This window comes from Pseudoalteromonas sp. PAST1 (assembly GCF_021532515.1).
Lineage (GTDB): Bacteria > Pseudomonadota > Gammaproteobacteria > Enterobacterales > Alteromonadaceae > Pseudoalteromonas > Pseudoalteromonas simplex.
This window is the reverse complement of the sequence record NZ_JAKGBH010000001.1, coordinates 1-57,671: the sequence shown is the minus strand read 5'-3', so window position 1 is coordinate 57,671 and position 57,671 is coordinate 1. Positions and strand designations below refer to the sequence as shown.

Genomic DNA, 57,671 nt, shown 5'->3' with positions numbered 1-57,671 from the left:
GTTGCTTTTACAGATAAATAAACGGCATTTTCACCATTAAATTTAAAATAGCGTTCACCTTCAGTGAATTGGTCTTTGATCACAGCAATGTCGTTTAGCAGTACTTTCGCGCCATTAGCGCCAATTTTTACTGGGATCTGGCGGAACTCATCACCATTGTAATATTGATTTTCAACACGTACCGAGATAATACCTGCGTCAGTACGTAATTGACCGGCCGAAATATTCGCAGAGTAACGACGTACTGCACTGGCCACATCACTTAAAGTAAGGTTGTATTGACGCAGTGAATCTGGGTCAATTTCAATCGCAATCTCATCAAGTGGTACATCGTTTTGCACCAGCGACACATTAGATAACTGCAATAACTCATCTTCAATTTTGTTTGCAACAGGCTTTAACTCAGTCAGTGGAATATCACCTACTAGCGTCATACCAATCACGTCTTGGCGAAACTCAACCTGACTAATCGTCACCGGCTCCATGCCCGCAGGGAAAGTCGCAATACTGTCTACTCGTAGCTTCACTTTATCGAGTACATCAGTGAGCTCTGCATCTGTGTTGATCTCTAAACTTGCAGTGCCACTATTTCGGAACGAACGATATACACCACGTTTAATTTCGGTGACATCTTTTAGTGACTCTTCAATTTTGATTAGAATACTTTCTTCAATTTCCTGTGGTGAGGCACCCGGATAATTGGCCTGTACCTCGATATAGTTAATTTCAATATTCGGGAACATCTGACGCTGAATAGTGAAATAACTAATGATCCCCATGATGATGATAAACACCATCATTAAGTTAGCAGCGACCGAGTTATTGGCAAAATAAGCAATAAGGCCAGACTGTTTTTCTGTGTTTGTATCAGTCATAGTGCTACCTTAAAGCTTTTCAACCGCTGCAGTTTCTGCATCGCTTGTCATTTCTTTCATTCCAGCAATCTTCACTTCCATACCCTCTTGCGGATACTCAGGTAGCGTTAGAACCAACTGGTCATTCACTTCAAGGCCATCACTGATATAGAAGTACTCACCTTCTTCACGCACTACGGTTACTTTACGTGGTTCAAGTTTATTCTCGCCGTTCACAATCCACACCGTTTGGTTATTCACTAAAGACTGCGGTAAACGGTAGATGTTTTGTAATGTTGCACCGGCAAAGTTCACTTGAACGTAAGCACCAAATTTAATAGGTTGTACGTCGTGCTTTAAGCCGTATGGGTCATCAACACGAACAACTAAGTTGCTCATACGCGTCGCGTTATCAACAACGCCTAGGTCACGGTCAATTTCGGCTTCACGAGTAAAGCTGTTTAAGCCTTTATTGATAATGGTCGCTTTAACGCCTTTTAAGCGTTTTGGTAAAAATACACTATCGAAACCAGCAATTGGTACAATGATTTCTGCACTTTCAATATTATTAATTTCAGCAACTTGGCTGCCTACATTAATGTATTGACCAACACCAATTTCACGGCTGATCACCAGTGCATCGTAAGGTGCTTTCACCTCACAGCGAGCAAGGTCACGCTCGGCACGTTTTAATGCCGCTTGAGCTGATTTAACAGCTGCTTGTGCACTTAAAACTTGAGGTTTACGTAGGAATAAGTCGGTGCGCTCACGCTCTGGGTAACGTCTTGCTTCATCCTCTGCCACTTTAGCCTGTGCTTGCTCTTCGATCAGTGCCGCTTGAGCACTGGCAAGTGACGCTTCAGCTTGTAGTACAGCTGCTTCGTAGTTATCTTTTTCGATGGTAAATAACACTTCACCACGCGCTACGATGCCACCAGCAACAAAATTTGGATGCCAGCTTGTAACTTCACCTGCCACTTGCGAGGCAAGTAAGGTACTTTCAAGCGGTTTCACTTCGCCGTAACTATTAATAATCACTTGATGATCATCACTTGCTACTGGCTCAACCTGTACTAAAGGACGCACATCAACTACATCCTTGTCTTTAGGCTCTTGAGCAATCGCGTTTATTGCCTTAAAACCAGCAACACCAACGATTAATGCAACAAACGGTAAGATCCATTTTAATAAACTTGTGCGCATAACTTACACCTATAATATTTTCACTGGCCCTATCATACCAAAGCTGACAGAAACATTAATGTGACATTTGTAAGGAACTGTTACAAAAACATATAAATTGGCAACACAAAAACCAAAACTTATCTAAGAACAATTTGTTACAAACAAAAACCACTTAATATCAGAGGCTTACAACACTACTTTCACACTTGTTAACAAACAGCCTTTTATCAAGAGGTTAATTCATTAAACTTGATTGAGAAATAATTAAAGGAACGAGTTAACAATGAAAATAACAAACATTGCGCTGGCACTAAGCTTAGCGTTTGCCATGAATGGCCACGCCGCCGAAGCGAAAAAAGAAGAAAAGAAGCCAAAAACACTGGCTGAAATGATCAAAGATAAAAGCGAGTTTGCCGGTGTTTTCAGCATTTACCAAGATGCGAAAACCGGCGATAACTTAATGGTGATCGACCAATCTCAACTTGATACACCATTTGTGTACTTTGCTCACACCGTTGATGGTGTTACTGACGCAGGTCACTTCAGAGGGGCATATCGCGAGACAAAGCTAATTGAGTTTCGTAAATACTTTGACCGCATTGATATTATTAGCAAAACACCGCGCTATAAATTTGATGAAAACTCAGCCCTAGCACGCTCTGCCGATGCCAACATCAGCGAAGCTGTCCTTGCGAGTATTAAAATCGAAAAAGAAGAAGACGGTAAAATTGCTTTTAAAGTTGATAGGCTCTTTTTAAGTGAAGCACTGCATAAAGTGTCACCTTGGGCAAACCCAAAAGATAAAAATGCCAGCAAACGCTTTAAACTTGGTAAGTTAAACGACAAAAAATCGCGTATTGTTAAACAGCGCCCTTACCCAAATAACCTAGATGTTGTGGTGGATTATGTATTTTCTAATGCTAACCCAACAGTACGAGGTTCAAAAGCCGTAAGCGATCCTCGTAACGTTTCAATTAAAGTACAGCATTCATTTGTCGCGTTACCGAAAAATGATTATCAAGCTCGCCAAGATGACGCGCGTATTGGTTATTTCACTAACGAATTCGACAATATGACATCAGCGGATTGGGCACCTTATGAAGATGTCATCAAGCGCTGGGACTTACAAAAGAAAGACCCGTCAGCGGCACTGTCTGAGCCAGTTAAACCGATTACTTGGTGGATTGAAAATACTACCCCGGTTGAGTGGCGAGACACTATTCGTGATGCCGTGCTCGCGTGGAATAGCTCATTTGAAAAAGCAGGCTTTAAAAATGCCATCGAAGTAAAAGTACAACCTGATGACGCCAATTGGGATGCAGGCGATATTAACTACAACGTGTTACGTTGGACTGCATCACCACGCCCTCCATTTGGTGGTTATGGTCCTGCCCTTGCGAACCCATTAACCGGTGAGATCTTAGGCTCTGACATCATGTTAGAGTATGTTTTCATGAAAAACCGTTGGATGTACGACACTTTATACACCCAAGGTGCAACCACGCTTGAAACTAACCAAAGCAGCACCGATTTACATTGCTCATTGGGTCACAGCATTCAAGAAAACATGCTACTTGCTAAAGGCTTAGGCACAGGTGCGAGCATTGAAGACAAAGAGATTTTACGCCAAGGTTTAACTCAGCTAGTTTTACACGAAGTAGGCCATACCCTTGGTCTTAACCACAATATGAAGTCATCTATCTTATGGGATGAAAAAGAAGTTCACGATAAGAGTAAAACGCAAGGTATCGTAACGGGTTCTGTTATGGACTATGCACCAGCAAACATTGCCCCTATTGGTATGCAGCAAGGTGATATCTTCCAAACCAAACCTGGCCCTTACGATGATTGGGCAATTGAATACGGCTACAGCCAAGCATTGGCTGATAAAGCGGCTGAGCAACAACGCCTTGAGAAAATTCTCGCTCGCTCATCTGAGCATGCTTTAGCGTTTGGTAATGATGCTGATGATATGCGTGCTCCAGGCCGCCATATTGACCCACGTGTAATGATTGGCGATATGTCATCTAACCCTGCCGCATATGCTGATGATCGTATGGAGCTTATCAATAAGCTGCTTACTGAACTTAAAGACAAAGCCACGGTTAATGGTGAGTCATACCAACAGCTGGTTACCTCAGCGAACATTTTATTTAGAAGCTACAGAACACAAGCAGGCGTGGTATCTCGTCAAATTGGTGGTGTTTATGTAGAACGTAATGTGGTGGGCGATGACAAAAATGGTGCACCATTTACGCCTGTGCCACTTGAGCGCCAGCAACATGCAATGCAAGTGTTAGCCGACAAAGTATTCTCGCCAAATGTGCTTTCGAGCATGCAGCCACTGTATAACTACCTGCTACAGCAGCGTCGTGGTTTTAATCATTACGGTAAGAACGAAGACCCTAAACCACACGGCATGATTTTAGGTATGCAGAAGCTGGTACTTGCTCAGTTATTACACCCGGCTGTCATGCTGCGTATTTCAGACAGCGCAATGTATGGCAACGAGTATTCACTTAACCAATTTATGAATGACTTAACAGCAAGCATTTTTGTAGACAGCAAAAAAGCAAACACCCTAAGTCACAATCTACAAGTTGAATATGTGAATCAGCTAATCACGATCGCTGGTTTAGGCAAAGCGAGCAAGCACGATAACCTAGCCAAAGCTGCCGCGCTTTATCAGTTAAATCAAATTGCTGATATGAGCGTACCATGGGGTGCAGACACCGCAGCTAAAGCGCATAAGCAATATATCGATCGCTTAATTAGTAAAGCCCTCGAAGCATAATCTTAGCAACACAAAAAAGGCTGCCACTTGGCAGCCTTTTGTTTTTAGTTTAAGCCATTGCTGGGCGCGATTTATAATACTGAATACACCCTAGTTGCGCTGCATTAGTCAGTAGAATCATTACAAAGGTCAGTATGTGAGACACACTCGGTGTCGTCATAGCAAGCTCGGCAGCAAGGCCGCAGCTTCCAGCAACAAACTGTAGGCTAAAGTAGCGCGCACTTAAATTACTAATATCACCACTTTTAATGGTTTTATAAGTCTGCGGCATAACACGAATAGAGCTCATGACTAAACCTACATAGGTTAGCCAGTTAAGCACCGTTGCTGTTTCATAATGAGGGTTAAGCAACAAACCAAAAGGCACGACCGAGATAGCTAATAACCCAGCTAGCTGCATGCGTTGCTTTCGTTCAGCATTGTAACGAACAAAGTAGTAAAGAATCACACCACTTAGCATGCCGGTAACAACAAACGGCAAAACCATGTAAAAACGCTGAAAAAACAAATTAAAGGTGATGAAATACACACTTTGCGCAACACCAAAGCTCATCATTAACAGCGAAACGCCCGACACACTGCGATTTTTACGGATCTTATTTAAAAGCGGATAAAAGCTAAACGCTAAAATAAAGCATGAAATAATCGGCAAAAAGTGCGCCAAAACAGACCTCTCTCGTTACAATTTAGTTAATAAGTTAGCAATTTATAAATCGCCCATGAAAGTGCAGTAAACAACTGTTTTTAAAGCGATTTAAAAGAGCGCGGCATTGTAATGAGAGAGTATTAGAATGCAATAAAGAATAAAAAATATACAACTGACTATTGGCAAGATATCCGTACAAGCTGTTTACAGCTGATGACACTAACGACTGACTTGAATAGTCACTGCAATATGGGTACATTGAGCGGATAGTATTCAGGAGAGAAAAGCTATGAAGCCAATTTTATATGTAATTGTTTTATTTTCCTTTTTGGCTGGATGCGAGAGTACAAGCCAACAGTCAGCCCCCCCTCCTAGCGTTGCCAGCTTACTAAACAATGAACATTTTCAACAAGTTGAACTAAAAGACCCTGAACTTTTTACCTTACCAGCCGAGGAACAAAAACGCTTCCTTAACTATTTCACAAGACACCAAGGTGACTATTTAAGAGATGATCAAGTTCTTTATCAATACTTAGAAAATAAGCTCAGTAATTTTAATTATTTTAGCGCCACCTTAAATGCCCAACAGGCATTACAAAATGAGCAAGGCAATTGCATCAGTTTAGCAATTTTAACTCACGCATACGCGCAACTAGTCGGGCTCAAAACTGGTTTCCAAGCGGTCTCAAGTGAGCCTGTTTATAGTAAGCAAAATAATATAGTGTATGTGTCAGGCCATTTTCGCACCAAAGTCTATGCCCCTTTAAGTGAAGAAGATAATTATTTGGTACCGCCAGGTACTGTCATTGACTACTTTCCTGCTCGTGGTAGTTTTTATTCCGGCCGCGCTGAACTAAAAGATTTAATTAGCCGTTATTACAGCAACCTAGCAAGCGACGCACTTATTGCTAACCAATTTGATTTGAGCTACAGCTATATTTTAAAAGCCAATGAATATACACCAAATTCTGCTGCGCTTTACAATTTAGCTGCCGTATTACATCGTCAATCGGGTGATTTAGCTGGAGCAAAACATATTTATCAAACAGCGATGCAGCATGGCTTTAAAGATACGAATTTACTACATAATTACGCAGTGCTGGCCGAGCAACTGAATGATCAGGTTTTGGCAGAGCAGCTCAATTCACAACTTGCTATGCTTAGACAAGACCCATTCGAGTTACTCGCTACAGCGATTAACGCTCGTAACAATGGCCAATTTTACAAAGCAAAACAACAACTCGAGGAGGCTATCGCATTAGCTCCGTATTTATCTGAACCATATATAGAGTTAGCGATTGTAAGTTATCAGCAAGGTAATGAACAAAGCAGCAAAGAATGGCTAGAAAAAGCCATTGAGATAGAAAATAAAGACGAAAAACTAGCACTTTATCACGCCAAGCTTTTCGCCTTAAAAGGTCAACACTAGTTTATAACGAGTAATAAAAGCTTAGCCAAGCGCGTAAATCATTTTCAAAGTCGTCGCCTTCTACTCGGGCGACGCCAAAATCAAGGTTTACATCATTTAAACCTGCAGGCCCCATGCCAAAGCTAAAGTCTCCTTGCCACTTGAGACCGTAACTTTGTGCATAAACTCGGTTATCGACCTGATGCTGTTGGTAATAAAGCCAAGGTAATGAATCTTTGTAACTAATACCCCCGCCATAGCCTTTATAGCGGTTACCTAATTGACTAATAAACGGCAGCTCAGGGGCAACAACAAAGCCACTTTGCGTGTCATTATTAATTAAGTTTGACTCATAACCGCCAAGCGCAAGGCTACTGTCATCGCGATATTGCTGAGCAAAATTAACATAAACGGGAATATCATAGGCATAACCGCTCAATACGGTAGCAAAGTTATAGCCCTGCCAATTATTCGGGTCAGCATCACCGGATAGCCACTGGGCACTTACGGACTGAGCAAAACCATATTGCTGTCTATCATGTTGCCATTTTTGTTCAAGGCCAAGCGTTAACCATTGATCATCCCCATTACTAAAGTCACTGTAGTTATAGCTCAAACTCGGCGTAATACTAAGCTGCTGAAACTGCAACGGGTAACTCAAAGCTAAATGCGCCCCTGTGTTACTAATGTTTAGTGGCATTTGTGAGTGGTACTGTTTTGCTGATTCAAGGTCGTAATCAAATAACAGCGCTTTAAATTTTAAATCAAACGCTGAGTACTTAACGGCCGCGAACACCCCTTCTAATGCTTTGTCATGTAAATCAGCACTATAGCCTGCCTGTAAATCGAGCTGCTTTAAAAAGTCATTGCTTTTTACTCCAAGGGTAAGCAGTGAAGATGAAGCTGAATAGTACTGAGATGCCAACGAAAAGGTTGGTTTTTGCTGCCAAATATCATAATCGGCTGGCTCAGTTGGGCTTTGCGGGTAGATTTTCGCCTCAGGTAATACTTCGCTCGTTACTTGCCCTCGTGGTGGCGCCGCACTTTTAGCAAATTCAACAACCTCTAATCCTTGTGGTTGCTCAGCAAAATGCTTGATATTCGGCCCTTCAGCAGTGATCGATAAATACAAAAGTTCACCATTATTCATTGCCATTGGGTGTGCAACAGCTTCTTGGCCTTGCGTTAATTGGCGTAGTGAATTGCTTTGTAGATCATAATGATATAAATCGAGAGCTTTCTTTTTACCGGCAACAAAATATAGCCCTTTGCCATCTGCTTGCCAATTAGGTTGTGACAGATACTGATAGCCCTCAGGCATTGGCACAGTAAGTGATTTTTGAGAGCTTAAATCTTGTATATACAACTCCCAATTGGCATTCAATGTCGCTTTTAAATAAGCAAGTTGAGCTTTATTAGGGCTTAGTAATGGATAGTCATAAACCGTTTCTAGGCTTTTCTCAAATAAAGGGGTAGAAACACCCGTATTGAGGTCAAGGCGCACTAGCTCAGAGAAACCATGCTGAGTTTGCTCAGCATAAACAGTTTGCCCGTTATCACTAATACTAAAGCGGCGCAGCCCTGCATGATGCGTCAAAGCGCTCACTTTACCAGTGTCGATATCATAGCGGTATAAATCAGAAATACCTTGAATGGAGCCTTTAGCAACTGTTGTTGTGGCAGTGAAAAACAAAGTATTTTCGTCTAACCACTGCGGGTTTTTTATACCCTGCCTATTAATTTGTTGAAGCACATGTTTTTGCTTACGCTTAAAGACATTGGGGGCTTTATCTGCGATATCGACAGGATCATCATCAAGTAACGCTTGTTGCTGCTTTGCAAAATCATCGGCAGCCTGTTGATTGTCATCAGTGCTATAAATGACTAAACGGGTTTCGTCATCTTTGTTGCGCTCAACAATCGCAAGTTTACTGTTATCTAAACTTAAAACAGGGTTCGAAGCGTATAAATCAAGCTCTAACCAAAGCTTACTTGTAAGTGTTTGCTCACTTACCTCTTTAGCCATTGCTTTATAAGTATATTCGGCAATAAAACGACGATATAGGCGCTCAGGTGAGTCGCCAAATACCCCGCTAAAGGCCTCATCAAAATCACGTGCTTTAACCGCTTGCATGCGTGTCCAAACTGCATCAAGAGTTTGCGCTGAATAGTTCTCTTCGAGCCATGCAAGAAAGCGAGAACCCATTAAATACGCCATTGAGCCAGCTAAATAGCCTCCTTCGGTACTACTCAATTGGTTATATTGTGGCAGCGCACCTTGCTGGGCAAATTCAACCAGTATTGCTTCTGAAAGGTTATCGTATAAACGGCCTCGGCCTGTCATTTTCGACTCAAGCAGCGTTGCATAGCCTTCGGCAGCCCAGCGCGGCATTTCGCCATCAACTAAATCGTAAATATCCCAACTATTACGAATAACCTGACGTACGTCGCTTCGAGTAGGCTGAGCAAGATGCACTAAATGAATATATTCATGCAAAATCAATAACTGCTGCCAGCCATCAGTGTTAGAAATCACCGTGTCGGATTGCGGGGGCGTAGTAAACAAGGCCATTAAAGGCTTATTAGTTACAGGCAAAGCAAAGCCATTGGAGGCGTTAAACGGGTCGAAAACCAGTACATCGACCACTTCATCAAGGGCACGGTTTTGCTGTTTTAAAACCTTATCACGAACAATTTCAAGCTCTGTTGCTGCTGAACGGGCCCATTGCTGATTCTCAGTACTAAAATGCACGTTAAAGTGTTCGGTATGAATGGTTTGCCAAGTTTCTTGGCTTGAAGCATGGCTAGCAGCAAGTAGTGCCGCAGTTAACAGGGCTTTTTTCATCACAATCCTTGATTAGCAAGTTACTTAATTTAAGGATTAGTATGCGATGCTTTTTAAAAAGGCTGAAGTTAAAAAGTGTAAGAAATTACTCGATCTTAAGTGGGCGAACCAAGCCTAGTAATTGATAAACAATAAATATTGTCGCTGCAAACATAATACTGCTTCTCAATGCACCAAGACCCGCAAGAGCCATCGCGCCAGTCACAAGCAAAGCAATACAAGTCACTGCACAACTTACGCAAAGACCTTTACACTCCTTCTTATTGCGAGCATAGCAAAGCAATCCGACAACACCTGAAATAGCTAAAATAGGTAGTAAATAAATCATTGCGAACCTCCATCTGTAGCTTTTGAGAAAGTATACTCAAAAACCCAAACAGGTCAATGATATTGAGAATTATTTTCATTTAAAACCAATTCCGCTCGACGCCTTCTATTTCATATAGGGCGAAATCAGCAAACTGCTCAGCCAGCTCTGCTTTTAAATAAGGCATTGATACTGAACCAGAAGCAAGTTGTATATACAAGCTTTTAAGCTGTGATCGGCGCATTAAATAAGTGCTTATTGTGGTGACACTTTGTGCTTTATAGATTTCAAAAACACGATACTGCACACCCAGCATGCCGGTTTTAAATACGGCAAAAAAGCGGCCGTCATGTTGATACATAGCCACACCGGTTTTTTGATAATTCAAAAACACACCGATCATCAAAACTAAGCCCACGACAATGCTCCACAGCATCGTAGCAGCATCAAATAAGACATTGAAAATTAAAGCAGAAAATATAGTAGGTAGGACCACATATAAAAACGTATTCTTATAAAGTAAAGCGCGCTCAGGCTTAACAAAGTTAAGCTCTGTTAAATCAACAAACCATGGAAATAACCAGCCACACACGGCTTGCACTTGCTCTTTGGTGATTACTGGCATCACTAACGTTTGTTTATTTTTATGTGCCGCAACCCCAGCAGCCATACCACCACTACTCACTTGTGGGCAAATTAAGGTATAGCGATTAAGCAGCCGAGCAATAATATTTTGCTTGATTTGCACACTTTGAATTTTCGACACGCTGATCGAGAGTTGCTGGCGCTCAAATAAACCTGCCACACGCTTAAACTTATCGTCCTGAAAATACAGCTGAAAGTTAAAAAAGCGCACCAAGGCCATGACAACAGAAAGTAAAATAGCACATAAAACAATGGCAACAACCATGATTAACACAGCGATTGCAGCGGCACTACCAACGAACGCAGCTTGCTCATTCAGTATGGCCTCTAGGCGGTTTATGATGGTTTTTTCGAGGTACTCAAAAATCACATTCATAAATGGAGCAAGTGCAGCCAATGCCAATATTGCCATGTTCGACATCAAACCAAACTTAGCAATTTCAGCATTGCTGATCGTTAAGGTTTTCGGTTTATCTGTTGCTTCGCTCTGCTCAATAGACGGCTGTTCTTGCTGTTGTAACTGAGCCTTAAATTCCATAACTTGTTCACGAACTTGCTCGGCATAGCTAAGCTTAACTCCCGGGATCACAGCTTCTTGAGCACTACTACCGGCGGCATCGAAAATACAATTAACTAAATTAACTGGCTGAAAATAAAAAGGTTCGGCAATGTTTACGTTCTGTACTCGAGCAAATTTTAGGGTTAGCCGCTCTTTTTTAAATACCCCTTTATTGAGCAGTATTTCGTGACCATCCGTTATGCGGTATTTAAAATTACGATAATAAGCAAAGGCATACAGCACTAAAACTAAAGAGGCCACGGCAACAGCTATTTGCCCCCAAAACAGCTTTTGCTCAACTTGCGTAACAAATAACACCAAAATAGGCAGTAAATTAAGCAGCCCATCTTTTATGAAGCGCAGTGCAAAGTGAACAATAAAATACAGTAGCGCCCATGGCGACACGCGTTGCCATTGTTGATCACTCATCGGCAAGCTCATTTTCTTGAGTTGCTGCATTATCACCATAACTTTGCACGAACTGGCGGACATCATTGCATTGTTCGTCCGTTAACCCACTGATATGTAAATCAGCACTCATGCCACCGGCACTGTAAAGCCTGAGTGTTGCGAGTCCTAACTTTCGCTCAATTGGGCCGCGATGAATTTCGGTGTGTTGCACACGAGAAATAGGCAATAAGGTGATTTGTTGCCAAATTAAACCTCGCTTAAAGGCAATATCATGCTCTCTTACTGCCACCCCTTTGGCGCGAACGCTGTAAAGGTTGTAAACCATTGACAGTATTACCAACAATGGCAAAACCAAAAGCCAAGGTGTAGCAATAGCTTGGCTAATGGCTGGATTAAAGTGCCGTACTGTAATGATCACGGCCATTAAAGGCACATAAAACAACAACCAATTTAGTTGTACATGCCATATCGCATTATCTGCAAGTGGTTGGAATTGAATCGTTTGATGCTTTGGTAGGGTTTCTATTTGTTGATTACTAAACACGGTAATTCCTTGTAAAGGCCAGCGGTGCCGGCCTTACGTGCTAACACTGAGTTATTATATGTTATAAATTATACCCAGCGTAGTTTTGTTGCAAGTGTGTGGCTTGCTCCTGGTGCAAGTTCAACACTATCATCAAGGACATTAGCCGCTTCTAAACACAGCATGACGTGATATTCGTCATCAGCAAAATTAGAAAGACGTTTTGATTTATTAATCCATGGGTTCCAAAGTACACACGATGTTGAATTTTCGCGGCCTACTTCAATAATGCCATCAGGTGTAATGATACGCTGAGTGTCTTTTGCTTCGGTGTAAACCATGTCTGTTTCACGCGCGAACGACACTAACTCATTTTGCTCAAATGGACCTTCAGCAAATTCGATGTATTTCGCGCCTTGCAGGCCATCTACTTTTGTTTCTTCAATTGCTGGTGTTGGGAAATACGTGTGCAGTGCTTGAGTGAACTGTACAGTTTGGTTATCTAAGTTTGTGGTTGTTAAACGTAGCTCTAAGCTAGAGGTTAAAATAAACTCGGCCAATAACTTAGTTTTATAAGGCCAATACTTTTCATCAACTTGCGTCATCGGTAATGACAAGCTGATATAAATAGAATCGTCTTGCTCTTTCACTTCTTCTGCACGCCATAAACTTGTGCGAGCAACACCATGAGCTGGCCAGCCTTCATGTTGGCTTACTCCGAACCATGGCCAACAAATCGGAATACCGCCTCGCACACCTTTGCCTTCTTGGAAATCTTCTAATTCTGAGACCCATAATAGTGGCTTTTTATCGGTTGGCGTGAACTCAGTGATCTGCGCACCTTGCAGAAAAATAGTAGCGCTACAAAACTCACTAGCAACTTTAATAAATTCAAGCCCGGTTTCACTTTGCTCAATCGTAACTGATGGCGATAACTTCATAATTCGTCCCATTTAATGAAAGAAAAATCCACCTTACCCAATGCAGTGGCTTTTAGTAAATAATATTTAGTTATTTGTATAAATTGTTTTACTACAAAGTGATGGTGTCACCTCGTAGTTGCATTTTAAGTGTTAACAACAATTACTCCATCTAAATTTCAACTTTTATGTTTTAATTTCTACTCTAATTAATAAATAAACACGATAACAACCTTTATGGCCGCAAATTATAAGACACATAGTTATTATTTATTTGAACTCAATTTATTAGATGTGTAATATTTTGCGATTGCGGTTGTTCCACGCCGCCTTATTTAAGAGACAGAAACATGCAAAAGTATGACGAGCTACTAGTGTCGCTGCGCAAAGTGATCAGAGCCATCGACCTTCATTCAAAACAGCTCAATAAAACCTCAGGCTTAACAGGCCCACAATTACTGATTATGAACGAGGTTGCACAAACCGATGGCATAACCGCTAGTCGCATTGCACAAAATGTAAATTTAAGCCCGGCTACGGTTACCAATATCTTAGACCGTATAGAAAACCGTAACCTTATCACCCGTGTACGTAGCCAATTAGATAAACGCCGAGTTAGTTTGCATCTCACAGAAGCAGGTAAACAGCTATTAGAACAAGCACCTCAACCTCTGCAAGAGCACTTCATCGAAAAGTTCTCAGCACTCGAAGAGTGGGAACAAAGCTTATTACTTTCATCAATGCAACGTATTGCCGCAATGATGGATGCAGATCAACTTGATGCTTCACCACTACTTGAAGTTGGCGCAATCACCAAGACATTAGAACCACAGTAAAAATTAAAACTGATTGATTAATATTAATTTTCTGTGGCTAGTCTTGGGTTCAGCATGAATATCAACTATGCTTGGTAGTACCCATTCCAACACTAGCGAAAATTCATGCTTAAACTATCAAAGTTAGCCCTCGCAATAGCCTTGGGCACAACTTCAAGTCTTAGTCAGGCATCTGAAATTGATGACCTTCAAAAACAGCTGCAGTTACTGAAACAGCAAATGCAGCAACTGCAAAGCAAACTTGATGCTGCAGAAGAAAAATCACAGCAACAAGCCGAGAAACAAGCGCAAATTGATGCACAAGTAGCAAAGCAACAAAAGCAACTTGAGCAGCAAACAGCGGCTGTTGAAGCTCCTAAAAAAGAATCTGGCATTAAGGTTGGGGGTGCAGTACGTACCAACTTCAGCCATACATCCTATGACGATGGTAATAAAAACCGCGGTGGCGACTTCGACTTTGACATCTTCAGACTAAATTTTGCAGGCGATGTCGGTGATGTACAGCTTAACGCTGAGATCCGTTTTTTCGATTACATGACTGCAGTTAAATATGCCTATGCAGCCTATGACTTTGCTGAAGACTGGCAGGTGCAGGCAGGTATTACCAAAGTGCCTTTTGGTAACTGGCCTTACAACTCGCACAACTATTTCTTTGGCACTACTTATTATATAGGTCTTGAAGATGATCATGATTTAGGTGTTCTATTCAAGCGCAAAATTGCTGATAACTGGCAAATTGATCTCGGCTTTTTCAAAAATGATGAGCTAGGTGGTGTTGACGGCTATGTAGACGATAGAAGCGACCGCTACTCATATGATGTTGTCGGTTTCCGCTCTGCTGATGAAGGTGTTTATGCCGAACCAACCAATCCGATTGGTGAGTACAATACCTTCTCTGGCCGTTATGGCTATCATTTTGAGCATGACGGCGGCACCACCGAGCTAGGTGTTTCTGCGTTATCAGGTGGTTTGCATGACGGCGAAGACAAAGCCGGCGATTACTACGCTTGGGCACTGCACTTAAACAGTACTATTGGCCCATGGAACTTCCAGCTCCAACATGGTGAGTATAACTACGATATCGACAACGTCGACCGTATGGCTGTGGGTGCTTATGCTTTTTACGATAGCATTGCCGCAGAAGCAACCATGACAAATGCCAATATCGCTTACAGCCTGCCTGTAGAGTGGGGTCCGGTAACAAACCTGCAGTTTTATAATGACTACGGCATTATTTATGACAAGTCAGATAACAGCGAAGATACATGGATGAATGTAACAGGGGTATCTGTTGCCGCAGGTGGCTTATTCACTTATTTTGATTTTGTACAAGCGAAAAACCAACCATTTGTTGGCGGTTCAATTGCTGGCGACAGCGACGACACCGAAACTCGCTTCAATATCAATATTGGTTATTATTTCTAGAAATAGCCAAAAATAAGACCTACAAGCCCAGTTTAAACTGGGCTTTTCATTTGTTTAAAGTAAGTTTACCTATAGTGTTAGCTAATAATATTAAGCTGAGCTAAAGTTAAATAAACAACATGGTGTAGACTATGTTGCTAAAACCAATAAATACAAACCACCTTGATCATAGGTATCGAACAAGCACTACAACGATTTAAGTTTTATCAGGCCCAACTTTATTGATGAATGTGAGAGCGGCGTTTAACGCCTATAAAAATGGCTGCTATCAATTACTCGGGTTATTGATGGTGGGTTTAGGTATCATAGGTATTGCATTACCTGTGATGCCTACGACTATCTTTTTTATACTAGCATTGGCGTGCTTTACCCGCTCATCACCCAAACTCTCGGCCTGGCTGCTAAACCACCCTAGATACGGCCAACCGTTAAGGTTTTGGCAAGAGCATAAGGTTGTTCCTACCCGTGCTAAGTTTTTAGCAGGTTTTGGTATGGCTATCGGATATGCTTTTTTACTACAAAGTGCCGCACCCATTTGGGTGATGTATCTTGTGGCAGTGATTGAATTGAGCGTATTAGCCTATTTAATTAACCGCCCATCTGCGCCCAATAAACCAACCCTAATTCAAGTTAATATAACCACACAGATGCGCTTGATGTTGCTTGCCTGTTTTCTCAGCTCGCAGCTAGCAGTTATGGCTTATCTCGCTATTCATTTCTAGCACAAAGAAATGTAAAGAACGTAAACCTGCTTGTTATCAGTAATACAAATCATTATCATATTTGTATCTTTAACGAATAAACCGCATTATGTTCTCATTTAACAAACGCAACTTTTATAGCGTTAGCCGTGCCTTGCATATATACCTTTCAACGGCCTTATTCTTTTTACTTATTTTATTTTGTGTCAGCGGCATCATCCTTAACCACGTTAGTTGGCTCGAAAATGATAAACATAATGGTCAGAACCAACTACTTGTTTCTGCTGAGTTATTTGAAAAAGCGCAAACAAACCTCGACACATTGCCAAGCCTTTACCCTGAAATAGAACAATACATGCAACAGCAGTTTTCACTCAGCAATGTAAAAAGTATTGAGTGGGAAAAAGAAGATGCCTTGGTGATGCTCGACTACCCGCTTCCGGCTGGCTTTGCCTACGCCGAAATCGATTTTCAAACCGGTGAACTTAATATTGATTATCAAACCGGTGGCTTTATGAGTCTGATCGGCGACTTACACAAAGGCCGCCATACAGGTGAAGCATGGAGCTGGGTGATTGATATTTCAGCTGTTTTGATGATTCTGTTTGCTGTCACCGGATTATTTATTCTCTTTCAAAACCGTAAAAAACGTGCCGCAGGTCTTTGGTTAACGCTTCTTGGTGTTGCCACGCCTTTGGTTATTTATCTAGTTTGGGTGCCTCAACTTAAAGGAGTATCTTAATGAAACAAGCCCACTTACTCGTTGCTCTACTAATTGGCTGTTTATTCAGCCCACTGAGCTTTGCAAAAGATCCCAACCTCACCGTTGAATTTACCTTACCTGAGCTAGATGTTTCTCCATATCATCGCCCTTACGTGGCGTTATGGCTAGAAACACCTGAACGTAAACACGTTACCACGATTGCACTTTGGGTCGAAAAAGCTGAATGGTTTAAAGACTTACGTCAGTGGTGGCGAAAAGCCGGTCGTAGCAACGACAACTTTGATGGTGTGACAGGTGCAACAAAACGCCCAGGTACTTATACGATTGAATGGCAAGGTAAAGATTTAAAAGGTAATCCAGTTAAACCTGGCAGCTACCTACTTAATGTTGAAGTTGTACGTGAAGAAGGTGGCCGAGATTACACCCGCGTTGAAATCGACTTAACAAAAGACGGCAAAGTCACAATTAAAGGCGAAAAAGAGTTCGCGACTAGCTTTGTTACCATTACCAGTAATTAAGGACAAACAATGAAATTAAAATTATTAAAAACAGCGCTGATCGGCGCTGTGACCTTCACAGCACTTGCATCTGGCTACGCACAAGCACATGCCCGTTGGTTAATGCCATCTCACACTTCTTTATCTGGTGAGAAAACTCACTACGTGATGATCGATGCCAGTATTTCTAATGAGTTATTTAGCCCAGATAAAGCATACCGCCCAAAACAAAAAGGCGCAGAGTATGACGACAGCTTATTAGTTGCCCTTGCACCAAATGGTAAGCCGGTCGAAGAAACGATTCGCGCATACTATTTAAAACGCAAAAACTCAGCGGCAGTGAGCTTAACGCAAGACGGTACTTACCACATTGCTATGCAGCAAAAGCCAATGCTAATGACTTTCTATAAAGACAAAGATGGCAACCGTGGCCGTGTGTTCGCAGGTAAAAAAGAAGCAGACCTACCAGCAGGCGCAACCGACGTGCGCACTGTAAAATCAATCGCAACTGTTGATACTTTTGTAAGCCGTAATGGTACTTCTAAGCCAACATTGCTTGGTCAAGGCTTAGAAATTTCAGGACCTACTCACCCGAACGATCTATTTGCTGGTGAAGAAGCTAAGTTCCAATTATTAATGGATGGCAAACCAGCTGCCGACGTTGAGCTTGCGATTGTTCGTGGTAGTGCACGCTACCGCAACGAGCGTGACGAAGTGAAAGTAACAACCGATAAAAAAGGCTTCTTTACGGTGACATTCGCTCACGCCGATATGTATCTAATTGAAGCATCAGTTGATCAAAAACCAACAGAGGCCGATATCGATAACGTACGCTACTCATTATTCACAACACTTGAAGTAGCGCCTGAATAATAAGCTGATTAGGCCTCAATAAAGGCCTAATTCAACTTTCGAGGAAGACTGTAGTCAACCGTGTGATCGCAGCTACCGTCTTTCTCGCAATCATTTACCCCATCACCATCGACATCCCAGCTTGGGTGCATGCCTTTTAATGTACTTTTTACGACGCTAATATCTGCTGTAAATTCACTTTGCTCATCACGGCGCGCAGCATTGCGCATCAAAAACACTCGAATCACATAATCGCCATTATCAGGAATTTTAATCTCGGCATGATCACCTTTTGCCGGGCCAACAAACAAAGCTGTTGGGTTGCCTTTTGGTAAAATATTAAAGTAGCTGCTTGAATTTGATGGAGCAAAATCAACCTTTAAAGTAGTGCCTTTATTAAGGTTAATTTGATATTCCAGCAACTCATAACCTTTGATTGCGTCTTTAACTTGCCAGCTTTGCTGCAAAGCAATATCTGAAGCTAGCAACTCATAATGACGACTATTTGGTAAATTTTGTTCAGCAAACACCAAACTACTTTTAGCCACCGAAAAACAAAACCCTATTAATAACAACAACTTCATATTTTACCTCCTTTTAAATTCTCTTTTAAAGAATGATAAACGCTATTTTTACAATTTTTAATTCTTTTAAAGTGAATCTATAGTTACTCCATCGCAGACACACTGCTCAACTAAACAGGATACCTACTATGAAACTTTTTACTTTAATCTCAGCTCAACCACACTTACAAAATATTAGCACTTTATTGGCGCGTATTGGTTTATCGGCCATCTTTTTACTAACTGGCTTTAGCAAAATAGAATTCTTTGATGCAACTGCACAGTACATGGCATCAGTAGGTTTACCAGAGTTCTTACTGCCGTTTGTGATTGCTTTTGAAATTGTTGGCGGGTTATTTATTTTACTAGGGTTTTTAACACAACTAACCGCTATCGCTTTTGCTGGTTTCAGCTTAGTCAGCGCTTTGCTATTCCACTTTCAACTTGATGATCAAATGCAATTTTTAATGTTCTACAAAAACATTGCGATGGCAGGCGGCTTTTTAGCATTAGCCAGTGTTGGTGCAGGCAAAATCAGCCTAGATCAACTAGTGTTAAAACGTAGTCAGGCGTAATATTTCTACCAGCCAATGACCTAAGTTGTTGGCTGAATTTGTTTTTAAGGGAGCGCGAAAATGGCAACGTTATTAACAGCAACCAGCCACGATATTGGTGGGCTCGATGTAAAACGCATCTTGCCGCATTTTGACAAAAAAATGGTTGGCCCATTTATCTTTTTTGACCACATGGGGCCAAACCACTTTCCTCGCGGTGAAGGCATAAATGTGAGGCCTCACCCTCATATTGGCCTATCAACGCTCACTTATTTATTTACTGGCAGTATTTACCATCGCGATTCGCTAGGTAATAGCCTGCAAATAGAACCCGGCGATGTTAACTGGATGACCGCAGGTCGCGGTATAGTGCACTCAGAAAGAGAAAGCCTTGAAGTGCGGGCGAGCGAGCACGACATTAATGGTCTGCAATGCTGGGTTGCTTTACCTGAGAGTATGACCGAAATAGCACCGCGTTTTGAACATATCAAAAAACAGCAATTGCCTGAGAAAATCGAAAAAGGCGTGCTGATGCGACTCATTGTCGGTGATGCCTATGGCTTAAGCTCCCCAGTGAAAAACTACTCACCGATGTTTTATGTCGATACAGTCGCCGAGCAAGGTAGTCATATTACTAAACCGCACCCTCATCATGAAACCGCCGTGTATGTTATTTACGGTGAAATTAGTGTGGGTGATACTCGCTATACCCAAGGCGACTTTGTGCTACTTGATGACAGCGAACACGAAATAACGACTCTAATGCACAGCCGCTTTATTTTACTCGGTGGCAGTAAATTCAATAAAGTCCCGTATTTACACTGGAATTTTGTTGCTTACAGCAAAGAGCGCATCGAGCAAGCAAAACAAGATTGGCAAGCACAGCGCTTTGCAAGCATTCCTGGTGATGAGCTTGAGTATATTGAGTTGCCCTAACCTAAAAAGTAAACTTTATCAGCATTTACAGGTACTATTAGGTAGTTAAGTAAGCAAAGGAACATCATGCTAAGAATTACGCTAGAACAGTGGCGCATGTTTCGTGCTGTTGTTGAATTTGGAGGCTTTAACCAAGCCTCACAAGGTATTCATAAAAGCCAATCGAGTATTCATAACGCAGTTGGCAAAATTGAATCTGCGCTCGATGTAAAATTATTCAGCATTCAAGGCCGTAAAACCGTGCTGACTGAAGCCGGCGAGATGATGCTACGGCGCGCCAATTACTTACTCGATGAAGCCGCTAAAGTTGAGGCCATTGGGCAAACTTTGGGTGAAGGTATCGAAAGTAAGTTACGCATTGCCGTTGATGCTATTTTCCCACAACAATTGCTTTATAAGGTACTTAACGACACGTCATCGCAATACCCGCAACTGCGTATTGAGCTGCATGAGTCTGTACTAATGGGGGGCAATGAACTGCTCGAAAACGATCAGGTTGACATTGCTATTACCGGCTTTCCAATTGCGGCAAGCTTTCACGAAGAGTTATGTGATATCGAGTTTATTGCCGTCGCCCACCCAGATCATCCCTTGCATGCGATAGAGCGTGAAATTACCCTCGAAGATTTAAAATCACACCGCCAGATTGTAGTTCGCGATTCAGCGAATAAGCACAAACAAGATGGTGGCTGGTTAGGTGCCGATCAGCGCTGGACCGTCACTCATATGCGCACTTCGATTGATATGATCAGTAATGGATTGGGCTTTGCGTGGTTACCAAAAGTCGCGATAGAAAAACAACTTGCGACAGGGCAAATGAAAGCACTTAATTTAACCCATAACAGCAGTCGCAGCGCTAAGTTACATTTACTCTTTAAAGACGGTGACAAGCTTGGCCCGGCAGCACGCTCGTTTATTGGCGAGTTGCGTTATCAAGTAATGGAAAACCTATAGCTTCAAGGGCGTTTCAGCAATACCTTTAACGCCCGGCTCAAGAATAAACACGCCACCACTGTGCGGGTAATCAGCGAGCACTGAGTCTTCGAGCCCTACTGCCGCTGTTGTCACCGCCAGATGCGTGAGCTCTTCACCTACAAATGCGACACTCGTAACACGCGGTGCGGGTAAGCGAATAAACTGTACTTGCTCACCGCTTGGAGCAAAACGATACACGCCATAACCATTCCATGCAGCAACCCACAAATGATCTTCGCTATCAACGGTCATGCCATCAGGAAAACCCATATTGTCAGTAAAGCGAATAAACTCGTGTTTATCAGCAAGCTCGCCATGCTCATTCAGAGTAAAGCGGTAGATTGTTTGTTTATCTGAGTCTGTAGAATATAAAAACTGACCATTTTTACTTACCGCAGGGCCATTACTAATTGTGTAGTCATGATCTACTGCTGTCGGAGCCTGACCATGACCAAAACGGTATAACTTGCCACTATCAGTTTGCTCTTGAGAGTCCATTGAGCCGAAAAAGCCAAAGCCTTGGCGAGACGTTTTACCATCGTTTAAGCGGTTTTGTGAGGGTTCGTGATCGATTGAGTAAAGAAGTTCGCGGCTAAAGTCTTCACTATTTAGTTTATAAATGCCTTTGGCAAAGCCTGCGATTAATTCAGCTTGCTCGGTTTCCATCACCCAGCAAATCGGTTCTGGCATAGTAAACTGGCTAACGCGCATCGATTGACACTGTAAACGAAACAAACGCTGCCCTAAAATATCGACCCAAAATAAACAGTTATGTGCCTTAGCAAAATAGGCACCTTCGCCCAATTGGCATTGGCTAGAAATGATTATTTTAATGGTGTCATCGAGCATTTTCTTCACTACACAAAAAGCTGAACTATTCTCATTCTATCTGTGTATGAAAATAAGTGCTAGACCAGATAAACCCGCAACCAGCAAGATGATACCGCGAATGGCCTTTTCATTGAGGTTATTGTTGATCACAAACGATAAGCCCCAGCCAATTAAAATGGCGGGTAAGCAAAAAAAGAACAGCTTTACATCGCCCATATCGGCAGAGCCTGTTAGCATCAATACAATTATGCCAAACAAGTTTATAAATACAAAAAAGGCACTCAGGTTTGCTTTAATTTTGTCTTTATCTTCAGCTTGATAGAGAAGCCCCATCGGTGCCCCACCGGCAGACGTTGTGGTGCCTAAGAAGCCCGACGACATTGACGCAAGTAAGCTTGTAATGGTAGAAATTTTTGGTTTCATACCTATGATAGACAATGCCACCACTATCAAAATACTCACTCCTAGCAAGAGTTGATACTGCTTCGCATTGACATACCACATCACCACAGCAGCAAGAATAACTCCCACTGCACCACCAATAATGGAAATGCCCGTCTGTTTCATGTCTATCGCACCGCGGTGTTTAATCATTAACACCGACGTTAAAAACAGCGCATTCAAAATCATTGGCCCAGGCACCAGCTCTGGCATAAGCCAGTAAAGCACAGGCACACATAGCATGCCTAAACCAAAGCCAATAACACTTTGCAGGCAAGCGCCAATAATCAGAATTAAATAAACAAGTACAAAGTCGGTCAAACTTTCTTACCACCTTCCTAACTATTAGATTCAAATGTTTAAAATAATTATTTATTATTATAGTACTATTTGGATCGTGTAAAATTTTTTCTTTGGTTTAATTTAAGTTAAAGCAACTAACAATTTAATTAAGTCCAACCTACATCCACTATCAGTGATTGTGCTGTCATCATGCGGCTGTCATCAGCAGCTAAAAATAACGCGGCATTCACTATATGGTCTGGTTGTATTGTTTCGTTAATACACTGACTTAAACGAACATCTTCAATCATTTCTGGGGTTAGCCAATGAGTCATTTGGCGCTCTGTCATCACCCAACCCGGAACCAGTGAATTCACACGAATATTGTCTTTACCGTATGAAGCAGCTAATGAACGGGTTAAACCTTCAATTCCCGCTTTTGCGGTTGTGTAGGCTGGCATGCCTGTTTGCTTAATACGCCAACTTACCGACCCCATATTGATAATGCTACCGCCGCCCAAGCGCTGCATGTGTTCAACTACAGCTTGCGATGAAAAGAAACACGGGCGCAAGTTAACAGCAAACTTATCTTCCCAATATTTCACATCCATATTCTCAGCGGCATGGCGGGTGTCATCGGCTGCGTTATTAATTAACACACCAATGTCACCCTGTTGCTGACGCGTTTGCTCAATAGCCGCTTTTAAAGCTTCTACATCACGAATATCGCAATGGATAAACTGCGGGTCAAACTCATATTTACCAGCTAATTTAGCGCATAACGCATCGCTTTGATCAGTTGCAATATCAACAAAGGTGACTTTCGCGCCCTGCTCGCAGAACCGCGTTACCATTACTTCACCAATTCCCGATGCACCGCCAGTAATAAACACACTCTTACCAGCAAGGCTTGGGTAAACTGTTTTTAGCTCGTTTGAATTTGGCATGATAACCTTTTGTTTTAAAGTAATTACAACGTCAAGAAGCGATACTTATTGAGCCGCTTCTTTATCAGCGATTTCTTTTTCAATAAACGCCATTGCTTCATCAATCATGTACGTCATCATGTTTTTAGCACGTTCAGGATCGCCGCTTGCAATCGCGTTATACACTTTAAAGTGCTCTTCAGCGATCGCCTTTTTATTACCCTTAGCAGGTGTAGTATGTTGAATACTTACGTGTAATGCGGTGCGAATAAAGTCACGTAATTGATAGAAAAAACGGTTACCACTGGCATGTAAAATTGCTGTGTGGAAGGCAAGATCTGGCTCATGCATTACGCCTTCTGGCTCTTCTGCTGCCGCTTGCATTTTATCGAGTGCCATTTTAATTTCTGCAATGGCTGCTTGGTCGCCTTTTCTTGCTGCAAGTGCTGCTGCTTGTGGCTCAATCGCCAAGCGCACTTGTAGAAATTCTTTAAGTACGTAAAGTGATGGGCTGCTTTCTAACAACCATTTTAATACGCTTGTGTCGTATAAGTTCCAGTTCTCCGCCGACTCAACACGAATACCTTGTCGTGGACGAGAAGAAATCAGTCCTTTTGCAGCAAGCATTTTCACTGCTTCACGAACAGCTGTGCGGCTAATACCATACACTTCACAAAGTTGTGCTTCGGTTGGTAGCCCCGTTTCAGTGTTATAATCACCAACAATTATTGCTTTACCAAGCTCATTGGTAACTTGTTGTGATAGGTTTAAATTTTCTAAACGCGCCATGTGTGTTCCTCAAAAGATCTGAGTAATATGATACATCTATAAAGCTATTCCGTCATCCTGGAAATAATTGATTAAAATCAATAACAAGCAAAAAACAGCCTAATACAAGTGTCTATATTTCAAACAATACAGTCACCATTTTACCTACAGACTGTCACCTTATTTTAACAAATCTCTTTCACTTACCTTATTTATAATATAATATTTTTATTCAACAACTAAAAAAGCAAAATTCTCTTTCAAAATTAGGTGGAACACACGATGGTCGAACTAAGTACCTTAGACTGGGCAGTGCTAGCAGGATTTTTTGTCCTGTTACTAGGCGTTGTCGTGATGTCTATGCGACAAAAAGAAGAAGACACCGCTGATTACTTTTTAGCGGGTCGTAATGCAAGTTGGTTAGTGATTGGTGCCTCTATTTTCGCATCGAACATTGGCTCGGAACATTTAGTGGGCCTTTCAGGTTCAGGCGCACAATCGGGTATGGCACTGGCTCACTGGGAAATGCAATCGTGGATCATTCTACTACTCGGTTGGATTTTCGTGCCTTTCTATTGGAGTAGTAAAGTCTACACCATGCCTGAATTCTTAGAGCGCCGTTTTAACTCTAAATCACGTACCTTCTTATCTGTTATCTCATTGATTAGTTATGTATTAACCAAGGTTGCGGTAACGGTTTATGCCGGCGGTATCGCATTTAAAACAATCTTGGGTATTGAGAGCATTTGGGGTATCGACTTCTTCTGGATTTCAGCAATTGGCCTTGTCGTGATCACCGGTATTTATACGGTACTTGGCGGTATGAAAGCCATTATGTGGACCTCGGTGTTGCAAACTCCGGTGCTCATTATTGGCTCCTTGGTCATATTAGTTGTTGGACTAGATAAAGTAGGTGGCTGGGCAGAAGTTGAGCGTATCAACGATGCTAATATGCACCTTATTCGCAGTGCTTCAGATGCTGAATTCCCTTGGCCTGGCATTGTATTTGGTTCATTCATTATTGGTTTTTGGTATTGGTGTACCGACCAATACATCGTACAACGTGTTTTATCTGCAAAAGGCATTAAAGAAGCGCGTCGCGGTACCATGTTTGCTGGTTACTTAAAATTACTTCCTGTATTTATCTTCTTAGTACCAGGTATGATTGCATACGCATTGAATGTTAAAGGTATTATTAGCTATGAAAGTGCTGACCAAGCTTTCCCAACTTTAGTTGCTGAGCTATTACCAGCCGGCGTTAAGGGGATTGTAATTGGTGGTTTAGTAGCGGCTCTTATGAGCTCTTTAGCATCATTATTTAACTCATCAGCAACCTTATTTACCATTGATTTTTATAAGAAATTCAAACCTGAATCATCTGAGAAGCACCTTCTGAAAGTAGGCCGTATTGCCACTATCGTGATTGTTGTATTAGGTCTTCTGTGGATACCCGTCATGAGCTTAATTGCCGATGTGCTTTATGAATATCTGCAAAGTGTGCAGTCTCTTATTGCACCAGGTATTGCTGCGGTATTTTTACTAGGTTTATGTAGTAAACGCATCACTCCAACAGCGGGTTTTGTGGGCTTAGTATCAGGTTTTGTGCTTGGTATGATCCGCTTAGTATTACTGCCATTTAAAGATGATTTAACAGGTTCATCATTTGCGTGGATCACCACAATGAACTGGTTATATTACTGTATTCTGCTATTTGTCGTGGTCGTTGCGATTATGATTGTGGTAAGTATTTTCACCAAACAAGCAGACGAAGAACAATTGAAAGGTCTTACTTTCTCAAGCCTAGATAAAGCAACTATGAAAGAAGTAGCTGCCGGCTTAGATAAGTGGGACTACATTCATACTGCGGGTATTATTGGTATTACTGCCTTTATTTACTACCGCTTCTGGTAATCGTTCGTTCCCAAAGTTGTAGGGCGCCAATTGGCGCCCTTTTTTAATCAGCGAGTTCTGGTGAAAACACAGGAAAACCGTTTTTATCCCACGTAATAATGCGTGCTCGCGCATGGCGATTTGGGTCTGTAAGCGGTGTGCCTTTCAACTCTTTATAGTCACGACTGTGATAAATCATTAAATCGGTTACACCATCTTCAGCTTTTACAAAACTGTTATGCCCAGGGCCAAAACGACCTAGCTCAGCATTGGTGGTGAACACCGGCTCAGCCTTTTTATGCCAACTAGCAGGATCAAGTAAATCAGCATCAACATCTGCCCATAGCAAGCCCATCGCATATCGATGATCGGTGGCACTGGCTGAATAAGTGACAAATATTTTATCGTCATGGGTAATGACTGCAGCACCTTCGTTCACCTTGTAGCCTTGCACTTCCCAATCAAGGGTTGGCTCAGTAATCGCGATAATGGGTTCTTTAATTGATGTTGGTGAGTCCATTTCAGCTAACCATAAAGCTGAGTTATAAGTTGCAGGCTGGTTCTGCTGCGCCCAAATCATGTAACGCTTCCCCTTGTGCGTAAAACTTGTGGCATCAAGCGAAAAACTATCAAGGTGGCTAGTTACTTGCCCCATTTCTTGCCACTCACCTTGCATCGGATTAGCACTGTCGTTTTTAAGTGCATACATACGAATACTAAACGGTTTTTCGATATCACCTGCGGCGAAATAGATATACCAACTGCCATCAATCTGATGTAGCTCAGGGGCCCAAATGTTGACACTCATTGGGCCTTTATCGCGCTTTTGCCAAATAACCTTCGGCTCAGCTAATTTTAAATCGTTTAAACGACAAGCTTGGCGTAGTTCAATTTCATCAAATTTCGGCGAACTACCTATAAACGTGTAACAGCCACTTTTATCATCGCGAACTAACCAAGGATCAGCACGTTTGAGTACAATGGGGTTATCAATTGGCGCTAAAGTCTTGCTACTATTAGCATCAGCAAAGGCTGACAATGGCGAGGCGCTTAACGCACTAAGAAGCGTTAGCCGAGATAATTTTTTGAGCATAATGTGTCCTGTATTTCGTCTCGATTTTATTGTTAATATTGTATTACATATTATATAGTAGCTGAATGAACACAAGAGTTAAAACAACAAAAGGTATTCAAGCATGAGACCCGTAAGTAAGGTGACACACGCAATGAAGTGGCTTTCAACAGGGCTACTTTTTTCTGCCGCAGCCGTATCTGCAAAGCAAGTTGAAGTTCACGACCCGGTAATGACCAAAGAAGGCGACACGTACTATGTATTTAGCACAGGCCCAGGCATTACCTATTATGAATCGAAAGATTTAACCAACTGGAAACTTACCGGCCGCGTTTTTAAAGATGAGCCAAGTTGGGCAAAGCGTATTTCACCAAGTTTTGATGGCCACTTATGGGCACCCGATGTGTACGAGAAAAACGGTAAGTTTTATCTTTATTACTCAGTCTCTGCATTTGGCAAAAACACCTCAGCAATTGGTGTAACGGTTAACGAAACCCTTGACCCATCATCACCTGATTACAAGTGGATTGATTACGGCATTGTGGTTGAATCTGTGCCTGAGCGTGACGATTGGAACGCTATCGACCCAGCAATTATCGAAGATGACAATGGTACACCGTGGATGAGCTTTGGTTCGTTCTGGGGTGGTCTTAAACTAGTACAACTTGATGATGACATGGTGCGCTTAGCAAAACCTGAAAAATGGCATCACATTGCGAGTCGCCCAAACACGGAACATGGCCCAATTGAAGCACCTTATATCTTTAAAAAGAACGACTATTACTACCTATTTGTTTCGTTTGATAAATGCTGCCGTGGCGTAGAGAGTACTTACAACGTACGCGTAGGTCGCAGCAAAAACATCGAAGGCCCATACTTAGATCAACAAGGTCGCTCTATGGTTGATGGCGGTGGCAGTTTAGTTATTGAAGGTAATAAAGATTGGGCAGCCCTTGGTCATAATGCTGCGTACACCTTTGATGGCAAAACCTATTTAGTATTACACGCCTACGAAACAGCCGATAACGGCGTGCAAAAGCTACGTATTTTACCTATGAGTTGGAAAAACGATTGGCCGGTTGTTAACTCAGCCGACCTAAATAAGCTTAAAACCAAGCTTAAGAAGTAATTATTCAACACACAAAAAACCTGCAAAATTGCAGGTTTTTTATTTGCTTTAATGACCTCGTTTGAGGTTGAAAGTAGGTGTTATCAACTAAAATCAACCAAGGTAATATCAACAAGCATGGGGCTATGGCAGCCTTGTTGATGTTTTTCTTCAATAAATACGCTGTACACATCACGCGCCAGATGCGCAGGTATTAGCACTTCAAAGCGACTGCCTTTATTCATTAATTGCAATGCTTCTTGCAAGCCCACTATCGCCTCTGCAATTTCGTACTCTACAGCAGCGCCTTGCTTGCGAGTATCAAATAACACCCGACCATTTGTAAGGGTAACGCGTTGATGCACAGTCACAGTAGCATCCCAACTAGGTTTATCCCCCTGACCTTGCTCAATCACTCGATAACCAAGCCCTGTGGGTGTTTGGTAAAAACTGTGTTGCTCAGCGCTGTTATCTAAAAGCGACGGTAAAACATGCTCTTTAGCCGTCGCAAACACATTGTTGCTTAACATAGCCAACTCTTTATTGTGCGTTGATTAAACGAATACCATAGATACCACCGGCAACAGAGTCTTTGTCGGCAGCAAAACGTAAAGTAAGCGTTTTCGACTTTTTCATTGCTTCTGTTAATGGGTAATCAATGGTGTAGAACTCATCCGTTGGTTTACCTACAGGCAAACTAACTCCAGCTAATTGCTCACCATTTAAATTAATTGAGAAATGACGGTTCACATCGCCAATAAAATAGCGAATACGCAAAGCAACCGCTTTTTGTTCTGGGTTACTAAGCTGATACTCAAACCAACCTGTCGCATCGCGCCAATGATGACCATTATTAACACCTGCGCGGGTTCCCTCACCTTTAAAGTCGTGTTCGACTTCAGGTTGTTGCTCACCCGGTGTAATTTGATCAACGGTTAATAAACGAAGCTGTTCTTTCGCTTGCTCAGCCGCTTTTGCATCGGCAACAAATTGCGTGAACTCAGCTTCGCTTTGCTGCGGCCAATACACTTGATAGCGACTATCGTGTAAGCGGAAGAACGGAATTAGCTCTGTGCTCTTTGTGTTATCGATACCTTGCTTGGCAATCGCCACATTTTTATCGGCGATAAATGCGAGCTCTTGGCCCGGTTTACGAGTGAGATCGGCAATAAACTTTTCTGGCTCACTCAGCATGATTGGCAGAGCTTCTGGCGGACAAGTCGGCCCTGCGGCAATGTGGCCCATGCGGCTATTGTCAGCAACAAAGTTAAGCTGCTCATTTGCAAATGCTTGTACTTTAGTGGCCATTACAACAGGCCCATACATCACAGAGTAATAATGCTGACCATCAGGTAGCTGCTCAGTATAAAGCTTAGGACTAAGTTCAAAAGCAAGCTTGTCACCGCTTTGCCAAGCATGGCTGATACTGTAGTAACCATCTTTTTCGGTTGCGCTTACAGCTTGTCCATTTAAAGTAAAGCTCAGCTCACCTTGCTGCCAAGACGGTTTACGAATATGAATTACCGACTCAGTGCTTTGCCCCTCAGACAAACGATTCACGGTCAGTGAGACCTTGTTATCATCTGGGAATTGGCTGTCTTGCGTGATCTGCAAACCCTGCTGTTGCCAATTTAACGTGCTTGGAATAAACAAGTTCACCCATAGCTCTTTACCGGTATTGCTATAAATCAGCTCACCATATTTGCTGTGATTCTCAATACCTGAGCCTACACAACACCACATTGAATCTTGCACTGACGAATACATGCGGTAATGCCCAGGGCGCATTGAGGTAAAGTAAACAAGACCACCATGCTCTGGGTGTTGTGACGATAAAATATGGTTATATGTGGCGCGCTCATAATAGTCTAAATAGCGCGTATCACCGGTTTTTAAGAACAATAACTTACTCAGTTTCATCATGTTGTAAGTGTTGCAGGTTTCTGGGCCTTCAACATCTTCAACCATCGGCGTAAAGTCACTTTTATCATGAAAATGCTCACGTACCGAGTTACCGCCAATTGATACTGAGCGCTCTTGGCTGACTATTTTCCAGAAAAAGTCAGCACCTTGCTGCCATGCTTTATCATCGCTGGCATTTGCGACCTTCAACATACCAATAATTTTTGGAATTTGCGTATTGGCATGCAGGCCCGTTAACTTATCTTCTTTGTGTAATAAGGGTTCAATAATGATGTTATGAGAGAACTGACGCGCTAGTTTTAAGTAACGCTCATCGTCACTAATAAAGTACATATCAGCAAACACATCATTTAAGCCACCATGCTCTGAATACAACATTTGTTGAACTTGTTCATCAGTTAGCTTAGCAGTGGTCGCTAAGAACCATTCACCTAACTTAAATAGCATTTGTTTGGCTTTATCACTACCGGCTACATCGTATGCATCACGCAAGCCATGGAAGATTTTATCTATGTTATAAAGCGGTACCCAGCGGTCATTTAAGCTGAATAAATCGGCTTTGATTTCACCCTTTTCAATCTGCTGCCACATTTCATCGCCATTTGGGATTCCGCCTAAGTAACCACCAGTGACTTGCTGGGCGCGATCCAACTCGCTTAGCATATAATCTAAACGCTGCTTTAATTCTTCGTCACCTGTGGCTGCCCATGCAAGGCTCAAGGCTGAAAGATAATGACCGCCAATATGCCCATCAAGGCCTGTGCTTTCCCAGTTGCCATAGTTAGGCGCTTTTGGCTCAAGGCCAGCTTCACGCAGATAAGGAGCAAGCAGCTGATCAGGATGAAGTGCTAATAAATAACGCACATTCGTTTGCTGTGCATGTAAAAACGGGCTGGCGCTTAAACTTACTTGGTTTAGGGCAAATAAATGTTGTTCGCTGGTATGCTCAGCATGCTCCACAGCAGCACTTTGTTTACTGTCTGTTGGCTGCTCACTGCAACCGGTCACAGTTAAAATTGCAGCGCAAACGCTTGCTAAATAGCTAACTTTGAATGTGTTCATACTGTTGTCTCCCAGCGAATTATTATTTTAAAGAGCAAAGCGCACACACTTAGTTAGTGTGTGCGTTTAAAGAGTGGTTATTTTGGTAGGCGCTTATGAATAACCATATCCGTATAGTACTCATCGGTAATTTTGTATTTTTTCAAAATCAGACCTAGTAAGGCGTGGAATACACCCGGAATGATAGTTAGCATCAGTGCTAAGCCCATAAGGGTAAATTCAGTTTGCTCAACGTTAGGCTTGTACTCAAAGAATGCCAGTAATAAACCACCTGCTAAGCCAGCTAAGCCACCCCCTGCTTTTTGGCAGAATGAAATACCACCAAATGATAGGCCCGATGCACGAACGCCGTCTTTTATTTCACCGTAATCTACGGCTTCAGCAATGGCAGACCAGAACACTGGCGCATGTAAATCAACCACAAATGACAAGATGATATAAAGCACAAACGCCATCATTACATCACCCGGTTGCACCACAAAATACATTAGCAATGAGATGAATAGCACGGCGATTTGTGATTGACGGAATAACTTCATTTTACAGTAACGCTGGGTGATCCACGTACTTGCCACCATAGAGACAATAGATGCTGCAATACCCGCACTGGTAAAGGCACCCGCTAAATCTGGTACACCTAAGTAATAGGTTGCGTAATACATAGCAACACTGCCACGAATCGCATAGCCAAGCGTACCAAGCACACATGCTGCACACAGGAGTAACCATTGGTCGTTTTTAATAAGTACTTTTAATTGTGTAAGTACACCTTCGGTTTGTGGCTCATGGGTAATACGTTCGCGAGTAGTAAAAAAGCAAAACAAAAATAGAGCTACGGCACAAGCCGATACTAATGCCATTGCCAGTTTATAACCATACGACAAGCTGCCATCTCCCCAATATGAGGCAAGCAGCGGTACTGAAAATACGATCACCACATTGGCAATCTTAGCGAAGAACATACGGTAGCCATTAGCTGACAAACGCTCTTTAGGATCGGCAGTTAATACACCAATGTAAGAGATATAAGGGATAGCAACACCGGTAAACATCAAGGTCGCAAACAAGTATGTGGCATAAGCCCAAGCTAACTTCATGTTGTAGTCGAAATCAGGCGTGGTAAATAACAGTACGACCGATAAACCATATGGCACAGATAAAAATAAGAACCAGTGACGGAACTGACCCCAACGGGTTTTCACTTTATCGGTGATCACCCCCATTAAAGGGTCGGTAAAGGCATCAACAAAACGCGCCACTAAGAACAACACACCCATATCAACCGGATCAAGCCCGTAGATATCGGTGTAAAAGAAAGACATAAAATAGAATAACGCTGCAACCATGACATTTACTGCCATGTCGCCGGCACCAAAGCCGACCTTTTCTACAACGGATAACTTTTGAGATTCCATACAACAACACCCTAATTGGTCAATAATGAGCCGCCGCTCACTATTTCAAGCAATGCTAAAAAGTTTTCAACACTGCGTATCAAATAAATTTACAGCCTTAGATATTACACAGCTTGGCCATTGCGTTCGTTATTTTTGTAAATTTAATGCTAATCCAATTAATAGTATTATCATACTTATTAAATCGCAACTCTTTTCGACCGATGGTTTGGTTTATAAAAACCAATAAAAAACCCCAGCAAAGCCGGGGTTTTTAGGTCTATAAAAGAAATTTAGAAAGAATAACGTGCGCCTAGTGCGAATGTACGTGAGTAGATACCGTTACCAAAGTTAAATAGGTTGTCGTTACCTTCACCGTAATAGCTTTGATATACGTCATCTAGGATGTTCGTTGCATCAAAAGTAACTACTAAATCATCATTCACATTGTAGCTAAATTGGAAATCTAAGCTTTGCTCAGGACGATTCCAGAACTGAATTGGGTTAGCAAAGATTGCCGCTTCGTTACCTGTGTAGAACTCAGAACGCCATACATATGATAAACGCATGTCGAATGAGTCACGCTCGTAGATACCTACGATACTGTAAGATTCATCAGAAACACCGGCCATTTTTGACTTAACAAAACGACTAATTGTTCCATCATCATAGTATTCAGGTGTTAACTGTGAAGAATCAAGTGAGGTATAACTTGCCTGAACACCTAAGCCATTTAGATACTCCGGTAATGATTCAGGGAAATAGACTAAACCTAACTCGAAGCCTGATAATTCACCCTCAGAGGCATTTACTGGTGCACTCAATGCGAATGGAATAATCTTTCCATCAGATGCTCTTGGACGCATCACAACTTTTCGTCCTGAAACAATTCGACCATCTATTTCTCTTTTAAAATACGCGCCATAAAGTGAGCTTGACTCAGCGAAGTACCACTCAAGAGAAGCATCGTAATTTGTCGACTCTTCTGGTTTTAACTCTGGATTTCCACCAACCCCGGTGCCGTATTCAGCGCCTTCTGTCAACGGTTCAGTCCAGTATTGTAGCGCATTTAAATCTGTAAAGTTTGGCATCCTTAAAGTGTTCGTGTAGGCAATACGACCAACAACATCATCTGTTATATTCCAATTTAGTACTAAACTAGGCAAAACCTTACTTACACTTGCGTCTGCGGCACTACTTTCAAACACATTTGAATTAGGGGTAACTTCAGCTGTAAACTGCATATCCTGTTCGTACTTAACATAACGAACACCGATTTCGCCACTAATATTTTCTGTTAAAAAGAAGTTAGTAGTTGCATAAAGCGCGAATGAGTTTTCTTCGATATCAAATGTCTTATACACATCTTCATCATCTAAGTTATAAACCTGACGCACAGCACTGGCATTATCAAGCATATAGCCACCATTCGCGCTGATAAAGCTATCAAAGGTATCTGCGCGGCCATCAAAATAATCATTAACTTGAAAAACAATCCCTGAACCATCATCTGCAGCTCCAGCTGCAGCTAACATATCTATTAGACTGGAAACAGATGTAAGGTCTTTAAGGTTTTTATCTTGTGTGCGAGTAAACTCTTCGGCAGTTCGTTTTTCATAGCGTCCTCCAAACTTCACTTTGTCAAAATAAGTGCCACCAATAAGGTATTCAGCATCAAATGTGAAGGTTAATGCATCACCCGCGTTACCGCCGCCATTATCATACACTGTACCTGCATTCCAGTTTTCGATAGCAGCCATATCTGCTTCGTTTACCGCTGTGTTTGGATTATCCCAAAACGCGATACCTGGTATGCCGTCATTGTCGTTAAAGTCTACATCAAGCCCTGTTGATATGCGGTCAAAACGCATTGCGAAGAAATCGGTTTTATATTCACTGTCTTGGTAAACAACTTCTGTATTAATGGTTAGGTAATCGCTTGCTTGCCACTCGGCCCCTAGCGCATATAAGTAGCTATCTGTTTTACCATATGAAAAGTCACCACTTTGAAAACCGCCAGCACCAATCGCTTGCTTTTCTTTAATGACATTAGTGCCATCAAACACGGTTGGTGTTTCAATAAAGCCGTTACCGTTTTCATACGTGTTTGAGAACCACATCGCGTTTTGCGATTCGTTTTCGTAACCTGTGTAGAAACCTTCGGCTGTAATTTCTAACGTTTCATTGGGTGCCCACTGTAAAGAGACAGACGCTGCCGGGCGTTTACGAAGACCTGTGAATGAAGTGCCAAAGATTGCATCACGCCCGAGCAAATATTCTGTAGGCACCCCATCAACATTCATCATCGAACCAACATCACTTGCTAGACCATTTTCAAGTCCTTCGTCCCAATTTACACCTTGTGATCCCGTCTTGGGAATTAAAGAGTATGGTGTATAGTTTGGATGTGGATAGTTCGTAAAATAAGGAAGGACTGCACCTGCTGTGATGGTGTCATCGCGGTAATGTGTTTCAGCATAAGAAATATTGAAAAGTGCGCCAAACTCACCAGCGCCGTCGATTTCCCAACGGTTAGAAAGTAACGCACTGATATTTGGATCAACTTCATCTGGTTGATCTGAGTAAATCGCACGTGCCGCTAAAACAACTTTTTCACCTTCGAAGTTGAAAGGACGGTGGGTTTTGATATCGATCGCACCTGCGATACCACGTTCAATTTGGTCCGCCGAACGGGTTTTATAAACTGTTACACCCGAAAGTAAACTTGCAGGTATGTCTTGCAGCGCCACATCACGACCCGCACCTGTAAAGATAGCACGGCCATTCACTGTGGTATTAACATCAGTAAGACCACGGATTGAAACTGCACTTACTTCACCAGCACCACGGCCTGTTGTTTGTACACCTGTCACACGTTGTAGTGCTTCAACTACGTTGTTATCAGGGAATTTACCAATATCTTCAGCAACAATTGCATCCACGATTTGAACGCTTGCACGTTTTTCATCTAGCGCTTTGTTTAAACTGCCGCGAATACCTGATACTTGAATAACTTCCATCTCATCGACGTTATTCTCAGGAGTGTTTGGTGCTTCCTCCTGTGCAAAAGCAAATTGACAGGTAAATGCCATAACTACAGCACTGGCTATGTGTGTTCTTTTAAACATAAGCGGTGTTCTCCAAATTATAGTTATATCGGTCCGCTGAACTTTCCCCATTCAGTTACCGAAGAGTGACCACTGCATTGTGCATCGTGTGTTGTCAAAACGGTGCGCGAGTGTGTCTACATTTTATTATGTTAATACATTGCTGCCTGAACTTTAATCATATTGTATGATTATTTAACAGTCAACTCAAAAAGCCAAATTAAAATTAGTGCCATAGTGTTTACAAAAAACGTTGTAATTATAACACGTTACAAACTAAAAAAGGGCTGCGTTTTTATCTTGGGAATTTATGTAGACCCATTATTATCAGTCACTTAGCATTTATTTGTTTGCTTATTTTATTTGTCTTTTGTTCATCCAGAGCAACAAAAAAGGGCTAACAAGTTATTTACCTGGCGTTTTTTGATGCTACTATGATAAAAATACAATAATACAATATAGAGTTATTTTTTGCTGCACTTTTACTGGTTTGTTTCGATGTAAACAATCAGTTACTCAGTATAATCAGGCATACACCGTGTATTATCTGGTCATTTAGAGCGAGCTCTAAGTACAAAAGCTGCAGTTCGAACAACAATTATTAGTCACAGAGGACACTCATGAAGAAATTGAAAGCGTTAGCGCTGCCATTGCTTTTTTCGAGCAGCTTAGCCGCTGCACAAAACCCATTATTCACCGATGTATTTACTGCAGATCCAGCAGCACTTGTTCACAATGACACCGTATACCTTTATACAGGCCATGATGAAGCACCAAATAATGATGTGTTTTTTGAAATGCACGACTGGTTAGTCTTTTCATCAACAGACATGGTGAACTGGAAAAAACACGGCCCAATCATGAAAGCAACCGACTTTAAATGGGCTAAAGGCGAAGCATGGGCTTCACACATGATTGAGCGTGATGGCACTTTCTATTTCTTTACAACCGTTCGTCACAACGACACAAAACCAGGTTTTGCAATTGGTGTTGCGACGTCTAAATCACCAACAGGCCCATTTAAAGACGCGATTGGCCATGCATTAGTTACCGATGACATGACCAAGCATACGCCAAATGATTGGGACGACATCGACCCTGCTATTTATACAGAAGAAAACGGCGATACTTACATGTTCTTTGGTAACCTAATGCCAAAATACGTAAAGCTAAGCGACGACTTACTGTCTCTTGATGGTGAAATTAAAACGCTAGATTTACCAAACTTTACCGAAGCGTTATGGGTTCATAAGAAAAACGACAACTACTATGTATCGTACGCATGTGAGTTCCCTGAGAAGATCTGTTATGCCATGAGTAAAAGCATTCATGGGCCGTGGGAATATAAAGGTATTTTGAATGAAATCGCAGGTAACAGCGAAACCAACCACCAATCAATCATCGAGTACAAAGGTAAAGACTACTTTATTTACCATACTGGTGCTGTACCACCGATTGATGGCAAACCAAGTGGCGGGCGTTTTCGTCGCTCAGTGGCGATTGAGCCACTTTACTACAACGAAGATGGCACACTTAAACGTATTATCATGACCACTGAAGGTCTAAGTAAACAAGACAAGTAATATCAAAAAGGGCTCTTTAAGAGCCCTTTTTAATGTTTAAATGTAATACAAATAAACAAATTTAACGGAAAATCCTCTCTTTCAGATAAGTAAAAAACTTCCCTAATAGCGCAAAAATACCGAAAAAAACGCCAAAAATGACAACTTGAGAAAATTAAAATCACACTGTACATATTGTAAACACTGATACTTCATGTTTACATACCAATTACCTTTGCAAAAGTATTTGCACATTTTAAATCATACTATAAAATTACAATACTACGTTCTTATTAGTTTGATATAGGCACGCGGCAATTTTATTGACAACAATCGAATAAAAAAATGAATCCCAGTTTCAAGAGGACACATAAAATGAAATTAAATAAATTAGCCATGGTCATAGCCTGCTCTTTGGCTGTTACAGGTTGTGGCAAAGAAGATGGTACTAAGCTTGACACAGCACCTGCGGTTGCCGACCCGCAAAGTGCAAAACCGACAGTAAGCAGCAGTGTTGAATACACTGAATCAGGTAGCGTAATGGTTACCAATGTAAGCGTGCACGATCCTTCTGTCGTTAAAGTTGACGACACTTATTATATTTTTGGTTCACACCTTGCTGCCGCTAAATCAACTGATCTCTTGAACTGGGAAATGATTTCGAGCCTTTCAGCTAACGCAGCCGTTAATGAAAGCCCATTATTCGATTACAACTACACAGGTGAAATTGCCGAAGGTATTGAGTGGACAGACGGCTTCACAGGAAACTGGGCTGCCGATGTAATCAAAGCACCAAATGGTAAATTTTGGTTCTACTATAACCATTGTGCACAAGACAACCCAGATACCGCAGATGTGGTTGATGAAGTATGCTGGAACCGCTCTTACCTTGGTTTAGCTGAAGCTGACAATATTGAAGGCCCATATAAAAACAAAGGTATTTTCTTACGCAGTGGCTATCGCTCAGAAGCTGAATTTACAGCTTACCCACTTGATAACGGCCAAACAACATGGAATGGTGCCGTTGATCCTAACGCAATCGATCCAGCGGCATTCTATGATGCTGACGGCAAACTTTGGATGGTTTACGGTTCATACTCTGGCGGTATTTTCGTGCTAGCAATGGACGAAGAAACGGGTATGCCAGAAGCTGGTCAAGGCTATGGTAAAAAGCTAGTAGGCGGCGACTTCCGTGCAATGGAAGGTGCATTTGTTATGTACAGCCCAGAAAGTGAATACTACTACTTATTCTACTCAGTAGCTGGTTTTGCGCTAAATGATGGTTACAACATTCGTGTTGCTCGTTCTAAAACACCAGATGGTCCTTACCTAGATAACGCAGGCAACGATATTTCAACATTGGGCGGCTTAGAAGTTGGTGAAAAACTAATGGGCGGCTTTGAGTATACACAAGAGCTTGGCGAAACAGCACCAGCATGGGGCTACCAATCACCAGGTCATAACTCAGCTTACTACGATGAAGCGACAGGTCGTCATATCTTAGTTACGCATACGCGCTTCCCGCAAACATCGACTGAGTTCCCAACCATTTCAGAAGCGCACCAAGTTCGCGTACATGAAATGTTTATAAACTCATTAGGTTGGCCTATGGCTTCACCGCAGCGCTATGTGCCGCTTGAAGGCGACAACATGGTTGTGGCGGATGAACTTTATGGTTATTACAAATTTATCAACCATGGTAACGATGTAAATACAGATGCTATTCGTTCAATGCATATTGCTTTAAACGAAGATCACTCAGTAACCGGTGATGATCCAGGTATCTGGTACATGATTGATGACTCAAATATTAAACTTGAGTTAGATTCAGGTACTTACTTTGGCGTGGCTAAATGGCAATGGGATGATGCAACTAAAGCAATGGCTGTTACTGTATCAGCTACATCAAGCGAAGGCGCTACCATTTGGGCAAGTAAACGAGATGAAATCACAGATACAGCAAACGTTCTGGGCACTGTTCAAGAAGCACTTGATATCAAAACTGAATTATCAATCGCTGACGAAGGCTACTCATTACCAACCAAAGGTAAAGACGGTGCTGCAATTAACTGGGAAAGTAGTGATGAATACTACATCACCAGTGAAGGCTCAGTATTCATTCCAACCCCAGATCGCGGTGATAAAGCGGTTACTTTAACGGCTAATATCTCTTTAAACGGCGAGAGCACAACCAAAACATTTAATGTAAACCTAGAAGCGCGCCCAGAATTTAAAAATGCGATTGCACACTATGCATTTGAAGATTCACTCAGTGATGGTTTAGGTAACCTGGATGATGCGGGTGTAACAGATAACAACCTATTAAATGTGGGTGCTGGTACAGCTGCATACGCAGAAGGTAAAACAGGTAAAGCATTTAACTTTGACGGTGCAACGGGCGTACGTTTACCTGATGAGTTAGTAACAGGCGATGAGTACACTATTTCGTACTGGTTTAAGCCAACAGTACTGACTAACTTCACGCCTACATTCTTCGCATCAACGTCTGATGCACGTTGGATGAGCTTGATCCCAGGTAGTACACACTTTACAACAACACCAATGCTTTGGAGCCGCTATTTAGCTGATGATGGCACAGATATGTGGAACCAAATCATCTCTGACTCACCAGCGGTAATGGATTGGAATCATATTGCCATCACTTATGCTAATGGCACAGCAACACTTTATCGTGATGGTGTCCTTTCTGGTACTATGCCTCGCCCTGATTTTTTTAGCACACAAACAGGTAACTTTGCGCTGGGTGTGAACTACGGTTGGGACTTACCTTTCCAAGGTCAAATTGATGAGTTTATCGTCTATGACTACGCGCTAAACGGCCTAGATATTAATGGTGCGGCTATCAATAACCTGACAGATCCAACTAAATTCGAGAGCTTCATTACTGATGCGCTTGATTTAGGTGATGTTTCTGCAGTACGTGATAGCTTTGAATTACCACGAGTAGGTCCATTTGTATCTGGTATTAGCTGGACGTCAAACAACGAAGAGTACTTAAAACCGGTTAATGGCACAGCTGTTGTTACACAACCTAGCGCATCTGCTGGCGACCAAGTTGTAACATTAACTGCAACCATTAAGTACAAAGACTTTACGGATACTAAGTCATTCGATGTAACCTTAAAATCACTTGCACCTGCTGAATACAGCTTCGAAGGTGACCTAAGTGCATTAAACGGTGCGTATGCAGCGGGTAAATCAACGGGTGGTTTCATCAATAATACAGGCGGTAGCGTAAGCTATGTTGACGGTGTAATTGGTCAAGCAGTATTCCTAGAAGGTTCAGGTGTTCGTTTACCGGATAACCTAATCACGACTAATGACTACTCTGTATCTATGTGGCTTAAACCAGAAAGCTTCACAGATTACACAACAGCGTTCTTTGCCGGCGCAAGTGCAAACGCATGGTTAAGTTATGTACCATCGATGGCAGGCTCAGCGCTAACGCGTTTATGGGCAAATAACGGTGCCTTCTTCGATAATGCAGAACTAGATAGCCGTATTCCAGCAAAAGAATGGACACATGTTGCATTCACTGTTGATGGTACGAACGGTGATGTACTGAAGATGTATGTTAATGGTGAACTACAGCTAGAAACCGATGGCTTCCCACGTGTATTCACGGTTCCTGGTGAAACAAATGAGTTTGCTCTAGGTGTTAACTACTGGGATACGCCATACCACGGTGCTATCGATGAACTGAAAATTTTCAACGGTGCGATTAGCGCTGAAGAAATAAAAGCACTCTTTGATGCAGCTGCTGCACAAGAGTAACAAAGTGAGGTGAGCTGCCTCACCTCAACTATTTGTTGTCTGGAAAGGCCGGGTGAAAACCCGGCTTTTTTCTAAAGCTTTAGTACCTTTTGCCGATACATACATATCATTCACTTTCATCGCTCTCATTATGGCTATTAACTCATTAGCAAGTGCGTTAACTAACTCAAACGCAGATACAGCAAGCAGTAATACCAACTCAAAAGTAGGCTACAAACTCAGCAACCAAGAAATGAATAAGCTCTCTGGTCGTGAAGTAGAGCCCGCTCAAAAAGAAGAAGTATCTAGCGAACTCCCCGCACATATTCGCAAAATGGTTGAACAACTTGAAAAGCTCAAAGAACAACTCGAACTTGCCAAAGAGCAATTAGCCAAACTGCAAGCACTCAAAAACCAAGAAGATGAAACTGTAAAAGTGCAAGTTGAAACACAGACCAAGATGGTTATGGAAATCCAAACGCAAATAATGTCTCTTAGCCAATCAATTAGCGATGCGCTAAAAGAAGCTGGTATTAGCGATCCCGGAGTGCTAATGAGTGTGTTAGTTTGATGAAGGCTTTGAGCTTTAAGTCTCAAGATTTGCTCTTGCAACTTTCCCCTAGCTCACTCCTCATATAACACCCAAAAGTGAGTCAAAACCCAGTGAATATGCGGGCTCTGAAATATCGAGTGCGGAAATACGAAACTTCCTTTGCGGCTAAAATCAGTTATCTCATCTGTCATCCAGGCACACTACCACAATAGAGAAAAGTTAAACATTTAACTTTAAAATCAAAGCCATAACATTAAGAAAACAAAAGATTTAACCTTCTAATAAGTTCGAAATTAAAGCTCTCCTAGAATTAAATCAAAGCTTAACCTTATCAAAACCCCGCTGAGCAATACTTTATTAGTATAGAAATTAGCCAACTCAATCGTACTATGGACTCCCCCTATCAACGAAGTGAGGGCGTGTTATGCGTCAAATTTTATTACTTTCTGTAAATGGATTTACGCTACAAAGGTTTTTATTAATGACATGTCTTTGGGTGTGCTTTTTTGCCACAGCCGATGAAACAAACCCAATTCTTACCGCAAGATCATGGTTAACTTTAGTGGACAATGCTGAATATATAAAAAGCTGGGAACAAACTGATCCACAATTTAAAGCAAAGACTCCACAAACAAAATGGCTTAAAGCATTAGATTACGCGCGAGTTCCTCTTGGTAGAGTGATGTCTAGAACTTACTTTTCCACTTCAGAGTATTCATCACTTTCGGGATTACCTGATGGCGAGTATTTAGTTATTAAATTTAAAACCGAATTCATTAATCAAGACAGTGCCATGGAAACAATCAGTTTGAGTAAAAATAATGGCCAGTGGCAACCTTTAGGTTATTTTATTAATTAGGAGTTTGTAAAGGTTGAGATGGATTATGTTGGGTTTCGCTTCGCTCAAACCAACCTACCCGAAGAATGAGTAGGGCAAGTAATATGGTAGGCGTCACGCTTGCTTGGCACGTCATGAAATCAACACTCTACGAGCAGACAGACATATCGCCAACATACCCCACCGCTCAGCTAAAAACTGACAGCTGAAGGCTGACAGCCACAAAAAAGCCACTCATAAATGAAGTGGCTTTGGTTGAGTCGATTTTTTACTTATAACTTAATTTGGTTCACGCAAATGGAACACTTGGCACTTATTACCTAAATCAGGTTGTTGTGCGAAGTTAGTGTTTTCAGCTAAACCACAGTTACTTAAGCCAAGCGCTTGTTTTGTGTAGCGGTTGATAAGCATCACACCACCACCTTCTACTGGAGCAATGCGCCACTGTGCTGTTTTCGCCGCACAAGAAGCCATCTCTACGTTGGCACCGGGTACTAAGGCGTTATCAGCCACCGCAGCACAGAAATCGCTGTCAGCGCTTTGTTTAAGGCTTACATAGCCTGTATCTGTTGGTGAGAAGAACCATTGCTGTGCATCTTTATGCGTGTAAGCTTGTTGCTCAACATTGGTACCCGCTTTAACCGTACCAGCCACGCTAAGTGCTTTACCACTTTGTTGACTTAATACGACAACACTGCCCATAGGGCGTAATTGCCAGTCGCCACACGCTGTTGCGTCGCTTTGCTGTAAAACCGCTTGGTTTTGTGCCGCAGAACAACCAGCAACCGCTAATGGCTTGCCTGTGTAACGGTTGGTAATAGAGACATTACCATCTGTACTTGGTGCTACTTTCCATTGCTGGCAGAAGTTATTACGCCATGCTGCAGATTGTACTTTAGCGTTATCTGCGTCATTACAGCTTTCAAGCTCTAAGAACTTGCTGTCTTCACGGTTAGCTAAACGAACAAAACCATCTGTTGTTGCATCAATAACCCATTGACCATTGGTGCTTGCACACTGACGTTGCACAGCACGTGCATCTTGTGGATCAGCTGCGATGTCTAAACATAAGCCACTTGTTGCATTCACTAATTGATAGCGCTGACCTTGTACTCGCGTTACCAGTGGACCGTATTCACCTGATGGCGGAGCTACTTCAACGCCTGGTGTTAATGGTTTACCAAAGCTTGGCGTGCCATCGTCGTTCCAAGTAAATTTTTGCGCACGTAATGAACGAGTCGCACTACAACCGTGCTCTACCGAATCATTACCGTGATAAACTAACCAGTCTTCTGTACCGTCTGGCGATGTGAAAAAGCCGTTGTGACCTGGGCCAAACACTTCTTCTGTACGCTCAAATACTGGCTTGTCGTATTTTTTCCAGCTGCTCGCTTTAAGCGGATCGTCACCAACAAGCTCAAGCATACCTAGTTTGTAATCTGGGGTATTACAGAAGCTTGCTGAGTACGTCATAAACGTACGACCATTGTGCTGTAAAATTTCAGCGCCTTCAGTTACTTTGCGACCACTGATTTCCCAATCTAACTCAGGACGCGTGATCACCGTATGCGGTGAGTTCTTCTTCAGAGTCCACGGATCTTCCATTTCAGCAATAATGTTTAATTGCTGATCACCCTGCCATTGTGAGTAGATCACATACAACTTATCTTTGTACGTTAGGTAGTTACCGTCGATGTTCCATACGTTAGGCATTAATGCGCCCTTGTATTCGTATGGACCCATAGGATCGTCACCGGCACTTTCTAGTACGTTTAAGTGTTGGTTATCTAAAGTGCCATCAGTACCCGCTGTGTACATCATGTACCAACGGTAGCCGTTTGGCCCTTTTAGACGATGGAATTCAAACGCCCAGAAGTTACAGCAACGCTCAGGGTTTGCATCAGACCAAACATTGATAGGTGTTGCATCAGCAAGGCCCGCTAATGTTGGTGATTTACGCATCACTAACTCAGAAGTCCATGTTGTTGTAGTTAGGTAATAGTTACCATCCCAATACTCAAGCCATGGATCGGCGCCATTTGGGAAAAGAGGATTAGTAAAAATACCATTATCTTGGATTGGCGCTTTTGCTGTGGCTGCGATATCTGCTTTGGCTGTGTTGTCTTCAGCCGTAGTCTGACAGCCCGTCAGAGCGCCAAACGACAAGGCAAATACGCTGGCTAAGCCAGCCTTTTGCATTGCGCTTTTAAGCTTTGTTGTTTTCACGATTGTGTTCCTTTATTTTGTACCAAATTCGTACACGATGCGTGTTGAATACACGTCACCTGGCAGTAATGTTGTGCTTGGGAACGTTGGCTGATTAGGTGCATCAGGGAAATGCTGTGGCTCTAAACAAAAACCACTTCTGAAATTATGCACTAAGCCAGACGCTTGCTGAGTACTACCGTCTAAGAAGTTACCTGAATAAAACTGTACTGCAGGCTCTTCTGTGTAAACTGTTAACGTACGGCCTGAGTTTGCTTCGTAAACCGTCGCAGCTTCTACAAGCTCATTGCTTGGCGTGTCTTTAAGCACAAAGTTATGATCATAACCTTTACCAAGTTTCAGTTGTTCGTTGCTTGCTTTGATATCTTGACCGATTGCTTTAGCAGTACGGAAGTCAAACGGTGTGCCAGCCACATCCATCAACTCACCAGTTGGGATCAAGCCGCCATCCACAGGCGTAATTGCTTTTGCGTTAATTTGCATTTGGTGATCAAGAATGTCGCCTTTACCCGCTAGGTTAAAGTAGCTGTGCTGCGTCATATTGATGATGGTCGGCTTGCTTGTTGTAGCAATAAACTGCATATCTAGCGTGTTGTTGTTCGTTAGCGTGTAAGTCACTTCTGTCGTCACTTCACCCGGGTAACCTTGGTCACCATCAGGGCTCACTAAACTTAAGGTTACACCTGCGCTGTTTTGCGTCGTGAACGGTGTCATGTTCCACACTTTTTTGTCGAAACCTTGCACACCACCATGTAAATGGTTGTCACCATCGTTAGTCGCTAATTGGTATTCAGTGCCATTTAAGGTGAATTTACCGTTTGCGATACGGTTACCAAAACGACCGATGATTGCACCGTAGTAAGTTGTCGCTTTTGTGTACGCTTCTAGGTTATCTAAACCCAGTACAATATTACCCATTTCGCCTTTTGCATCTGGCGTTTCAATACGCGTGATAATGCCGCCGTAGTTAATCACATCAACGCTAATACCATTGCTGTTAGTCAACGTTACTTGATTAACTGGGGTCTGATCAGCAAGTACGCCATAGGCCGTCATTGATGCTGAAGGGGAAGTCGTCATATTGTCTCCTTGATGAGCACACGCTGGTGTAAGGGCAATCCCACATGTCACCAACAATGCATAAAGCCCGCGCGACTTTTTCGTGTTCGAACTGGCTGTTTGATGAGTTGTTTTTAAACCTTGGAAAACACATTGCAATGACATATGAATAACCTTTTTGTAATTGTATTTATAGTTTTATAATACAAATACGGGTGTCATTGCAAATTTAATCGCTAAAGTTGGATTTTGCCGTCTTTCACCATGATGCAATCCATCCCCGCACTTTTGGCGGCTTGGTAGCCAATTTGCGTGTCTTCAAACACCACACATTGACTTGGTTCAACACCTAAAAGCGCTGCCACTTTTAAGAATGTTTCTGGGTTCGGCTTGCCTTTACTAACATCACTGGCAGTCACTAAGGCACCAATTTTATTAATTAAATTCGTATCCGTTAGATGATCAATTGCATGTTTGCGATCAGCCCCCGTACCCACGCCCATTGGCAATACACCATGGTACTTTTCAAGTACTGCGACGGTTTCGTCAATCACCAGCGGTTGGTGCTGTAAATCAACCCAAAACTGGTGTTTATCTTTTGCCACAACCAGAGGGTCATGATCTAAACCAAATTTTTCGTTAAGCATTTCAATTGTTTTAACGGTCGGAATGCCGCCTAAGCTATACATGTAGTCGTAATCGAATGGATACCCATAGGCTTCGCAAGCTTTCTGCCATGCCTGTAAGTGACTGCCCATTGAGTCAATTAAGGTGCCATCCATATCAAAAATAATGCCTTGGTAGGCGCTTAAATCGATCATATCTACTCCTAAAAAGTTTCGCTTCACAATAGCATAAGCCAGCGAAGAGCGTGGCTCATCACTGGCTTAATCGACAACAAAATTTGGGGTGAACGTGCTCACACACAGCACGTTCTAGTACATAAAGTACTAATTCTTACAGGCCACGTTTTAGCATGTAGTAAGCTGCGTTATGACGAAGCTCTGTTTTGAAACCACGGATCGTCGTATCGTTATCGATGATCATCGTTTCAACGCCAGCCATTTCAGCAAAATCGATAATCATATCGGTTGTTACTGCTTGGCTGTATGCAGTGTGGTGTGCACCACCGGCGTGGATCCATGCAGCTGATGCTACAGATAGATTTGGTTTTGGTTCCCAAAGCGCTGAAGCAACAGGTAAGTGAGGTAAATCAGCTGGCGGAGCCACTGTGTCTACTTCGTTAATTAGAATACGGAAACGGTTACCCATATCAATTGGTGATACGTTGATTGCAGCACCTGGTTTTGCAGTAAACAATAAACGACCTACATCACATTTCACACCAATAGTGTGCTGGTGAACTTCAAGACGTGGTTTTTGCGCTGCAATTGAAGGACACACTTCTAACATGTGTGCGCCAAGTACTTGGTCAGTCTCACCCATGTTGTAAGTGTAGTCTTCCATGAATGAACAACCACCTTCACGGCCTTCACCCATTACTTTCATGATGCGAACCATAGCAGCTGTTTTCCAGTCACCCTCACCACCGTAACCATAGCCTTTCGACATTAGGCGCTGTGTAGCAAGACCCGGAAGACCAGAAAGACCTGATAAGTCTTCAAAACAGTTTGTGAATGCTTTAAAGCCGCCTTTCTCTAAGAAACGCTCCATACCAAGCTCTAAGCGAGCTTCGTTGCGTAGCATTTTCACTGCGTAATCGTCTTGTAGAGTTTCGTCAGCGATCACGTAGTCTTGCTTATAAAGCTCTAATTGTGCATCGATTTCGTCTTCTGTGATTGTATCAACCACTTTTACAAGCTCAGCGACACCAAACGCATGTACTTCATAACCAAAGGTAATTTGCGCTGAAACTTTGTTACCTTCAGTAACTGCAACTTGACGCATGTTGTCGCCAAAACGCGCAACTTTAAGTGTTTGGCTTTCTGCCCAACCTTTTGCCGCACGACACCAGTCATCTAGCTGCTGTTGTACCTCAGCACGTTGCCAGTGACCTGCAACAACTTTACGCTCTTTACGCATTACAGTACCGATGAAACCGAACTCACGGTCACCGTGTGCACTTTGGTGCGTATTCATGTAGTTCATGTTGATGTCAGACCAAGGAAGGGCTGCATTGAACTGAGTATGAAGGTGTAACCAAGGCTTACGTAATTCGCTTAGACCGGCAATCCACATTTTCGCAGGAGAGAAAGTGTGCATCCATAATACTAAACCAACACAGTTAGGATCCGTATTTGCCGCTTGGCAAACAGCGTGAATTTCTTCAGGTGACTTAACGGTAGGCTTACATACCAAGTTTACTGGTAGGTTCGCTTCGCTGTTTAAGCCCGCTACAATTGCTTCGCTGTCTTTGGCAACCGTTTCTAACACCTTAGGACCATAAAGATGTTGTGAGCCGGTAACAAACCAGACTTCTTTCGTCATCGTCGTCATGTTAATAATCCTCTAAATTCTTGCTATTTGCTCTGACCGTAATACGCGTTTTTACCGTGCTTACGTAGATAATGTTTATCCATCACTGCTTTTTTAAGTTCAGCTGCGTGTGGATCTAAAGTGCGTGTTAAATACGCCATGCGTGCAATCTCTTCGAGTAGCGCGGCATGGTATACAGACTGAGCGGCATCTTTACCCCACGTGAAAGGCGCATGACCCGCAACAATCACCATAGGTGCAGCTTTCGGATCGCGGTCTTGATACGCATCAGTAATTTGAATACCGGTTTCTAATTCATAATCGCCATTCACTTGCTCATCGGTTAGCTCACGAGTACAGGTGATATCACCGTGTACATAGTCAGCGTGAGTTGTGCCAAGGCAAGGAATGCTTTGTTTTGCTTGCGCCCATGCAGTTGCATAGGTCGAATGCGTGTGTGTTACACCGCCAATTGCATCAAAGTGGCGATATAAATGAACATGCGTTTTAGTGTCAGAAGACGGACGCATAGACCCTTCAACAATGTTGTTTTCAAGGTCGACGATCACCATGTCGTCGGCTTTCATTTGGTCGTACGATACACCACTTGGTTTAATCGCAATCACGCCTTTGTCGCGGTCGATTTGCGATACGTTACCAAAGGTATAAATTACTAAGCCACGACGTTGCAGCTCCATGTTCGCTTCATAGACTTCACGTTTTAGTTCAGTAAAACTCATGCTTTGTCTCCGTTTACATAGCTTGCAAGTGCTTGGTAGTTGGCATAAAGCTCGTCATATACAGCAACGCGCTCTGGGTTTGGTAAGTACTGATGACATACTGACGACGCCATTACTTTTTGAGCATCTGCTACTGTTGCGTGCTCACCCGCAGCAACCGCAGCCATAATTGCCGCACCCAATGCACAGCTTTGCTCACTTTCTAAAACGTCGATTGGACAGTTCCAAACATCAGCACAAGTTTGCATTACGTAGTCTGATTTTTTAGAAATACCGCCGATAACAACCACTGACTCGATTGGCACGCCTTCGCTACGGAAACGCTCAGTGATAGCACGTGCGCCAAAGGCTGTTGCTTCAACAAGCGCTTTGAAGAACTTAGGTGCATCAGTGCCCATTTTTAAGCCTGTTAATGCCATGGCAACGCTTTGGTCAGCATCTGGCGTACGACGACCATTTACCCAATCAAGCGCAGTTACATCGTTGCTTGTTACAGGCAGTGCTGCCGCCGCTTTTGATAGATCAACTAAGATTGAATCTTCTAGCTTGTTAACTAACGCTTGTTCAGCGTCAGATAGATTTGTCAGTTGGCGAGTTGGCCAAAGTACTAGGTTTTTGAACCATGCGTATAAATCACCAAACGCAGATTGACCAGCTTCTAAGCCAACCATTCCAGGGATCACTGAGCCATCAACTTGACCACAAATACCTTTAACGCAAGTATCACCTAGTTGCTCTTTAGACGTTACTGTGATGTCACAGGTTGAGGTACCCATTACTTTAGTTAGAACGCCAGGACGAACATTGGCTGCTACTGCGCCCATGTGACAGTCAAATGCACCGTAACCAATTACGATACCTTGTGGTAAACCTAGCTTCTCGGCCCACTCAGCAGTTAAGTTGCCAGCAACTTGGTCGCTTGGCTCTGTCGTTGCATTTAACGTATCAACAACACCATCTAATAGTGGATCGATATTGCTGAAGAAACTGTTTGGTGGGAAACCGCCCCACTGCTCGTTCCACATTTGTTTGTGGCCCGTTGCACAACGCCCTAGCTTTAATACTTCAGGGTGAGTTGTGCCACACATTAGCGCGGTCATCCAATCGCAGTGTTCAACCCATGAATAAGTGGCTGCTTTTACACTGCTATCAACGCGGAAAATATGTAATGCTTTGGCCCAGTACCACTCAGAAGAGTAGATACCGCCCATATGTGAAAGGTAGTTCACATCGTTGTTAGTGGCAGCTGCAGTGATTTCATTTGCTTCTTTAATAGACGTGTGGTCTTTCCACAAAATGAACATCGCATTTGGATTTTCTGCAAATTCTTCCGTTAATGCCAGTGGTGTACCTTGGCTATTAATTGCCACAGGCGTTGAGCCAGTTGTATCAAAGCTCATACCCACTACTTTGTCTGCAGTACCCGCTGGAACTTGTGACCATAGACCATTTACTACTTCTACAAGGCTATCAATATAGTCTTGTGGATGCTGACGAAACTGATCCTTACTTGGGTCACAATATAAGCCTTGTGCCCAGCGCGGGTAGTTTACTAAATGGCTGGCAAGTTCTTCACCAGTCGCAACATCAACGAGTAATGCTCTTACCGAGTCTGACCCGTAGTCTAATCCCAACGTATAACGAGACATAATTACCTTTCACTAATTGCTTACTAACATTGTTAGTCATTATCTTTATTTGTATGATAATATCAACAATACCAGATTGTAAAGGTATTATAAAAATATTATTAACAGGATTATTTGCTGCTGGCGGGCGATTTATTGCGCAGTTTCTCTGGAAGATTAGATTGTTTTTTCAGCACAAATAATAGGTTAAAGCCACTACATTAACTTTTGTATGATAAGAATGGGATAACTATGTCTAGTCAATTAGAACAACTTAAAGCAGTGACAACCGTTGTTGCTGACACGGGTGATTTTGAAGCAATCAACGAATATAAACCGCAAGATGCAACAACAAACCCATCACTAATCTTAAACGCGATTCAAATTGAGAAATATCGCCCACTTGCTGCCGAAGCCGTATCATGGGCAAAAGCACAAAGCAGTGACGCAGCTGAAGTTGTAACAAAAGCAGCTGATAAGCTAGCGGTATTAATTGGCTCTAAATTAATGGAGCAAGTGCCGGGTTTAGTTTCAACAGAAGTGGATGCGCGTTTATCATTTGATACTCAAGCAACTGTTGATAAAGCACTTGAGCTTGTTGCTCTATATAAAGAGCAAGGTATCGACACATCGCGCGTGTTAATCAAAATTGCTTCAACATGGGAAGGTATTCAAGCGGCTAAAGTACTTGAAGCGCAAGGTATCCGTTGTAACCTAACGCTGGTATTTGCATTTGCTCAAGCACGTGCTTGTGCCGAAGTGGGTGCTTACCTAATTTCACCATTCGTTGGTCGTATTCTTGACTGGTACAAAGCACAAGATTCAAGCGCTGATTTCGACGGTGCTAACGATCCGGGCGTTAAGTCAGTAACGCATATCTACAACTACTTCAAAAAGCACGGCTACGAAACGATTGTAATGGGCGCAAGCTTCCGTAACATCGGTGAAATCCAAGAATTAGCGGGTTGTGACCGCTTAACTATCAGCCCTAAGTTACTTGCTGAACTAGCCGCAACTGAGGCACCTTTAACTCAAAAACTATTACCAGCAACTGAAAAAGCAGAAGCGCCAGCAGCCATGACTGAGCAGGCTTTCCGCTGGGAAATGAATGAAGATGCTATGGCAACTGAAAAGCTAAGCCAAGGTATTCGTCAATTCGCAATTGACCAAGAGAAACTAGAGTCAATCTTAAGTGAACTAGTTTAAACCGATTGTTTAAGCAGCAAAAAGCCCGCAAACCAAAGTTTGCGGGCTTTTTTATTGCCTGCCTTTTAGTAAAAGCAGGCTTATCGTGTTGCGATTACGATAATTTTTTACCAGTCATTTTATTCAGCAAGTAATGCGTTTGCTTTTGCAACTAGATTTGCCACTGTGAAACCAAAGTGCTCAAGCAATACTGCGCCAGGCGCTGATTCACCAAATGTGTCCATGCCTAGTACATCACCATCTTGGCCAACATACTTGAACCAGAAGTCACGGTGTGCAGCTTCAACAGCAATCTTAGGTGTACCCGCTGGTAACACGCTTTGACGGTATGCTTTATCTTGGCTATCAAACTGATTCGTTGATGGCATAGATACCACGCGAACTTGTTTGCCTTGTGCTTTTAGCTCAGCAGCAGCATTCACAGCTAACTCTACCTCAGAACCTGTTGCAATAAGGATAAGCTCTGCAGCTTGTTCGCTATCAACAAGTACATAACCCCCTTTTGCAATATCAGCAACTTGCTGTGCATCACGTGCCATTGCTTTGGTACCCTGACGGCTGAAGATCAGTGAACTTGGGCCTGTTTCTTTTAATAACGCTTGGCGCCAAGCTACCGCTGTTTCAGTTTCATCACACGGACGCCATGCAGTCATGTTTGGTGTCATGCGAAGATTAGCGATTTGCTCGATTGGTTGGTGAGTAGGACCATCTTCACCTTGACCGATAGAGTCATGGGTATACACAAAAATGCTCTGCGCTTTCATTAATGCAGCCATACGTACGGCATTACGTGCGTATTCCATAAACATTAAGAAGGTTGCGCCAAATGGGATAAAGCCACCATGTAATGCTATGCCATTCATGATTGCGCTCATACCAAACTCACGTACGCCATAGAACACGTAGTTACCATCAGCTGCATCTTGTAAACCTTTTGCTTCTGGCCATAAGGTTAAGTTAGAACCAGCAAGGTCAGCAGAGCCACCCATTAGTTCAGGAAGCTGGTTAGCAAAGAAGGTGATCGCATTTTGTGATGCTTTACGTGTCGCAATGTTTTGCATGTCGGCTTGGCATTTAGCAATGTACTCATCAGCTAATTCAGCGAAGTTAGCTGGTAATGCTTTTTCAAGAACACGACGTGTGTATTCTTTTGCTAGTTCAGGGTGTGCTTTGCTATAAGCTGCAAACTTTTGCTGCCATGCACCTTCAAGCTCTTGGCCTTTCGCTTGATTATTCCACTCGTTATAAACTTCTTGTGGAACTTCAAATGCTGGATGTGGCCAGTTTAACTGCTCACGTACAGCAGCGATTTCGTCGTGACCCAGTGGTGCACCGTGACAGTCGTGGCTACCTGATTTATTTGGCGAGCCAAAACCAATCACTGTTTTACAACAGATTAATGTTGGTTGCGTGGTGTTGCTTTGTGCCGCTTCGATTGCACCCGCAATTGCATTCATATCGTGACCATCAACATCACGGATAACTTGCCAACCGTAAGATTCAAAACGTGCAGGTGTATCGTCGGTGAACCAACCTTCTACTTCACCATCGATAGAGATGCCATTGTCATCCCAAAATGCGATTAGCTTGCCTAGGCCTAATGTACCTGCCAGCGAACATGCTTCGTGCGAGATACCTTCCATTAAACAGCCATCACCCATAAAGCAGTAAGTGAAGTGATCAACAATATCAAATTGTGGCTTATTGAATTGCGCCGCTAAGGTTTTTTCAGCGATTGCCATACCAACTGCGTTAGCAATGCCAGAACCTAATGGGCCTGTCGTTGTTTCAACACCCGGTGTGTAACCGTATTCTGGGTGACCCGGTGTTTTAGAGTGAAGCTGACGGAATTGCTTAATATCTTCGATGCTTACGTCATAACCGCTTAGGTGTAACAATGCATATTGAAGCATTGAACCATGACCATTTGACAACACAAAGCGGTCACGGTTAGACCAGTCTGGGTTTAATGGGTTATGACGGTGAAAGTTTTGCCACAATACAGCTGCAATATCAGCCATACCCATCGGCGCACCAGGGTGGCCAGAGTTAGCTTGTTGAACGGCATCGACAGCAAGTATGCGAATAGCATTTGCAGATTGAGAACTAGGCAGAGTCATCTTATTAGCTTCCTGTTAATATTATAATATAAATAATATCGCAAAAAGAAGCTAAAATGGCAACTCAATAAATGTCATGCAGACTGTAAAAACGAAAAGGTTGGCCAATAACCAACCTTTTTATATCAATTCGCTTAATTAAGTGATCTATTTCTAGGCAATTACTCTGCATCCATGCAGTTGTAAATAACACATTTTTAACGCAGATAGCGACTACTTTAACCTATCGAAATGATTAATTATCATTGCGGGATTGATATTGCCGAATATTAAAAGCTATCGACCATCTTCGAATGAAGCAGTTGCAGCGACCTTACTCCAGCGACCATCCGTATATAAAATAGTCGCTTCAGCTTTATAAGATCTAAATGCTCGAATTTGGAATGAGCATGATGTTCCTGATGTACCACATGATGATGCCGCATTAGACCAAATAACACTATCAATTGCTGAACCATCGCCAACTACACGAAATACAGCTGTTGCATTTGTTTGCCCATAAACCAATGCAAAACAACGGTTTGGTGTATATTTGTCATACGCTTGCGTATCGACATAACACTCCATTGAATCCGCACTTGCATGAACAGAGAATGCGCCTGAAAGCAATAAACCTAATGCTGTTAATACCTTTTTCATATATTTATCCTTATTTATTAACCAAAAGTGGTACAAACAACTTACAGGAATAAAGTCGCATTAAAAATACGAAATTAATATCAATTTAACTATTTTAGAACATTTAATTTACACTTGTTCGAGTTTCACCTTGCTACAATTTGGTACATTATTTCATTGTTCAAGCCTGCATTAACACCTTAATGTTAAATACTCTTTTCATTAAGGTTGTTTATTTGTGACTGTTCTAGGTAGTTGCTCACTTGGGCTACGAGTTTTATTTCTAATTAGTGCATTTTGCCTTTCACCAATGGCAAGTAGCACTGATTCTGCGTATTTAGCAGATGAAGGAGTAAGCCTTGGAGTAAGCTTAGGCTATGGTCAGCTCGCCAACCCAGTTTATAAAAAAGACGATATTCCTCTTTATGCCCTACCGCGTATTGAGGTATTTGCCGGTGACTTTTCATTTGCAAATACTCAGTTTGCTTGGACCCCCGTGTGGGGCGATAACTATCAAGTGTCGTTATTCACCCAACTTAATGAGGATGGCCTATATTTTACTAAGCATTCAGCTATATTAGCCGCGGTTAGAGCAGCTAGCGGTCGCCCCTCAATGACGCCACCACCACCCGGTTCAGGTGTCGAAACACCAGTGGTGATAAAACGCCGCGGTGATATTACTAAAATATCAAAACGTAAACTGTCGGCCATGAGCGGTATTGAAGCAATCGTTGACTGGCAAAACTGGCGTTTTAGCGCGTATTGGTCAATGGAACTCACCAACTATCACAAAGGGTTACAAGGCGCATTGTCTGCACAGCGCTTGTTTTTATTTGATCAACATCTGGTTTTGCTCGGCGTAGAGTTACAGCATTTAAGTGCTGGTTTAGTGGATTACTACTATGGTAGTGCTTTGCAAGAAATGGGCGCTGGATTTAGCCCTTTTTTAGGTCACTCTAGTCAAAAATACAATCTAAAAGCCAGTTACCAATATCAGTTTAATCAACAATGGCAATTTATAAGCGATATAAAATACCAACGCTTATCATCAGGTATCGCCGATAGCCCCCTTATCAATGACAGCAACTTACTGTCTTTTTATGCTGGCTTTGCATGGAATTTCTAATGATGTTACTTAGCAAGCTTCTCTCATTTTTACTTATCTGTAGCCTCGTATATATCGACAGCACATTCGCAAAAGCAGGCTACATTGAAGTATCACCAGAAAACTGTGTGACGGCAGAGCAAGACTGTGTGATGGATGTCTCGATTAATTGGTACACCGAAGTCAGCAAAACAGTGTGCATTCGCGTTACTGATCAACAAATTAGACTATTCTGCCATAAACCAAGCCAAGGACAGAACTTTGCAATCACAGTGCAAAACAATCGCAACATTGTGTTAGAGCTACTCAGCGAACAGCTCGAACCCTTAGAAAGCACTGAAATTAGTTTATTCCACCAGCACGTAAAAAAACGTCGTCGTGATATCGCATGGAGTATTTTTTGATGAGCCAGCATACTATTTTATACATTGAAGATGATTTAAAACTTGCCCAGCTAGTTTCTAATTATTTAAGTAATCATGGTTATATCATTGAACATTTTGACAGTGGTTGCCATGCTTGTTACCAAGCAAGTAGTAAGAAATACGATTTAATTTTGCTAGATATCGGATTAGGTTCAGAAGATGGTTTTGAGGTATTTAAAGAGCTAAAACAAGCCCAAGATACACCCATTATTTTTATGACTGCAAGGCAGAGCCAAGTCGATCATATCACTGGCCTTGAACTAGGCGCCGATGATTACCTAACCAAACCCGTTTCCCCGTCAATTTTATTAGCGCGAATTAACAATACCATTCGCCGCAGCCTAGCTGTAAAGCCAACAAGTACCACTCACAACGCCCATAACATTCGCTTTGGTTCTTTAAGCATTAATACCATTCAGCGCGAGGCTTACTTGTATAGCCAACCACTTGAACTAACCAGTGCAGAGTTCGAAATACTGATCCAACTAGCTCAATCAGCGGGTCAGTTGGTCAGTCGAGACCAATTATTTGATGGCACCATTGGCCGTAAATACGATGGTCAAAGCCGCACTATCGATGGCCGCATTAGCCGCTTACGCAAAAAGCTCGGTGACGAAGCGGTGCCAGCACAAAAAATTGTAACCGTTTGGGGCAAAGGATATATTTTTTCTCCACAAGCATGGGGCTAATGCAGTTTGCTACGCCTATTTTGCTATTTGTATTTAACGCTAGCAGTTTGTCTAGGGAGTGCCGCTTGGTTACTAGAAACCTATTTTCCAAACCCACCGAGCTACAGTACAGAACAGCAATTAGCAGAGAGCATCTTAAGCCTTACGCCCAATAACCCTGATATTAAACACACACCTCTTGCAAACTTTTACCTTGGTGAACAATTACAGGCATCACTTTTAGCAGATCAGGTAATTAGTGTTAACGATGCCAATAACAATGTTTACTTTCATAAGCTTGCAGATGATAGACAGACCCTATTAAGCATAGGCCCCTACAGCCAGCCTGCTGATCAGGGTTATCAGTCTTTAGTGAGCCTACTGTTTTACTCTAGCCTTGCCTTAGCTGTGGTGATTTTTACAGGTCCACTGCTGTTTGACTTAAATAAGCTACGCAAAGCCAGTAGTAAAATATCTAACGCCGACTTTACAGCACAAGTGCACTTCACACGTTTTAGCCTGCTAAAGAGCATTGGCGATACCTTTGATAACATGGCATTAGCACTTCATAACCGGAATCAAAGCCAACGCGAATTGATCAATGCTGTTTCCCATGACTTTTTAGACATAATGACTCCCACACGGTGCTAGCCTCCGCTTTTCGTGGGTTAGCTTAATGACAAAGCCAGAGCCATAATTAGTTTGTCAAATAACTAAACAGCAGAGGCTAGCATGAACAAACATAGCAT

47 protein-coding genes and 1 pseudogene (1 of these 48 running past the window's edge) are annotated in these 57,671 nt (G+C 42.4%); 22 read left to right on the top strand and 26 right to left on the bottom strand.

Annotation, left to right across the window (positions count from 1 at the left end; translation table 11 throughout):
- Both L1272_RS00240 and L1272_RS00235 read right to left on the bottom strand, forming a co-directional pair.
- On the bottom strand, window positions 1–875 hold the beginning of the coding sequence (locus L1272_RS00240) for an efflux RND transporter permease subunit (RefSeq protein WP_235372534.1). 2,263 nt of this gene lie to the left of the window's left edge; 875 of the gene's 3,138 nt are visible here — the first part of the coding sequence; the start codon lies at window positions 873–875; the stop codon falls past the left edge of the window.
- Between the two features lie 9 nt (window positions 876–884).
- Window positions 885–2,057 (bottom strand): efflux RND transporter periplasmic adaptor subunit, encoded by a 1,173-nt coding sequence (locus L1272_RS00235; RefSeq protein WP_054552306.1) that lies wholly within the window; start codon window positions 2,055–2,057, stop codon window positions 885–887.
- A gap of 265 nt (window positions 2,058–2,322) precedes the next feature.
- On the opposite strand from L1272_RS00235, the gene L1272_RS00230 reads away from it, so the two are divergent.
- Window positions 2,323–4,833 (top strand): zinc-dependent metalloprotease, encoded by a 2,511-nt coding sequence (locus L1272_RS00230; protein ID WP_235372533.1) that lies wholly within the window; start codon window positions 2,323–2,325, stop codon window positions 4,831–4,833.
- A 49-nt stretch (window positions 4,834–4,882) separates the two neighbouring features.
- Here the strand turns inward: L1272_RS00230 and L1272_RS00225 are convergent, their stop codons facing one another.
- Window positions 4,883–5,497 carry a PQ-loop domain-containing transporter gene (locus L1272_RS00225; RefSeq protein WP_138619614.1) on the bottom strand — a complete coding sequence of 205 codons (615 nt, stop codon included), beginning with the start codon at window positions 5,495–5,497 and terminating at the stop codon, window positions 4,883–4,885.
- Window positions 5,498–5,768: 271 nt separating this feature from the next.
- Here L1272_RS00225 and L1272_RS00220 point away from each other — a divergent pair, with 271 nt between their 5' ends.
- Entirely contained in the window at window positions 5,769–6,908 is a 1,140-nt protein-coding gene (locus L1272_RS00220) for a tetratricopeptide repeat protein (RefSeq protein ID WP_054552303.1), read from the top strand.
- Between the two features lies 1 nt (window position 6,909).
- Here the strand turns inward: L1272_RS00220 and L1272_RS00215 are convergent, their stop codons facing one another.
- The 5 genes from L1272_RS00215 to L1272_RS00195 form a co-directional block, all read right to left on the bottom strand.
- Entirely contained in the window at window positions 6,910–9,732 is a 2,823-nt protein-coding gene (locus L1272_RS00215; RefSeq protein WP_235372532.1) for a TolB family protein, read from the bottom strand.
- Between the two features lie 85 nt (window positions 9,733–9,817).
- The gene (locus tag L1272_RS00210; protein WP_054552301.1) at window positions 9,818–10,060 is read right to left on the bottom strand and encodes a hypothetical protein; all 243 of its coding nucleotides are present in this window, start codon (window positions 10,058–10,060) and stop codon (window positions 9,818–9,820) included.
- A 79-nt stretch (window positions 10,061–10,139) separates the two neighbouring features.
- Complete coding sequence (locus L1272_RS00205; RefSeq protein ID WP_235372531.1) at window positions 10,140–11,672, bottom strand: PH domain-containing protein; 1,533 nt, start codon at window positions 11,670–11,672, stop codon at window positions 10,140–10,142.
- A complete protein-coding gene (locus tag L1272_RS00200) occupies window positions 11,665–12,198 on the bottom strand; it encodes a PH domain-containing protein (RefSeq protein ID WP_054552299.1) in 534 nt (177 codons plus the stop codon). The genes L1272_RS00205 and L1272_RS00200 overlap by 8 nt, the downstream gene beginning before the upstream one ends.
- A 68-nt stretch (window positions 12,199–12,266) precedes the next feature.
- Window positions 12,267–13,118 carry a D-hexose-6-phosphate mutarotase gene (locus L1272_RS00195; protein WP_235372530.1) on the bottom strand — a complete coding sequence of 284 codons (852 nt, stop codon included), beginning with the start codon at window positions 13,116–13,118 and terminating at the stop codon, window positions 12,267–12,269.
- Between the two features lie 329 nt (window positions 13,119–13,447).
- On the opposite strand from L1272_RS00195, the gene L1272_RS00190 reads away from it, so the two are divergent.
- The 6 genes and pseudogenes from L1272_RS00190 (at window position 13,448) to L1272_RS00165 (ending at window position 18,153) form a co-directional block, all read left to right on the top strand.
- A complete protein-coding gene (locus tag L1272_RS00190; RefSeq protein WP_054552297.1) occupies window positions 13,448–13,933 on the top strand; it encodes a MarR family winged helix-turn-helix transcriptional regulator in 486 nt (161 codons plus the stop codon).
- A 105-nt stretch (window positions 13,934–14,038) separates the two neighbouring features.
- The gene (locus L1272_RS00185; protein WP_054552296.1) at window positions 14,039–15,358 is read left to right on the top strand and encodes a porin; all 1,320 of its coding nucleotides are present in this window, start codon (window positions 14,039–14,041) and stop codon (window positions 15,356–15,358) included.
- A 224-nt stretch (window positions 15,359–15,582) separates the two neighbouring features.
- Window positions 15,583–15,972, top strand: a pseudogene (locus L1272_RS00180) (YbaN family protein); the annotation flags it as partial.
- Window positions 15,973–16,168: 196 nt separating this feature from the next.
- Complete coding sequence (locus L1272_RS00175; RefSeq protein WP_054552295.1) at window positions 16,169–16,801, top strand: PepSY-associated TM helix domain-containing protein; 633 nt, start codon at window positions 16,169–16,171, stop codon at window positions 16,799–16,801.
- Window positions 16,801–17,301, top strand: coding sequence for a DUF2271 domain-containing protein (locus L1272_RS00170; RefSeq protein ID WP_054552294.1), 501 nt, complete (start codon window positions 16,801–16,803; stop codon window positions 17,299–17,301). Before L1272_RS00175 ends, L1272_RS00170 begins: the two co-directional genes overlap by 1 nt.
- A 9-nt stretch (window positions 17,302–17,310) precedes the next feature.
- On the top strand, window positions 17,311–18,153 hold the full coding sequence (locus L1272_RS00165) for a DUF4198 domain-containing protein (RefSeq protein ID WP_054552293.1): 843 nt from the start codon (window positions 17,311–17,313) through the stop codon (window positions 18,151–18,153).
- A 26-nt stretch (window positions 18,154–18,179) separates the two neighbouring features.
- Here L1272_RS00165 and L1272_RS00160 read toward each other — a convergent pair whose 3' ends face one another.
- Window positions 18,180–18,716: a hypothetical protein gene (locus L1272_RS00160; RefSeq protein WP_054552292.1), complete on the bottom strand. Its 537-nt coding sequence runs from the start codon at window positions 18,714–18,716 to the stop codon at window positions 18,180–18,182.
- A gap of 128 nt (window positions 18,717–18,844) precedes the next feature.
- Here L1272_RS00160 and L1272_RS00155 point away from each other — a divergent pair, with 128 nt between their 5' ends.
- The 3 genes from L1272_RS00155 (at window position 18,845) to L1272_RS00145 (ending at window position 21,139) form a co-directional block, all read left to right on the top strand.
- On the top strand, window positions 18,845–19,270 hold the full coding sequence (locus tag L1272_RS00155) for a DoxX family protein (protein ID WP_054552291.1): 426 nt from the start codon (window positions 18,845–18,847) through the stop codon (window positions 19,268–19,270).
- 60 nt (window positions 19,271–19,330) lie between these two features.
- Window positions 19,331–20,185, top strand: coding sequence for a pirin family protein (locus L1272_RS00150; RefSeq protein WP_054552290.1), 855 nt, complete (start codon window positions 19,331–19,333; stop codon window positions 20,183–20,185).
- Window positions 20,186–20,251: 66 nt separating this feature from the next.
- Entirely contained in the window at window positions 20,252–21,139 is an 888-nt protein-coding gene (locus L1272_RS00145) for a LysR family transcriptional regulator (protein ID WP_054552289.1), read from the top strand.
- Here L1272_RS00145 and L1272_RS00140 read toward each other — a convergent pair.
- From L1272_RS00140 to L1272_RS00125, 4 genes are all read right to left on the bottom strand, one after another.
- Window positions 21,134–22,009 carry an SMP-30/gluconolactonase/LRE family protein gene (locus L1272_RS00140; protein ID WP_054552288.1) on the bottom strand — a complete coding sequence of 292 codons (876 nt, stop codon included), beginning with the start codon at window positions 22,007–22,009 and terminating at the stop codon, window positions 21,134–21,136. The two genes, L1272_RS00145 and L1272_RS00140, sit on opposite strands and share 6 nt — an antisense overlap.
- Window positions 22,010–22,045: 36 nt before the next feature.
- Window positions 22,046–22,753 (bottom strand): sulfite exporter TauE/SafE family protein, encoded by a 708-nt coding sequence (locus L1272_RS00135; RefSeq protein ID WP_054552287.1) that lies wholly within the window; start codon window positions 22,751–22,753, stop codon window positions 22,046–22,048.
- 128 nt (window positions 22,754–22,881) lie between these two features.
- Window positions 22,882–23,661 (bottom strand): SDR family NAD(P)-dependent oxidoreductase, encoded by a 780-nt coding sequence (locus tag L1272_RS00130; RefSeq protein WP_235372529.1) that lies wholly within the window; start codon window positions 23,659–23,661, stop codon window positions 22,882–22,884.
- Between the two features lie 45 nt (window positions 23,662–23,706).
- A complete protein-coding gene (locus tag L1272_RS00125) occupies window positions 23,707–24,429 on the bottom strand; it encodes a FadR/GntR family transcriptional regulator (RefSeq protein ID WP_054552285.1) in 723 nt (240 codons plus the stop codon).
- Between the two features lie 261 nt (window positions 24,430–24,690).
- On the opposite strand from L1272_RS00125, the gene L1272_RS00120 reads away from it, so the two are divergent.
- Window positions 24,691–26,319 (top strand): sodium:solute symporter, encoded by a 1,629-nt coding sequence (locus L1272_RS00120; RefSeq protein WP_055020596.1) that lies wholly within the window; start codon window positions 24,691–24,693, stop codon window positions 26,317–26,319.
- A gap of 43 nt (window positions 26,320–26,362) precedes the next feature.
- Here the strand turns inward: L1272_RS00120 and L1272_RS00115 are convergent, their stop codons facing one another.
- The gene (locus L1272_RS00115; RefSeq protein WP_235372528.1) at window positions 26,363–27,391 is read right to left on the bottom strand and encodes a glycoside hydrolase family 43 protein; all 1,029 of its coding nucleotides are present in this window, start codon (window positions 27,389–27,391) and stop codon (window positions 26,363–26,365) included.
- A 133-nt stretch (window positions 27,392–27,524) separates the two neighbouring features.
- On the opposite strand from L1272_RS00115, the gene L1272_RS00110 reads away from it, so the two are divergent.
- Complete coding sequence (locus tag L1272_RS00110) at window positions 27,525–28,499, top strand: arabinan endo-1,5-alpha-L-arabinosidase (protein WP_235372527.1); 975 nt, start codon at window positions 27,525–27,527, stop codon at window positions 28,497–28,499.
- 83 nt (window positions 28,500–28,582) lie between these two features.
- On the opposite strand, the gene L1272_RS00105 is transcribed toward L1272_RS00110, so the two are convergent.
- The 4 genes from L1272_RS00105 to L1272_RS00090 form a co-directional block, all read right to left on the bottom strand.
- Entirely contained in the window at window positions 28,583–29,008 is a 426-nt protein-coding gene (locus L1272_RS00105; RefSeq protein WP_054552281.1) for an FKBP-type peptidyl-prolyl cis-trans isomerase, read from the bottom strand.
- 10 nt (window positions 29,009–29,018) lie between these two features.
- Window positions 29,019–31,463, bottom strand: a complete 2,445-nt coding sequence (locus tag L1272_RS00100; RefSeq protein WP_235372526.1) for a glycoside hydrolase family 127 protein — start codon at window positions 31,461–31,463, stop codon at window positions 29,019–29,021.
- A gap of 77 nt (window positions 31,464–31,540) precedes the next feature.
- On the bottom strand, window positions 31,541–32,878 hold the full coding sequence (locus L1272_RS00095) for an MFS transporter (protein ID WP_054552279.1): 1,338 nt from the start codon (window positions 32,876–32,878) through the stop codon (window positions 31,541–31,543).
- 272 nt (window positions 32,879–33,150) lie between these two features.
- The gene (locus L1272_RS00090) at window positions 33,151–35,985 is read right to left on the bottom strand and encodes a TonB-dependent receptor (protein ID WP_235372525.1); all 2,835 of its coding nucleotides are present in this window, start codon (window positions 35,983–35,985) and stop codon (window positions 33,151–33,153) included.
- 599 nt (window positions 35,986–36,584) lie between these two features.
- Between L1272_RS00090 and L1272_RS00085 the strand changes: the two genes are divergently transcribed.
- The 4 genes from L1272_RS00085 (at window position 36,585) to L1272_RS00070 (ending at window position 42,712) form a co-directional block, all read left to right on the top strand.
- Window positions 36,585–37,547: a glycoside hydrolase family 43 protein gene (locus L1272_RS00085; protein WP_235372524.1), complete on the top strand. Its 963-nt coding sequence runs from the start codon at window positions 36,585–36,587 to the stop codon at window positions 37,545–37,547.
- 354 nt (window positions 37,548–37,901) lie between these two features.
- Window positions 37,902–41,321 carry a LamG-like jellyroll fold domain-containing protein gene (locus L1272_RS00080; protein WP_235372523.1) on the top strand — a complete coding sequence of 1,140 codons (3,420 nt, stop codon included), beginning with the start codon at window positions 37,902–37,904 and terminating at the stop codon, window positions 41,319–41,321.
- A gap of 52 nt (window positions 41,322–41,373) precedes the next feature.
- Window positions 41,374–41,871, top strand: a complete 498-nt coding sequence (locus tag L1272_RS00075; protein ID WP_235372522.1) for a hypothetical protein — start codon at window positions 41,374–41,376, stop codon at window positions 41,869–41,871.
- Between the two features lie 406 nt (window positions 41,872–42,277).
- Window positions 42,278–42,712, top strand: a complete 435-nt coding sequence (locus tag L1272_RS00070; protein WP_235372521.1) for a DUF4019 domain-containing protein — start codon at window positions 42,278–42,280, stop codon at window positions 42,710–42,712.
- 258 nt (window positions 42,713–42,970) lie between these two features.
- On the opposite strand, the gene L1272_RS00065 is transcribed toward L1272_RS00070, so the two are convergent.
- The 6 genes from L1272_RS00065 to L1272_RS00040 all read right to left on the bottom strand — a co-directional run bounded on the left by L1272_RS00065 (window position 42,971) and on the right by L1272_RS00040 (window position 50,801).
- Entirely contained in the window at window positions 42,971–44,917 is a 1,947-nt protein-coding gene (locus L1272_RS00065; protein ID WP_235372520.1) for an RICIN domain-containing protein, read from the bottom strand.
- A gap of 12 nt (window positions 44,918–44,929) precedes the next feature.
- Window positions 44,930–45,997, bottom strand: a complete 1,068-nt coding sequence (locus L1272_RS00060; protein WP_234003553.1) for an aldose epimerase family protein — start codon at window positions 45,995–45,997, stop codon at window positions 44,930–44,932.
- 215 nt (window positions 45,998–46,212) lie between these two features.
- Complete coding sequence (locus L1272_RS00055; protein WP_235372519.1) at window positions 46,213–46,797, bottom strand: HAD family hydrolase; 585 nt, start codon at window positions 46,795–46,797, stop codon at window positions 46,213–46,215.
- A 136-nt stretch (window positions 46,798–46,933) separates the two neighbouring features.
- A complete protein-coding gene (araA, locus tag L1272_RS00050; RefSeq protein ID WP_235372518.1) occupies window positions 46,934–48,433 on the bottom strand; it encodes an L-arabinose isomerase in 1,500 nt (499 codons plus the stop codon).
- A 23-nt stretch (window positions 48,434–48,456) separates the two neighbouring features.
- Entirely contained in the window at window positions 48,457–49,152 is a 696-nt protein-coding gene (locus L1272_RS00045; protein ID WP_054552270.1) for an L-ribulose-5-phosphate 4-epimerase, read from the bottom strand.
- Window positions 49,149–50,801 carry a ribulokinase gene (locus tag L1272_RS00040; RefSeq protein WP_054552269.1) on the bottom strand — a complete coding sequence of 551 codons (1,653 nt, stop codon included), beginning with the start codon at window positions 50,799–50,801 and terminating at the stop codon, window positions 49,149–49,151. The genes L1272_RS00045 and L1272_RS00040 overlap by 4 nt, the downstream gene beginning before the upstream one ends.
- Before the next feature lie 231 nt (window positions 50,802–51,032).
- Between L1272_RS00040 and tal the strand changes: the two genes are divergently transcribed.
- On the top strand, window positions 51,033–51,986 hold the full coding sequence (tal, locus tag L1272_RS00035; protein ID WP_235372517.1) for a transaldolase: 954 nt from the start codon (window positions 51,033–51,035) through the stop codon (window positions 51,984–51,986).
- A gap of 119 nt (window positions 51,987–52,105) precedes the next feature.
- On the opposite strand, the gene tkt is transcribed toward tal, so the two are convergent.
- Entirely contained in the window at window positions 52,106–54,106 is a 2,001-nt protein-coding gene (gene tkt / locus L1272_RS00030; RefSeq protein WP_235372516.1) for a transketolase, read from the bottom strand.
- 276 nt (window positions 54,107–54,382) lie between these two features.
- Window positions 54,383–54,745 carry a hypothetical protein gene (locus L1272_RS00025; RefSeq protein ID WP_054552266.1) on the bottom strand — a complete coding sequence of 121 codons (363 nt, stop codon included), beginning with the start codon at window positions 54,743–54,745 and terminating at the stop codon, window positions 54,383–54,385.
- A 217-nt stretch (window positions 54,746–54,962) separates the two neighbouring features.
- Between L1272_RS00025 and L1272_RS00020 the strand changes: the two genes are divergently transcribed.
- The 4 genes from L1272_RS00020 to L1272_RS00005 are packed head-to-tail and all read left to right on the top strand — an operon-like array spanning window position 54,963 to window position 57,573.
- The gene (locus L1272_RS00020) at window positions 54,963–55,850 is read left to right on the top strand and encodes a MipA/OmpV family protein (RefSeq protein ID WP_235372515.1); all 888 of its coding nucleotides are present in this window, start codon (window positions 54,963–54,965) and stop codon (window positions 55,848–55,850) included.
- Window positions 55,850–56,233 (top strand): DUF3019 domain-containing protein, encoded by a 384-nt coding sequence (locus tag L1272_RS00015; RefSeq protein ID WP_171043862.1) that lies wholly within the window; start codon window positions 55,850–55,852, stop codon window positions 56,231–56,233. Before L1272_RS00020 ends, L1272_RS00015 begins: the two co-directional genes overlap by 1 nt.
- Window positions 56,233–56,943: a response regulator transcription factor gene (locus tag L1272_RS00010; RefSeq protein WP_054552263.1), complete on the top strand. Its 711-nt coding sequence runs from the start codon at window positions 56,233–56,235 to the stop codon at window positions 56,941–56,943. Before L1272_RS00015 ends, L1272_RS00010 begins: the two co-directional genes overlap by 1 nt.
- 6 nt (window positions 56,944–56,949) lie before the next feature.
- A complete protein-coding gene (locus L1272_RS00005; RefSeq protein WP_235372514.1) occupies window positions 56,950–57,573 on the top strand; it encodes a hypothetical protein in 624 nt (207 codons plus the stop codon).
- Window positions 57,574–57,671: the final 98 nt, after the last annotated feature.

Excerpts from the sequence above, each read along its gene's own strand:
- L1272_RS00235 (WP_054552306.1), bottom strand. The coding sequence starts at position 2,057 with ATGCGCACAAGTTTATTAAAATGGATCTTACCGTTTGTTGCATTAATC.
- L1272_RS00230 (WP_235372533.1), top strand. The coding sequence starts at position 2,323 with ATGAAAATAACAAACATTGCGCTGGCACTAAGCTTAGCGTTTGCCATG.
- L1272_RS00220 (WP_054552303.1), top strand. The coding sequence starts at position 5,769 with ATGAAGCCAATTTTATATGTAATTGTTTTATTTTCCTTTTTGGCTGGA.
- L1272_RS00215 (WP_235372532.1), bottom strand. The coding sequence starts at position 9,732 with ATGAAAAAAGCCCTGTTAACTGCGGCACTACTTGCTGCTAGCCATGCT.
- L1272_RS00210 (WP_054552301.1), bottom strand. The coding sequence starts at position 10,060 with ATGATTTATTTACTACCTATTTTAGCTATTTCAGGTGTTGTCGGATTG.
- L1272_RS00205 (WP_235372531.1), bottom strand. The coding sequence starts at position 11,672 with ATGAGTGATCAACAATGGCAACGCGTGTCGCCATGGGCGCTACTGTAT.
- L1272_RS00195 (WP_235372530.1), bottom strand. The coding sequence starts at position 13,118 with ATGAAGTTATCGCCATCAGTTACGATTGAGCAAAGTGAAACCGGGCTT.
- L1272_RS00190 (WP_054552297.1), top strand. The coding sequence starts at position 13,448 with ATGCAAAAGTATGACGAGCTACTAGTGTCGCTGCGCAAAGTGATCAGA.
- L1272_RS00185 (WP_054552296.1), top strand. The coding sequence starts at position 14,039 with ATGCTTAAACTATCAAAGTTAGCCCTCGCAATAGCCTTGGGCACAACT.
- L1272_RS00175 (WP_054552295.1), top strand. The coding sequence starts at position 16,169 with ATGTTCTCATTTAACAAACGCAACTTTTATAGCGTTAGCCGTGCCTTG.
- L1272_RS00170 (WP_054552294.1), top strand. The coding sequence starts at position 16,801 with ATGAAACAAGCCCACTTACTCGTTGCTCTACTAATTGGCTGTTTATTC.
- L1272_RS00165 (WP_054552293.1), top strand. The coding sequence starts at position 17,311 with ATGAAATTAAAATTATTAAAAACAGCGCTGATCGGCGCTGTGACCTTC.
- L1272_RS00160 (WP_054552292.1), bottom strand. The coding sequence starts at position 18,716 with ATGAAGTTGTTGTTATTAATAGGGTTTTGTTTTTCGGTGGCTAAAAGT.
- L1272_RS00155 (WP_054552291.1), top strand. The coding sequence starts at position 18,845 with ATGAAACTTTTTACTTTAATCTCAGCTCAACCACACTTACAAAATATT.
- L1272_RS00150 (WP_054552290.1), top strand. The coding sequence starts at position 19,331 with ATGGCAACGTTATTAACAGCAACCAGCCACGATATTGGTGGGCTCGAT.
- L1272_RS00145 (WP_054552289.1), top strand. The coding sequence starts at position 20,252 with ATGCTAAGAATTACGCTAGAACAGTGGCGCATGTTTCGTGCTGTTGTT.
- L1272_RS00140 (WP_054552288.1), bottom strand. The coding sequence starts at position 22,009 with ATGCTCGATGACACCATTAAAATAATCATTTCTAGCCAATGCCAATTG.
- L1272_RS00130 (WP_235372529.1), bottom strand. The coding sequence starts at position 23,661 with ATGCCAAATTCAAACGAGCTAAAAACAGTTTACCCAAGCCTTGCTGGT.
- L1272_RS00125 (WP_054552285.1), bottom strand. The coding sequence starts at position 24,429 with ATGGCGCGTTTAGAAAATTTAAACCTATCACAACAAGTTACCAATGAG.
- L1272_RS00120 (WP_055020596.1), top strand. The coding sequence starts at position 24,691 with ATGGTCGAACTAAGTACCTTAGACTGGGCAGTGCTAGCAGGATTTTTT.
- L1272_RS00115 (WP_235372528.1), bottom strand. The coding sequence starts at position 27,391 with ATGCTCAAAAAATTATCTCGGCTAACGCTTCTTAGTGCGTTAAGCGCC.
- L1272_RS00110 (WP_235372527.1), top strand. The coding sequence starts at position 27,525 with ATGAAGTGGCTTTCAACAGGGCTACTTTTTTCTGCCGCAGCCGTATCT.
- L1272_RS00105 (WP_054552281.1), bottom strand. The coding sequence starts at position 29,008 with ATGTTAAGCAACAATGTGTTTGCGACGGCTAAAGAGCATGTTTTACCG.
- L1272_RS00100 (WP_235372526.1), bottom strand. The coding sequence starts at position 31,463 with ATGAACACATTCAAAGTTAGCTATTTAGCAAGCGTTTGCGCTGCAATT.
- L1272_RS00095 (WP_054552279.1), bottom strand. The coding sequence starts at position 32,878 with ATGGAATCTCAAAAGTTATCCGTTGTAGAAAAGGTCGGCTTTGGTGCC.
- L1272_RS00090 (WP_235372525.1), bottom strand. The coding sequence starts at position 35,985 with ATGTTTAAAAGAACACACATAGCCAGTGCTGTAGTTATGGCATTTACC.
- L1272_RS00085 (WP_235372524.1), top strand. The coding sequence starts at position 36,585 with ATGAAGAAATTGAAAGCGTTAGCGCTGCCATTGCTTTTTTCGAGCAGC.
- L1272_RS00080 (WP_235372523.1), top strand. The coding sequence starts at position 37,902 with ATGAAATTAAATAAATTAGCCATGGTCATAGCCTGCTCTTTGGCTGTT.
- L1272_RS00070 (WP_235372521.1), top strand. The coding sequence starts at position 42,278 with ATGCGTCAAATTTTATTACTTTCTGTAAATGGATTTACGCTACAAAGG.
- L1272_RS00060 (WP_234003553.1), bottom strand. The coding sequence starts at position 45,997 with ATGACGACTTCCCCTTCAGCATCAATGACGGCCTATGGCGTACTTGCT.
- L1272_RS00055 (WP_235372519.1), bottom strand. The coding sequence starts at position 46,797 with ATGATCGATTTAAGCGCCTACCAAGGCATTATTTTTGATATGGATGGC.
- araA (WP_235372518.1), bottom strand. The coding sequence starts at position 48,433 with ATGACGACGATGACGAAAGAAGTCTGGTTTGTTACCGGCTCACAACAT.
- L1272_RS00045 (WP_054552270.1), bottom strand. The coding sequence starts at position 49,152 with ATGAGTTTTACTGAACTAAAACGTGAAGTCTATGAAGCGAACATGGAG.
- L1272_RS00040 (WP_054552269.1), bottom strand. The coding sequence starts at position 50,801 with ATGTCTCGTTATACGTTGGGATTAGACTACGGGTCAGACTCGGTAAGA.
- tal (WP_235372517.1), top strand. The coding sequence starts at position 51,033 with ATGTCTAGTCAATTAGAACAACTTAAAGCAGTGACAACCGTTGTTGCT.
- tkt (WP_235372516.1), bottom strand. The coding sequence starts at position 54,106 with ATGACTCTGCCTAGTTCTCAATCTGCAAATGCTATTCGCATACTTGCT.
- L1272_RS00025 (WP_054552266.1), bottom strand. The coding sequence starts at position 54,745 with ATGAAAAAGGTATTAACAGCATTAGGTTTATTGCTTTCAGGCGCATTC.
- L1272_RS00015 (WP_171043862.1), top strand. The coding sequence starts at position 55,850 with ATGATGTTACTTAGCAAGCTTCTCTCATTTTTACTTATCTGTAGCCTC.
- L1272_RS00010 (WP_054552263.1), top strand. The coding sequence starts at position 56,233 with ATGAGCCAGCATACTATTTTATACATTGAAGATGATTTAAAACTTGCC.